The sequence below is a fragment of the Kocuria sp. ChxB genome (assembly GCF_044359605.1).
GTDB lineage: Bacteria > Actinomycetota > Actinomycetes > Actinomycetales > Micrococcaceae > Kocuria > Kocuria rhizophila.
In genome coordinates, this window is sequence record NZ_CP121123.1 from 863650 (window position 1) to 921320 (window position 57671).

Genomic DNA, 57671 nt, shown 5'->3' on the forward strand with positions numbered 1-57671 from the left:
CCCGCAGGGTGCTCGATTGCTCGCACAGAACGGGGCGGCGTTGGTCATCAGTCTATTGATCAGTGACCTTCCCCACGAGGAGTTGGCCGCCAGCGGAATCCTTTCCCTCCTGCTCGCCATCCTCCGCCGCATCACGACGCCGATCGGCCGCCTTTCCGCCGCCCGCTCAGCCCACGGCGTCCCACGGCACGTGCTCACGGGCCGCTCGACCTCCCGGGCTCAGCGGTTCTAGGCTGGACGAACGGCCTGCCGACCAGTGACGCCGACCCCCGCGAGCCGCGCGGCGTCGTCGTCCTCCGGGGGCCGGAACCCGCCGAGCCGCACCGAGAGGACCGCCGCCGTGGCCCGAACCCCTGCGCAGACCGTGGACGCGCTGCTGGAGCGGCACGGCCGCACATACGCGCAGGAGGCGGGGATCGAGCTGCGGGACGCTCCCGCTCCTCTCTACCAGTTGCTCGTGCTGGCCAATCTGCTCTCCGCCCGGATCGGGGCACCCGCGGCGGTGGCCTCTGCCCGCGCGCTGTTCGACGCCGGGTTCCGCACCCCCGAGGCGATGCGAAACTCCTCCTGGCGCCAGCGGGTGGCCGCCCTGGGCCGTGGCGGGTACAAGCGCTACGACGAGCGCACCTCCACCATGCTGGGCAACGGCGCGGACCTGATCCTGGACACCTGGGGCGGTGACCTGCGAGCGCTGCGGGACGCCTCCGACGACGCCTCGGGGATTCTCCGCCGGCTGCAGGATTTCCCCGGCATCGGGCCCACCGGCGCGTCCATCTTCGCGCGTGAAGCACAGGGCGTGTGGCCGATGCTGGCTCCGCACGTCGACAAGAAGGCGCTCGCCGGTGCCCGCCGCGTCGGCCTGCCGGAGGACGCCGCCGCGCTGGCGGACCTCGTGGACCCCGAGCAGCTGCCCGTCCTGGCCTCCGCACTGGTGCGAGTGGCCCTGGACCGCACGAAGGGCGACCCGTTGGGATAGGCCACGGTCTGCTCGCACGCCCCTCTGCAGATCCCTCCGAAAGGCCACCGCACCGTGTCCTGCTCCTCACCCCACACCGCTCCGGCACCCGCGTGCCCTGACCGCCGTCCCCACCGCGCGGAAGCCTGCCCTGCCGCCCCGTTGACCGTCCCGGATCCCACCGTGCCCCGCCCGGCCCAGCCCATGCACACTCCCCTGCTGGTCGGCCACCGCGGCGCGGCCGGCACCGCCCCCGAGAACACCGTGTGCGCATTCCGGCAGGCCCGTTCTTCCCGCGCGGACTTCTTCGAACTGGACGTCCAGCTCTCCGCGGACGGAGTGCCGTTCGCGTTCCACGACGACACCCCCGCCCGCACGACCGACGCGGCCAGGGTCTTCCCCGGCCGCGAGCGCGACCCGATCACCTCCTTCACGTGGGCGGAGCTGCAGCGGCTCGAGGTGGGCTCGCACTTCTCCACCGCGTTCCACGGCGAGCGGATCCCGCACCTGGACGACGCCGCCGCGGTCGCCGGTGACCGGATCGGGGTGTTCATCGAGGTCAAGTCGCCCCAGAACTCGCCGGGCATCGAGCAGGTCCTCGCCGACTCGCTGCAGCGCAGGCCCGAGTGGCAGTCGCTGGTGCGGAACGGCCGGGTGGAGGTCCTGGGCTACGACGCCGCCTCCAACCGGACGTTCGCGGCGCTGGTCCCGGAGATCCCCCTGCAGCAGCTGGCGGACGTGGTGCCCGCGGCCGCGGAGCTGGGCGAGATTGCCGGCTACGCGCACGCGGTGGGCACCGAGTACCGACCGCTGGACGCCGCGGCCGTGCAACGGGTCAGGGCCGCGGGCCTCAGCGTGGGCGTGTACACCGTGGACTCTCCGGACGCCTACGACCGGATGGTGGCACTCGGGGTGGACCGGATCACTGGGGACTTCCCCGTGCAGCTGGCCCGCCACGTGCAGGGGTCCGAACCGTTCCCCGACAACGAGGGTCTGCGCGTGGTGGGCGCGACCGGCCAGGACCCGGAGCCGCGTTCGTGCACCCGCGGGCACGTGGTCCTCCACAACACCTCGCCGCACCCGGTGGACGCCTCCGGCTACAGCATCCGGGCTTCCCGGGGCCACAGCATGACCGTGGGTAGGGGGTGCGTCCTGGCGCCGGGCCAGCAGCTGCACCTCCACACGGAACCCGCTGTAGACGGCGCGGACACCTCCGATCAGCAGCCGGACGCAGATCTGCCGGACCACGTGGGCGACTCCGTGGCCCTGTGGTCACCCCGGGGCGCCCTGCAGGACACGTTCGCGCGCTGAGCCCTGGCCCGTCCTCCCCGGGATGGCGCCCAGGCGCGGGCGGTCTCGCCCGGGCCGCCCCCGGGAACGGTTCGACCCCGGTGGCATTGCTCGGCCTGACTCCGCCCGCGTCCGACCCGCCTCAGTCCGAGAGGAGCAGCGAGAGCCCACGATCCAGAGCGTCCTCGACGCCGCGACGCACGGGATCCGGCGCGTTGAGGCAGTCCAGCGTCAGCCCGTTCACCAGGGCTGTGACCAGAGGCGCGGCGGTCTCCGGGCTCAGTCCGTCGCGGAGCACGCCGTCCTCCTGCGCGCGGGTCAGTGCCTGGCGCACCAGCGTCTGGAAGGTGCGCATCTCGTCCCAGTACAGCTCGGCCAGCCAGTCCCGCGTGGAGGCCGCGGCGCCAAAACTGACCCAGACGGCCGCATCCTCATCGCGCACCCCCTCCCCCGGCAGCAGCTCGCGCAGGGTGCGCGTGAGTGACGCGCGGTGACCCGACTGACCGCGAGCAGCCATGACGCGCTGCGTCTGCCGCTCCACGGAACGCTCCAGGGCCGCGACCAGGAGGTCCTTACGTGTTCTGTAGTGGTACTGCACGGTCCCCGCGGACAGCCCGGACTCCTGTGCCACGCTGCGCACACTCACCACGTCGAATCCACGGTGGGCGATGACTGTGATCGCCGCCTCCGCAATGCGCTGGCGACTCGGTGCACCGTCACCCGACATCTGCTGCTCCGGCATCTTCCCACCACCTCTCGTACAAGTGTATGGTCAGGGCAGTTCATACGATCGTACGAGAGGGTCGCACATGGGTGATCTCCTGGCTCTGACCGGACTGGCCCTGCTGGACAGCATGAGCCTGGGAACGCTGGTAATCCCCATCGTCTTGGTGCTCTCCCGACGGCGCGTCGACGTGGTGCCCCTGGTGATCTACTTCGCCACCGTGGTGCTGATCTACTTCGCGCTCGGCTTGGCCATCACACTGGGTTTCGATCTGGTCTCCGACGTGGCCGGCAGAGTCTGGGACAGCGAACCCGCCCAGTGGTTCAAGCTGATTGCGGGCGTGGGCCTGCTCGCGTTCGGAATCCTGGCACCCGATCCGACCACGCGGGAGACACCCCGCCAGGCCCCGCGTTCCCTGAACCCCGGAGCGATGATCGCCCTGGGCGGCGGAGCCGCGCTCACGGAAGCGGCCACGATGGTGCCGTACCTCGCCGCGAACGGGATCATTACGGCAATGCCCATCGGCTGGCCCACACGTCTTGCCCTGCTCGCGGGGTACTGCCTGGTGATGGTGCTGCCCGCCGTGATCCTGCTCATCGGCGCCCGTGTCCTGGGCGACCGGATCTGGCCCCGCCTGGAGAAACTCGTCCCCGTCCTCGAGCGGGAAGCAAAGATCACGCTCCTGTGGGTTGCCGGTCTCGTGGGGTTCTGGATGGCGGCCACGGGATTCGCGGAACTCGATCTCGCAGGGTAGACGGCGACGACGCCGCCCTGGGGAACTGCTCCCCCGGGGCGGCGTCGTCGTGGCGCGCGCGGTGTGGTGGCTTCCTTCCCGGTGGACAGGGCCGCGGCACCGCCCGGATCAGTACTCGATCACCACGCGGCCGTCGATCTTGCCGTGCTGCATCTCGTCGAAGATCGCGTTGATGTCCTCGAGCGGTCGCTTGCTGAACGTGGGGTGGATCTTGCCGGCGGCATAGAACTCCAGGGCCTCGATCATGTCCTGACGGGTGCCCACGATCGACCCGCGGATGGTGAGCCCCTTGAGGACGATGTCGAAGATCGGAGCGGGGAAGTCCCCCGGGGGCAGACCGTTGAACACGATCGTGCCGCCGCGGCGGGTCATGCCGATGGCCTGGCCGAAGGCCTGGGGGTGCACCGCCGTGACGAGCACACCGTGGCTGCCCCCGATCCTCTCCTGGATGACGTCTGCGGGGTCCTCGGCGAACGCGTTGACCGTGATTTCCGCGCCGTGCTTGGTGGCGAGTGCCAGCTTGTCGTCGGAGACGTCCACGGCCACCACGCGCATGCCCATGGCCACCGCGTACTGCACGGCGAGGTGCCCGAGTCCGCCGATGCCGGAGATCACCACCCACTGTCCCGGCTTGACCTCGGTCTGCTTGAGTCCCTTGTACACGGTCACCCCCGCGCACAGCACAGGCGCGATCTCGTAGGGGTCCGCCCCCTCCGGGATGACGGCGGCGTAGCGGGCGTCCACCAGCATGTACTCCCCGAAGGAGCCGTCGATGCCGTAGCCGCCGTTGACCTGCTGCTCGCACAGCGTCTCCCAGCCGGTGCGGCAGTGGTCGCAGTTGCCGCACGCGGACCACAGCCACGCGTTGCCGACCATCTGCCCGACCTCGAGCTCGGTGACCTCCGGGCCGAGCTTCTCCACAACGCCCACGCCCTCGTGGCCGGGGATCAGGGGCAGCTTGGGCTTGACGGGCCAGTCACCTCCCGCGGCGTGCAGATCCGTGTGGCACACCCCGGAAGCAATGAGCTTCACGAGGGCCTGGTGGGGTCCGGGTTCGGGGATCGCGTGCTCGCCGACGACCAGATCCTCACCGAAGGCCTCGACCTCTGCTGCGTTCATGCGTGCCATGACAAACTCCTCCTTGAGTTCTCCCTGCACTGTCCGCGGTGCAGCTCCGGCACACTTCGGCGATCCCCGAAACGGCCGTCCTCGCGCCGCACCTCCAGTTTATTCAACGCACTCCGCCCAGGACAGACCTCGGCTCCGGTTCGCACAACCATCTCCGCTGCCACCGAGCACCCGCATGTGATGTGGCATACTCACGTCCAGACGGCGTGAACCGACGCCCAGCCCGCGCACGGACCCCAGCTCCGGCGCCCCGGCGAAGGGGAGAAGATCCTCGGTTCCTCGAACTGCTGTCCGTCCTCGTCCCGCCGGGCGATCACGCTGGGGGTGCATGGCCCGGTCCAGGTACGAGATGACTCACCACAGCGACTTCAAACAACTGGTCCGCGCCCGCATGCGCGCCACCGGTCAGCCCTACACCGCGGCCCGCGCCGACCTCCTGCGAAAGAACGACGCCGCCGCCCCACCTCCCAGCCCCGCGCTGCCTCCCAGCTCCGCGCCGTCGGTTCCGGACGCAGCATCCGAGCAGTGGCAGCGTGCCGAGGCCGAGCACCGCAGGGCCCTCGGCCGGTTCCTCCACGACGGCCGGGTGGTCTCCGTCCCGGCCCGCCGCAAGGCCCGCGTGCACGTGCTGCTGCACCTGCTCTCGCTGTTCTCCGCGGGGCACACGTACACGGAACCCGAGGTGAACGACGTCCTCCGCCCCGTGGTCGAGGACTGGGCGTTCTGGCGCCGCGAACTCGTGGAGTACGGCTACCTGCAGCGTGACGCCGGGCGCTACTGGCTCCCGGAGGAGGTGCCCGAGCGCACGGCCAACATGCAGCAGGAGGCCCCCGCGTGGGAGGCCCTGTGGCTGCCCACGCACCTGGGGGACCGCCGCGCGTGACGGGCGCGCCCACACGCCACGGCCTCCGACTCACGGTGCTGCTGGCGGGCCTGCTGCTGTCCTCGTGCGGGGACGACGTCGCCGCGGTCGCCTTCTCCCTGCGCGCCGCCCAGGCGGGTTCCCCGCAGCTGCTCTCCGCGATCCTGCTGGCGCAGGCCATTCCGTCCCTCGCCCTGGGACTGTTCGGCGGCGTGCTTGCGGACCGCTCACTGCGCTGGTGGTGGTGGCCCGCCTCCCTGGTGGTCCAGGCGGGACTGTTCGGCCTCATGGCCGTGGCCCGGCAGGATGTCGTGGTCGTGGGATGCGTTGCGGCGGCCAGTTCGGTCGCGGCTCTCACCGGACCCGTGGCGAACAAGCTCATCGCGGTGCACAGCCGGGACCACCAGCGCACGGGCGGGCACCTGGCCACCGTCAACGGGCTGTCCCAGGCCCTCGGTGCGGCACTCGGGGGTGTGGCGTTCGGGGTCGGCGGGATCGCGCCACTGCTGCTGGTCAACGCCGCCACGTTCCTGGCCCTGGCCGCCGTCGCCCTCGGCGTCACCGGCCGCACCCCCGTCCCCCTGGACACTTCCCGCGAACGCGGCGTGTGGCTCGGCTTCCGACGCCTCGCGGCCCCCGGGGCGTTCGGGATCGCCGGACTGGTGCTGCTGAGATGGACCGTGTTCGCCACATCGCTCGAAGGGGTGGCCGGGGTGTTCGCCCTCACCGGCCCCGCGGGGTGGACCGCCGCGGCGGTAGGTCTCGCGTGGGGACTGTGGGGGCTCGGAGTCGTTCTCGGTGGGCAGCTCGCGGGCCGCGCACCCGGCACGACGACGCCGCTGCTCGTCACCGGCGCCGCCACCATGGGTGCCGTGTTCCTCGCGCTCGCCGTGTTCCTGCCCGGTGCGCCGTGGGGCGTGCCCCTGTTCCTGGCGGGCGGTGCCGCCAACGGGGCCTTCAACGCGGCCGTGTCCCGCACCATCCTGGACGCCGTCCCGGTCACGGAGCAGGCACGGTGCTGGGCCGCGTACCGTTGGATCGTGACACTCTGCCTGGTCACCGGGTACGCGGCAGGTGGCGCGTTCGGTGTCGAGCACGGCGTCCTGGCCCTCGGACTCTCCGGGGCGCTCGCGCTCTCCGGCGCCGCGGTGCGGGTGCTCAGGGGTGCGTGGCCTCGACCGGTGCGGTGAGCACCGCACGGCCCATGGAACGGTGGCCGGGACGGAGCTCGCACGAGACCGCACGAATCGTGCGCGAGGCCAGCGGGCGGCGTCGTTCCGGCCGACTCAAGCGCACCACGGCACGAGAGAGGGAGCCCATGGAACAGCGCGTGTTCGACTCGCACCTGCACATCATCGACCCTGCCCATCCCCTGGTGGAGAACCGCGGGTACCTGCCCGAGCCGTTCACCGTGGCGGACTACCGGCGGCGCGTCAGCGGTCTCGGGATCGCGGGCGGGGCGGTGGTCTCGGGGGCGTTCCAGGGCTTCGACCAGGGGTACCTGATCGAGGCGCTGCGCGCGCTCGGCCCCGGGTTCGTGGGCGTCACCCAGCTCCCCGCGGACGCCGACGACGCCCGGATCCTCGATCTCGACCGCGCGGGAGTGCGGGCGGTGCGGTTCAACGTGGCCCGCGGCGGGTCTGCTGACCTGGACGACCTCGAACGGCTGGCCCGGCGCGTTCACGAGCTGGCCGGCTGGCACGCGGAGTTCTACATCGACGCGCGCAGCATCGACGAGACGCTCTCACGGCGCATTGCCGCGCTGCCCGCGGCGAGCATCGACCACCTGGGGATGCACGAGGACGGGCTGCCCGCGCTGCTGCGGCTCGTGGAGCGCAGCGTGAAGGTCAAGGCCACCGGCTTCGGCCGTGCCCACCTGGATCCCGCCGCGGTGGTGCGCGCGATCGTGGACGTGGACCCCACCGCGCTCATGGTCGGCACGGATCTGCCCTCCACCCGGGCGGAGCGGCCGTTCCGGGACGAGGATCTTCGGGTGATCGAGGGGGCTGTTCCTGCGGAGCACGTGGAGAACGTGTTCTGGGCCAACGCGGCCCGGTTCTACCTGGGCTCGGGCACCGGTGGCCACCGGGCGGAGTAGGTCCAGGCACCAGCGCTGCGCGCCGACCGCTCCCGTCACAGGGCTACGACCGGTGCTGGAGCCCGTGGCGGCGCATGCTTCGTACCCTAAAGTAACTTTCATGCGAGACGCCCAGAGCACCCCCGTGCGCATCGAGAGCCTGTCCGTCCCCGTGGGATCCGAGACCGTGGTCGGCACGGTGTGGCTGCCCGCGGAGGAACCTAGCGGCGTCGTCGTGGTGCACCCGGCCACCGCGACCCCGGAACGGTTCTACAGGGCGTTCGCCGAGTACGTGGTGGGGCGCGGACTCGCCGCCGTGACCTACGACTACCGCGGCACCGGGCGCTCGGGCGATCCCCGTGAGCACAGGCACCTGCGCATGCGGGATTGGATGGGCGGTGACGTGCCCGCGGTCGCCGCCTGGGCGCGTGCCCGGTTCCCGGACCTGCCGGTGACGGCGGTGGGCCACAGCATCGGTGGGCACGCCATGGTGCTGGGACAGGGCCTCGAGGCGCTCGACAGGTTCGCCATCGTGTCCTCCCACGTGGCGGACACCCGCACGGTGACCCCCGCGAAGGAGAAGCTGCGCGTGGCTGCGATGCTCCACGTGGTGGGTCCCGCGATCAGCCGAACTCTGGGGTACATGCCCGGTAGGAAGCTCGGGATCGGCGAGGACATTCCCGCGGCAGCCATGATCGAGTGGGGCACGTGGGCTCGCCACCGGGGCTACTTCTTCGACGACCCGTCCATGGACGCCCCGGCCCGGGCCGCGTCGGTGACGCAACACGTCCTGGCCCTGGGCGCCTCGGATGACTCCTGGGCGAGCCCGGCGCAGATGACGGCGCTGACCGCACGGCTCACGTCCGCGACCGTGGAGCACCGCACGTACGCTCCCGAGCAGCTGGGGGTCGCGCGGATCGGCCACCACGGCCTGCTCCGCCGCGCAGTGGGCGAGGCCGTGTGGCCCGAGCTCCTGGACTGGCTCACCGCGCCTCGTTCGTGAGGCGGTGACACCGGGTCACCCGGTGGGCGCGGAGGCATCCGTCTCCGCGAGGGGACGCAGGTGCGGGACCGGCGGTGCGGCGTCGTCGTCCCCCGGGCGCAGCACGTCCGGCTCCTTCTGCACATGAGCCAGCGTGGCTCGAGGTGTGCGGAGCCAGTATGGCGCGCGGCGCCCACCCTGCAACAGGGTGGGCGCCGCGAGGCCGGTGTGGCGTGTGGGTGGCTCAGACCATGGTGAGCCCGAACGTCCACACGCACATCACCGCAAGCATGCCCAGGCTGTACATGAGCGAACCGCGCATGATCTCCGCCTCGCGGCCGTTGAGGCCCACGGCACCCGCCGCGATCGCGATGGACTGCGGGGAGATCACCTTGGCAGTGGTGCCGCCGGCCGTGTTGGTGCCCACCAGCAGGGCCGGGCTGGCCCCGATGCCCTCCGCGGTGGCCACCTGCAGCGGCGCGAACAGCGTGTTGTTGTTGACCACGGAGCCGGTGAGGAACACCCCGATCCAGCCGATGATGGGCGCGAACAGCGGGAAGATCGGCCCGGCAGCGGCGAGCGCGGTGCCCATGGCGGTGGAGCCGCCGGAGTAGTTGGCGATGTTCGCGAGCATGAGGATCACGGCGATCAGCACGATGGCCGGGCCCAGCGCCTTGAGCGCGCCGCGCAGCTCCTCCACGAGCTCCTTCACGTGCAGCTGCGGGGTGGTGAAGAAGGTGATGAGAACCGCGATCAGGATGGCGGTGCCGGTGGCGCCCAGGATGGAGAAGGTCCAGGTGGCGTTCACCACGGTGCCCGCGGCGGTGGTCACGTGGCCGGTCAGTCCGGGCATGGGCACCTTGAGGGTGGTGAACCCGAGGGCACCCTTGGTGAACAGGTGCTGCACGGCGGGAATGGACCACACGAGGATCACGCCGGTGAGGATGTAGAACGGGCTCCAGGCGCGCACCACCTCTCCGAGGGGGTGGCTGGCCTCCGCGGTCTCGGGGGCCTCAGGCGCGCGGGACACCCGGCGCGGGGACCACACGTGGCACAGCGCGAACAGGGACACCATGGCCAGCAGACCGGCGGCGAGGTCCGCGAGCTCGGGGCCCATGAACCACAGCAGTCCGCCCTGCACCAGGCAGAACACCGCGGAGGACACGAGCGCCGGGAGCCAGGTCTCGCGCAGGCCGCGCAGGCCGTCCACCATCCACACCAGCAGGAACGGCACCAGGAACGTGAGCGGCTGCAGCAGGATCACCATGGCCCGGGAGAGGTCCTGCACCTCCATGCCGGTGACCTGGGCGCCCACGAGCACGGGGACACCGATCGCTCCGTAGGCACCCGCCGCCACGTTGGCCACGAGGCACAGCACCGCGGCGCGGACGGGCGGGAAGCCCAGCTGCACGAGCAGCGCGGCGCAGATCGCAATGGGCACGCCGAACCCGGCCACGCCCTCCAGGAACGCGCCGAACGCGAAGGCGATGAGCAGCACCTGGATCCGCTGGTCAGCGGACACCCCCGCGATCGAGGAGCGGATGATGTCGAAACGCCCCGAGCGCACGCTCAGCCGGTACAGCCACACGGCCATCACGATGATGTACGCGATGGGCCACAGCGCGGTGAGCAGGCCCAGCAGACCGGCCCCCGCCACGGCGGTCACGGGCATGTGGAACACGAACAGCGCCACAAGCACCTGCACCACCAGGGCGATGACACCCGACTTCAGGCCCGTGAGCTTGAAGAGCATCATGCACGCGAGGAACACGACAATGGGAATGGCGGCCACCAGGGCGGTCAGGGGCAGGCTGCCCAGGGTGTCGAGCGATTGGGTCCACATGGCGTCCTCCACGACGTCCGGCGAGTGGGCGGGTTGAGACCCAGGCCGCCGACGACGCCGCTGGGCACCCCCGGTCGCTCACGGTCGGGCAGGCGCGCCGCGGGGTGGATCGGGAGCCGCGCAGACTCCTGCCCCACCGTCCACGGCGCCCTACCACAACGCCTTGATCACGGGCTCAACGCTAGTCCTGCGGGGGCCGTTTGATGCCTGGCCACCCCGAGAAAATCGCCAAGTGTGAGGCAATACACCCGCCGGTGAGATCAGGGACGCACGGGCTCCTCGCCCCGGACCGTGGGTTCCGGGAGGTACACCTGTCCCCCGGCGGCGAGGAACTCCTGGCTCTTGCGCTGCATCCCGGCGATCGCGGCCTGGTTCTCCGCGCTGCCGTAGGTGTCCCGGATGTCCTGGGAGATGCGCATGGAGCAGAACTTGGGCCCGCACATCGAGCAGAAGTGGGCGGTCTTGGCGGGCTCGGCGGGCAGGGTCTCGTCGTGGTACTCCTGCGCGGTCACCGGGTCCAGCCCCAGCCCGAACTGGTCCCGCCAGCGGAACTCGAAGCGTGCCTTGGACAGCGCGTCGTCGCGTTCCGTGGCGCCCGGGTGGCCCTTGGCGATGTCCGCGGCGTGGGCGGCGATCTTGTAGGTGATCACGCCGGTCTTGACGTCGTCTCGGTTGGGCAGGCCCAGGTGCTCCTTGGGGGTCACGTAGCACAGCATCGCGGTGCCGTAGCGAGCGATCTCCGTGGCACCGATCGCGGAAGTGATGTGGTCGTAGCCGGGAGCGATGTCCGTGGCGAGCGGGCCCAGGGTGTAGAACGGGGCGCCGTCGCACAGCTCCTGCTGGCGCTCCACGTTCTCGCGGATCTTGTGCAGCGGGATGTGGCCGGGACCCTCCACCATCACCTGCACGTCGTGCTCCCACGCGCGCTTGGTCAGCTCGGCGAGGGTGTCCAGCTCGGCGAACTGGGCGGCGTCGTTGGCGTCCGCGATGGAGCCGGGGCGCAGGCCGTCGCCCAGGGAGAACGCGACGTCGTACTGCGCGAAGATCTCGCACAGCTCGTCGAAGTGCGTGTAGAGGAAGTTCTCCCGGTGGTGCGCCAGGCACCAGCCGGCCATGATCGACCCGCCGCGCGAGACGATCCCGGTGACGCGCTCGGCGGTCAGCGGCACGTAGCGCAGCAGCACGCCCGCGTGGACCGTCATGTAGTCCACGCCCTGCTCGCACTGCTCGATCACGGTGTCCCGGTAGATCTCCCACGTGAGCGCGTTGGCGTCCCCGTCCACCTTCTCGAGCGCCTGGTAGATGGGCACGGTGCCGATGGGTATCGGGGAGTTGCGCAGGATCCACTCGCGCGTGGTGTGGATGTCGTTGCCCGTGGAGAGGTCCATGAGCGTGTCCGCGCCCCACTTGGCGGCCCACTCCAGCTTGGCCACCTCCTCGCTGATGGAGCTGGTCACCGCCGAGTTGCCGATGTTCGCGTTCACCTTCACCAGGAACTTCCGCCCGATGACCATGGGCTCGGACTCCGGGTGGTTCACGTTCAGCGGGATCACCGCGCGCCCGGCGGCCACCTCCTGGCGCACCAGTTCCACGTCGCACTGCTCCCGCAGCGCCACGAAACGCATCTCCGGGGTCACGACGCCGCGGCGCGCGTAGTGCATCTGGGTCACGCACCTGCCGGGCCGGGCCCGCCGGGGCTCCGGCTTCCTCCCCCGCCACTGCTGGGACGGTACACCGCGGCGCACGGCGCTGCGGCCGTCGTCCTCGAGCTTGAGGCCGCGGGCCTCGTAGACCTCGGTGTCGTCCCGCTCCTCGATCCACGGCGCCCGCCAGGGCTCCAGCCCCTCCTCCGGGACGCTGCCCGGGCCCATCGTGCGGTACACCTGCAGCGGGTGGTTGGGTGTGCCGTCCGGGGCGTCCAGCTGGTGGATCTCCGTGACGGGCACCTGGATGCCGTGCTCCGTGTCCTCCAGCCACGCCAGGCGGTGGGACTCGTGCTGCTCGGTCTGCTGGATGGTCTTGTCCCCGGGGGCGTCCTGTAGGCCGTTCTCCGTGGAGGTCTCGGACGTCGCAGAGGTCTCGGGGGCAGATGTGCTGGGGGTGTGCGAAGGCAAGGCCGTTCCTCACTTCCTACGCCGGTACGAGCCGGTTCAGGTTCGACGGTCCCGGGCAGCACTGGCCCGATCTCAGCCCCCGCGTCTGGGGCTCCCGTGTGGACGGTCACATGTCTAGCACACATCCGGCGGTGAGAGGGCGACCCCGCAGCATTCCCTTGGCTGGCCTCTTGCCGCCGTGATCGCGGCCCGTCCACGGCGCCGCCACGCCCGTGGCAGTATCGTGGCGCGCGAGGCGGGTCGTGCGGTCCTGATCGCGCCGTCCTGCCCGTGCCTCAGCATCCCCCTGACCAAAGGCTTGTCCCCCATGGCCCTGACCGTCCGCAAGAAGCGCTTCATCGGGCGCATGATCGGGCACGCCACCAACCCGGTGCGGGTGCACTGGCGGACCTGGCGCCGTCAGGAGCAGCGTCACACCATCGGTGGCGTGGAGATCGTGCTGCCACCGGAGCACAATCTCCCCTACTACCAGCGCCGGGATCCCACGTACGACGCGTACGCCATCGACCTGCTCGCCCGGCTCGCGGCCGGGAACCGGCACGTCGCGGTCATCGACGTGGGGGCGAACGTGGGAGACACCGCGGCCGCCGTCCTCGCTTCGGACCCACGGAGCTCGGTGATCAGCGTCGAAGGTGATCCAATGTTCCTCGGCTACCTGGCCCGCAACCTGGCTGCGCACGCCGAGCGCGCCACCGTGGTGGAGGGGTTCGTGGGACCGGTGGGCACGCGGGTGTCCTTCAGCCGCGCCGGCTCCACGGGCGGGTTCCAGCCGGAGGAGGGCGCCGGCGGGCACGCCGTCGAGGACTGGGTCTCCCCCGCATCGCTGCTGGCCATGCCCGCCCCCGAGGACCTGGTGGTGTGGAAGAGCGACATCGACGGCTTCGACATCCACGTGTTGGTGCACCACTGGGACGCCATCGACTCCCGCTGCGACGTCCTGTGGTTCGAGTACGACTCACCGCGCACCCTGGGTGACCGCGCCGACGACGAGCGCCTGATCCGGGCCCTGGCTGCGAGCGGTCGCACGCTTCTCGTCCACGACAACCTGGGCCGCCGCATGGTGCAGCTGCCGCCCGGTGACAGCACTGGGCTGCGCACGCTCTCCCGCTGGCTGCACGAGCAGGTGGACGGTCACGTGGTGGTTCCATACCTCGACGTGTGGGCCCTGTCCCCTGAAGCGGTTCAGCTTCTCCAGTGCGACTGAATCGACGACCGAAAACGATCCCGAGAATTGCTCAGACTGCTGATAAACAGGCGCAGTGCACTGACCATTGACGCGTCGACAATTACGCGGGAAATACGCTGACCCGCCCGCCCCATTCGCCGTCTTTCGCAGCTCCCAGGAGTAGCGTGAAACACGTACCTGACGACTTCAAAGACTGCGGTTCAGGCACTGACGAGGGGCGATCATGACGGCAACTGTGCACCGAGACCACCGGACATCTTCCACACCGGGCAGACGCCTGCCGGTGTCGAACTTCGCGGCGAAAACCACGATGGCCGTCACCGGACTCATTTTTGTGGGATTCGTGTTCGTCCACATGTACGGCAACCTGCACATCTACCGCGGGCAGGAAGAATTCGACCACTACGCGCACTGGCTGCGCGAGATCGCCATGCCGCTGCTGCCCTACTCGGGCATGCTGTGGATCCTGCGGGTGGTCCTGCTGGTCAGCCTGGCGCTGCACCTCGGGTGCGGCCTGCTGCTGTGGACCCGCGCCCGCCGCGCCCGTGGGGCGTTCCCCCGCAAGGGCCTCCGGCGTCCGGACGCACTGATGGCGCGCTACATGCTGGGCACCGGCATCGTCATCCTGCTGTTCGTGATCTTCCACATCCTCGACCTCACCCTGGGGGCGCCACCGGCCGCCACCGGCTCGTTCGAGGCCGGCTCGGCGTACGCCAACCTCGTCGCCAGCTTCCAGCGCCCCGTGGTCGCGGCGTTCTACATGCTCACGATGCTGGTGCTCACCGCCCACGTGGCCCACGGCACGTGGACCGCCGCCAACGACCTCGGTGCCACGGGCAGGCGGCTGCGCCAGGTCGCCGCCTGGGTGGCCGGGCTGGTGGCGATCGCCATCTGCGTGGGCAACGTGACCATCCCCCTCATGGTTCTGCTGGGAGTGATTCAGTGATGACGGCATCCACGCAGGCCCAGGCCCTGCTCGACGAGCTCCGCACGGTGGGTTCGGACCTGCCAGGGCTGCAGGCGGAGGTCCCCGCGTCCCAGATCTGGGCGGACCGGCGGCTGCACTACCGCCTGGTCTCCCCGCTGAACCGCCGCAAGTTCACGGTCATCGTGGTGGGCACCGGTCTCGCGGGGGCGGGCGCCGCCGCGGCCCTCGGGGAGCTCGGGTACAACGTGGAGTCCTTCACGTTCCACGACGCCCCGCGGCGAGCGCACTCGGTGGCGGCCCAGGGCGGCATCAACGCGGCCCGCGCCCGCAAGGTGGACAACGACTCCGTGGCCCGGTTCGTGAAGGACACCGTCAAGGGCGGTGACTTCCGGGGCCGCGAGGCGGATGCCTGGCGCCTGGCCGAGGAGAGCGTGCGGGTGATCGACCACATGAACGCGATCGGCGCCCCGTTCGCCCGCGAGTACGGCGGCCAGCTGGCCACCCGCTCGTTCGGTGGCGTGCAGGTCTCCCGCACGTACTACACCCGGGGGCAGACCGGCCAGCAGCTGCAGGTGGCCGCCGCCCAGGCACTGCTGCGGCAGGTCTCCACGGGGCAGGTGAACCTGCACACCCGCACGGAGATGCTGGACCTGATCGTCGCGGACGGCCGCGCCCAGGGCATCGTGGTGCGCGATCTCATCACGGGAAAGATCTCCGCGGTCACCGGCGACGCCGTGGTGCTGGCCACCGGCGGCTACGGCAACGTGTACTACCGCTCCACGCTGGCCAAGAACTCGAACGTGACGGCCGCGTTCCGGGCCCACCGGCGCGGGGCGCTGTTCGCCAACCCGTGCTTCATCCAGTTCCACCCCACGGCACTTCCCGTCTCCAGCGAGTGGCAGTCCAAGACCACGCTGATGAGCGAGTCCCTGCGCAACGACGGCCGCATCTGGGTGCCCGTGCAGCCCGGGGACGAGCGCGCGCCCAAAGACATCCCCGAGGACGAGCGCGACTACTACCTGGAACGCCGGTACCCGGCCTACGGCAACCTCACGCCCCGCGACGTCGCCAGCCGGGCGGCGCGCACCGAGATCGACGCGGGCCGCGGCGTCGGGCCCCTGAAGAACTCCGTGTACCTGGACTTCCGGGACGCGATCGAGCGGCTCGGAAAGAAGGTGATTGCCGAGCGCTACGGCAACCTCTTCGAGATGTACTCGGACGCCACCGGCGAGGACCCGTACGAGCAGCCCATGCGCATTGCACCCGGCGCGCACTTCGCCATGGGCGGACTGTGGAGCGACTACGACATGATGACGTCGGTCCCCGGCCTGTTCGTGGGCGGCGAGGCCGGCTGGGGCTACCACGGGGCCAACCGCCTGGGCGCCAACTCGCTGCTCTCGGCGTGCGTGGACGGCTGGTTCACGCTCCCCTACTCGGTGCCGAACTACCTGGCCCCGCTGCTGGGCCAGGAGAAGCTGTCGGTGGACGACGACGTCGTGCGGGCCGCGGTGGCCGAGGCCGAGGCGGGCGTGCAGGCGCTGATCGACATCGGCGGCACCCAGGGCCCGGAGCGCTTCCACCGCCGCCTGGGCGACCTGCTCTACGCGAAGTGCGGGGTCACGCGCTCCGCTGAGGGCCTCGCCGAGGGCCTGGAGGGCATCCGCGCGCTGCGCGAGGAGTTCTGGACGGACCTGCGCGTCCAGGGCCGCCCGGACGGCTTCAACCAGGAGCTCGAACGGGCCGGCCGGGTGGCCGACTACCTGGACATGGCCGAGCTCATGTGCCTGGACGCGCTGGACCGGGACGAGTCCTGCGGGGCGCACTTCCGGGACGAGCACCAGACCGAGGGCGGCGAGGCCCAGCGCGACGACGCCCACTGGCTCTTCGCCTCGGCGTGGGAACGTACCGTGTCCGGCCGCGCCGCTGCGCCCGGTCCGCGCTACGTGCGGCACCAGGAGCACCTGGAGTTCCCGAGCGTCCCGCCCGAGACCCGCGACTACCGATGAGAGGACCATCCTCATGAAACTCACGCTGAAAGTCTGGCGGCAGGAGTCCGGCGCCGAGGGCGGGCACTTCGAGGAGTACCCGCTGGAGGACGTGGGGCCCGAGTTCTCGCTGCTCGAGGCGCTCGACAAGCTCAACGACGACCTCGTGGCCCGCGGCGAGGACCCTGTGGCGTTCGACTCGGACTGCCGCGAGGGCATCTGCGGTGCGTGCGGCGTCACCGTGGACGGCAGGCCCCACGGCCCCCAGGAGAAGACGCCGTCCTGCCGGCAGCACCTGCGCTCCTTCGAGGACGGCGCCACCGTGCAGCTCGAACCGTTCCGCAGCGGCGCGTTCCCCGTGGTCAAGGACCTCGCAGTGGACCGCAGCGCGCTGGACCGGGTGATCGAGGCCGGTGGTTTCGTGTCCACCTCCGTGGGCACCGCCCCGGACGCGGACGCCATTCCCGTGACCCACGAATCCGCGGAGTGGGCCCTGGACCTGGCCGCGTGCATCGGCTGCGGTGCGTGCGTGGCGGCGTGCCCCAACGGCTCCGCCCAGCTGTTCGCCGGATCCAAGACCATGCACCTGGCCACGCTGCCCTCCAGCCAGAAGGAGCGCAGCCGCCGGGCCAAGGGCATCACGCGCGCCGCCGAGGAGGAGTTCGGCCCGTGCTCGGTCTACGGCGAGTGCGCGGAGGTGTGCCCCGCGGGCATCCCGATCACCGCGATCGCGGGGCTCAACCGGGAGAAGCTGCGGCAGGTGCTGCGAAACAAGGACGACTGACCCGGCCGCTTTCCCCAACAGACGACGACGCTCGGTGCCCCTGGGGGTGGGTTCTAGCGATCCCCGCAACACCCTGAATTTCAGGGAGTTGCGGGGATCGTGTTGTCAGATGAGTTGAAGGTGGCGTTTTTCCAGGCGCTGGAACGTGGGGATGGCAGCATCACAGTGGCTGCTCGCGATGTTGGTGTGAACCGGAATACCGCATACGGCTGGGCACGTAAAGCAGGGATCCGTGGTCGCGGGATCCCCAGCACCGGGCCGCACCCGCGGAAGGACGAGTACTTTCAGCTCAGGGCCGGAGGCCTCTCGCGGCGTGAAGCGGTAGCCATCGTCGGAGTCCATGAGCGCACCGCGCAGGAATGGGACCGCGGCATCAAACACACGGGCCATGTCCGCATCTATCCAGATGGCCGCCGGGTGGACTACAACACCGGTATGACCACACTCCTCGCGGGTCCTGCGCTACCAGCTCTGGAAGCCCAACTAGATCCCCGCTTCCTCACGCTGAAGGACCGGGAAGTGATCGCTGACCTGCACCGTGCTGGCCACAGCTTGCGTGCGATCGGCCGAGCGTTGGGCAGGCCGGCCTCGACGATCAAACGCGAGCTCGATGCCCGTTCAGTGGACGGGGCGTACCAGCCGTATGCCGCTCAGCGTGGCTGGGCAGCATCTCGGCCCCGGCCGAAGAAACCCAAGCTCTGCCTGCCTTCCCGGCTGCGGGACTACGTCCAGGACAAGCTCATGCTGCGGTGGTCTCCGGAGCAGATCAGTCACACTCTGGTCAAAGAGTTCCACGACGATGAGAGCATGCGAGTGAGTCCCGAGACTATCTATCAGGCCCTCTACCTCCAGGCCCGTGGCGGTCTGAAACGGGAGGTCGCAGCCGCGCTGCGCACCGGCCGGACCCGCCGCAAGCCCCACAAACATCCTGATCAACGCACCTCGCGGTTCGTTGATCACATGGTGATGATCTCCGACCGCCCACCGCAGGTCGAGGACCGGGCCGTGCCCGGGCACTGGGAAGGCGATCTCATCGTGGGCCCCGGCAGCGCCTCGGCGATCCTCACCTTGGTCGAGCGTTCCACTCGCTACGTTCTGCTGGGGCACCTGCCCGGTGGCCACAGCGCCGAGGAAGTCCGAGATGTGCTCACAGCGCTGATCACCACGTTGCCCGCACACCTGCGGGGCTCACTGACCTGGGACCAGGGATGCGAGATGGCACGGCACAAACAATTCACGGTCGCGACAGGGGTGCCGGTGTACTTCTGCGACCCCCACTCACCATGGCAGCGCGGTAGCAACGAGAACACCAACGGCCTGTTGCGTCAGTACTTCCCCAAGAGCACCGACCTTCGGCCTTACAGCCCGCAGGACCTCGAGCACGTCTCACAGGAACTCAACGCACGCCCACGCAAAACGCTCAACTGGGATACCCCAGCCGAGCGTCTGCGTGATCTACTGACAACCACATAACCATCAGGTGTTGCGAGGACCCCTAGAAACCGCCGGGAGGGCACCGAGCGTCGTCGTGCTGGGCGGGTTTGCGGGGCGGACTACATGGCGAGGTCGCCGAGGATCCACATCCAGCCGCTGCCCACCACGGTCCAGATGATGATGATGGCCACGGACATGATGAAGGCGACCTTGAACCACTCGGAGACCTTGACGTACCCGGAGCCGTAGACCACCCCGGACGGGCCCGAGGCGTAGTGGCTGATGGCGCCGAAGAGGTTGCCGATGTAGCCGAGGGCGAGGGCCGCGAACATCGGCGGCGCGCCGGCGGTGATGGCCGCGCCCAGGAACACGCCGTACATGGCGACGATCTGCGCGGTGTTGGAGGCGAACATGTAGTGCGCGTAGAAGTAGACGAGCGCCAGGATGGCAAAGGCAACAGCCCAGGGCATGCCGCCGACAGCGCCGGAGACCACCGAGCCGATCCAGGTGATGACGCCCAGGTTGTTCAGGTTCTCCGCCATGCCCACCAGGACCGCGAAGAAGATCAGGGTGTTCCAGGCGGAGCCGTTCTTGGCCATGTCGTTCCAGGTGAGCACCTTGGTCACCAGCAGCACCGCGATGCCGACAAAGGCCGCCGTGGTGGCGTTGACACCGATGGCCGTGCCGAAGACCCACAGCAGCAGGAGCAGCACGAACGTGGCCGCCATGATGATCTCACCGCGAGTCATGGACCCCATCTTCTGCAGCTCGCTGCGGGCCATGGTGGGTGCTTCCGGCGTGCTCTTGAGCGTGGGCGGGTAGACCTTCATGAGCAGCCACGGGACCACCGCCAGGCTCACGAGGCCGGGGATCAGCGCGGCCAGGGCCCACTGGCCCCAGGAGATGTGAACGCCGAGCTTCTCGGCGGAGGCCACGGCCAGCGGGTTGCCGGCCATGGCGGTGATGAACATGGCGCTGGTGATCACGTTGACGTGGGCGGCGGTGAACGTGAGGTAGGAGCCGAGCTTCCTGCGGGACTCGTCGGTGTCCGGGGTGGAGCCCTGTACCTCCGCGACGGAGCGGACGATCGGGTAGATCACGCCGCCGGCGCGGGCCGTGTTGGACGGCGTTGCCGGTGCGAGCAGAAGGTCCGTGACGGCCATGCCGTAGGCGATGCCCAGGGGCGACTTGCCCAGCACGGACAGAAACATCAGGGCGATCCGGCGGCCCAGCCCGGTGAGCAGGAATCCGTCCGCGATGAAGAACGCCGCGACGATGAGCAGCACGGCAGAGTTGGAGAAGCCGCTCAGTGCCTCCCCGCTCTTGACATCCATGGCGCCGGTGATCATGGCCGTGGCCAGACCGATGAGCGCCACCGACGGGGTGGGCAGGGGCTGCAGGATAAGCCCCAGGATGGTTGCGACGAAGATGCCGAGCATGTGCATGCCGCGGGGGTCCACGCCCTCCGGCGCGGGGATGAAGAAGATCACCGCCCCCACGAGGAGCATGAGCCCGAACTTCCAGAGCATGGAGACGGTACCCCGACTCATGGTTCTGGATTCGTGGGTGGAATCAACCTGATGGCCGGACATTTCTGCCTCCGAGTGTCGCTCCGGTATGAGACTCTTCTCCCCTCAATTTTAGGCCCGTGGCCAGCGAAAATACGGCTCCCCGGTCATGTGGAGGCGACCGGTCTGGTGATTCACGTCACCATTCATCGGGTGACCATAGGCAGGGGGTCAAAGGCCGGATGCGGGTCGGTTTTCAACCGCCCGTAGGTGTCGACGTCGAGACGTTCTCCGTCCACCAGGAATTTCTGGCGCTGGGTGCCTTCCTTGACGAAACCAGCTCTTCTCGCGACGACGCCGGAGGCCGGGTTGTTGACGCGGTGGCCGAGTTCGAGGCGCTCCAGTCTGCGCTCCGCGAGGGCCCACTCGGCGATCGCGGCCGCGGCACGGCTCATGACTCCCCTGCCGCGCGCCCGGTCGGTCATCCAGTACCAGAACCAGCCGTTCCTGTTGTCCTCGTCCACCGTGACGCAGACGAGGCCGATCAGTGCATCCGAGTCCACGATGGCCCACGGTTCATGGGAAGAGTCTGTGCTCACAAGGCGGGCGACGTACGCCGACGCTTCCTCGACCGAAGTGACCACGCCTTGACGGGCCATATCGGGGTTGGAGGCGAAAGCCTGGTGAACAGCAGGGGCGTCCGCCTGTCGCAATCTGCGAAGGAACAGGGCTTCATCGGGCACGGCAACATTCCTCACCAGTCAATGGTCGGACAAGCCTCGCGGGCTTCCCAGAGATGCTCCTTGGACGACGGCAGTAAAGTCACCTGGCACAGTCGATCCGAACAACGACCGTTCAGCCCGGCTCAGTAGTGGTATCGAGCCTGCAAGATCACGAGATCCTCACCAGTCACGAGGTAGACGAGCCGGTGCTCTTCGTTGATGCGCCGCGACCACGAGCCCCGCGCCCCGTACTTCAACTGCTCCGGCTTGCCGATGCCCTCGAACGGCTCGCGCAGGCAGGCATCGATGAGCAGGTTGATCCGCTTGAGGATTCTCCGGTCGGCGGTCTGCCAGTACGTGTAGTCCTCCCAGGCGGCCTCGTCCCAGACCAGCCGCATTCAGACGTCCCGAGCCTGGCTGACCGACTCGTCGGAACGGTCGAGCTCGTGGACCTGGGTCTTCCCGACACGGGCACGATCGTAGGCGTCGAGAAGCCTGCGGGCGTTCGACGGCGACCGGAACAGGTAGGCGGTCTCCTGCCACGCCGCGTACTCGTCGGCGGGCATGAGCACCGCGTTGCCCTTCCGAGAGACGATCTCGATGGCTTCTTGGTCCTCGTTCACGCGCTCGATGAGCGGGAAGAGAGTCTTGCGGGCCTCGCTTGCGCTGATGGACATGGAGTACCTTCCCTACGTCGACTGGTACCAGTTTATGGTACCAGTCCACATCCTGGCGTGGTCCGCATGACGACGATCAGGCATGGGCTTCCTTCACTGGGGACGTTGCCGACGCCCTCAGACAATTCGGCTCAGGCTGCTTCGTTCCTCAGGGGCCAAACAGGGCCAGGGGCACCACGGCGATACCGTCCCTCCGCCGATAAGCAGTTGGACCTGTCGTGATGATCAGACCATCCACAAAACGTGATCCCAGCTGGTCGCGCAACCAGCGCAGGTGCTTGCCGTCGGAGTCACTAACAGCTGCCGCGAGTTTTACCTCAATGCCGACGACTCCGCCGTCGGCCCGCACGACCACGAGGTCCACCTCGTGGTCGCCGTTGCGCGTCCGCAGGTGTGCAATGTCGGCCTCCGCTGCCTGCGCGGCGACACGAACGCACAGTGTAGCCAGCGACTCAAAAAGCATTCCCAGCATGGAACCCGCCTGGGGACGAAGTGGCTCCCCTTTGCCGCCCAGCAGTGCGTCGGCGCCCAGGCCGAGGAGGCGAGCTGCCAGAGCAGGATCGGCCAGGTGGTGCTTCGGAGCCTGCCCGAGGCGAGTCATCGGACTGCCGGTCGGGGTCCAGGCCGGCACAGGGTCGAGAAGCCACAACGAGGCGAGCACCTGGCGGTAGGACTCGGTGGTCGCCCGTGCCGGCTTGTCGCTGTGACCAGGGGTCGCCGCATCGAGAATCTGGGAGTAGCTCGCCGTCGTCGAAGTGGCGGAAGCATACGCTCGCAGCCAGGCCATCATGGCCCCCGGGCGACGGACCGCCAGGCCCTGCTCTGGCACGTCGCGCTCCACAGCATTGCGCAGGTAGGAGTCGAGCTGAAAGCTCCGGGCGCGGGAGCTCAAGCCGCGCATCCCCGGAAAACCCGAGGCGACGATTTCCTCCACGTATTCGGGCAGCCCCATTGTGGACTCACCCTGGATGGCATCACGTCCGGCCAGAACAGCAGCAAGGCTCACGGTCGGTGTAACCAGACCACGCTCCGCGAGCGTCATGGGACGCATGCGCAGGCGGCCGATCCGACCGGCTCCCGAGTGCTGCACGGTCCCGTCCTGCGGACTCGCGCTGCCGGTCAGAAGAAACTGTCCGCCTGCGGCGTCCTCATCCACAGCACGGCGAACAACGTCCCACACCTCCGGTACCTTCTGCCACTAATCGACGAGGAGCGGACGCGGGCGGCGGAGAATGATCTGCGGATCCGCTGCGACAGGCTCGCGAACGGCTTTAGAGTCCAGCTTCACCAGCCCAGCCGCCCGTTGTTCCGCCGTCGTGGTCTTGCCTATGGCCTTGGGGCCGTCCAGCGCGAGGGCCGCCACCTGGCAAAGAGATCATCCAGCTCGAGGTCCACGACGCGACGGGTGTACGACGCGGCTTAATTATACCATTAGCAGGTGTCGAACTAGACAAAACGCATGGCCTGAACTCAACAGAACGCCGCCAGGTTGGCACTGAACTGGCCGCCTTAACGGACATCGCGCCCTGGCCCGCCGGGTGCGAGGCTCACACATCCGTCGTTCGAGCAATTCAGACCCAGGCTCCGCTGCTCCAACATCACTCGCCCGGCCAAGGATGGGGCAAGCCCCGCAACGCTCCAGCGGGGGACAGTCCTCACGCTGGAACGGAAGTCGTTTACGCTCCAAAGACAGTTCAGCTCACACGTTGAACCTGAACTCCACCGCGTTCCGCAGCCGAATAACCTCTGGACCCAGCGATCTGCCAGGAGTTCAGAGTGCGCCGTCCATGAAACTGCCTCGCACACCCACTCTGGACGAAAGTTGACCGCAGGTACGCCAGTAGACACTGGGGCCTACCCCCGGTTCGTGGACACGGGGGTAGGCCCCAGTTGCTTAGACACCACCCATCGTGCAGTTTAGAGGCCCATTCCTTCGTCCCCGATCGGTGACTACCCCTAGGCCCCATCGGCCAGTTGTTCGCCCCCGCCGGTCGAATGGCGTGCGAGGCGTCGGTGCCTGATCGTCGCTCCCCTCGCTTGGTAGGCTGGATTACTCCCTGTCATTGATGATGCGGCTGAAGACGCGAGCCGGACGCACATCTTTTCGATACCGCCAGCAGACCCGAAACTAGGAGCTTCCCGTGCGCCTCACCCATGTCAGAATCAAGAATTTTCGCGCCCATAGTAACACCGAGCTCCCCTTACCCCAGCTCGGGTGCCTCATTGGCGAGAATAACGCAGGGAAGTCGTCCGTGCTCCATGCGATCCAGTACGTCCTAGAAGACAGGAAGCTCAGCGCCGAGGATTTCCGGAACCCAGAACTTCCGGCGAGCGTCGAACTAAGCATCGAGGGGATCGACGAGGAAGATCTTCGAAGGGTGAACGAGACGCATCGAGACCGGGTACGCGAAATGCTCAAGGACGGTGTGCTCACGATCGTTCGCACGCAGGAAATCGACGGGAAAGCCGAATCTAGGTACTTGAAGCCTGGCCCGAGAGACCCGTCATGGAGCCAAGAATCACTGGCTTCGACCATCAAAGGAAAGAAGGGTGCTCAGCTCCGTCAAGCGGCCGTCGAATTACTGCCCCCGATGGAAGACGCACTACCCCCAGCGCCGTCTCAGCAGCAGGTCAAAGACGCGTGGACTAAACTGGTCGAGCAGCTTCCACCCGAGGAACTAGAAGAGAGACCCACCGCATACCCCACGGGCATCGCACAGTCCGTCAAGCCGCTCCTCCCGTCCGTGATCTACATCGAAGCCGTGAAGGATGCCTCCGTGGAGGCGAAATCTACCGGGTCGTCAGCCTTTAGCAAGCTTCTCGAACTGCTCTTCGATGAAGTAGCGGACCAGTTCAGCGACATCAACGATCAGTTCCGCTCCGTGTATCAGAAACTCAACCGTTCTCTGAATGACGACGGCTTGGAAGTCGACGCCCGACTTGAGGCCGTCCAACGCATTGAATCGACGATCGAAGAGTTCGTCCGCGCGAGCTTTCCCGGCGTCTCACTCCGCATGGACGTGCCCGCACCGACGCTATCCATGCTGCTATCCGGTGCCGAGCTACGCATCGACGACGGGCACGAGGGCTCCATTTCCAGCAAGGGCGATGGCCTCAAACGGACTGTCCTATTTGCCCTGCTCCGAGCGTACGCAAGCATTCGGAGCACCGGCCTGAGCGACGATACGCGATCAGAATCCCCGCGCCCCTCTTATGTCCTGCTCTTCGAAGAGCCGGAGCTCTACCTGCACCCCCGTGCTCAGCGCCAGCTTATGGCGGCCCTGGGCACCTTCTCGAACGAGCACCAGGTGCTGGTCACGACCCATTCTCCAGGGTTCTTCCGCCCTGGGACGGAGGGCTTCGCCCGGCTCCAGAAGACCGATGATGGGGTAACCGCGCACCCCGTTGACCTCACGATCGGTCATCGGGACGCCTACCAGATCGTGCAACACGAGAACAACGAAGCCGCATTCTTTGCGCAGCGCGTCGTCCTGGTCGAAGGTGACAGCGACACTTTCACCTATCCACATCTGGCGCGACTGATCAATCAGGACTGGGACGACATCGACAAGAACATCATGTTCGTCAAGATCGACGGCAAGGGGAACATCAACCGCTACAGGGAGTTCTTCTCCAGCTTCAAGATCCCGATCCATGTCATCACCGACTTGGATGCCCTCGTGCGCGGCTTTGAGCAACTGACCCGAGATGCGGAGACCCGATCCGCGCACTCGAGGCTGATGGGACTGATCAGCGAAATGATCTCTGATACTAGCGAGCCTAATAGCAAGACAGTGCGAAGCATCACCAGTCGCCGAAATAACAGAGAGCTGTGGTCTGCCGCGCAGTCCCACCTGTCTAATTGGCGCGACGCTCCTAGCGATAACACCGCCCGACTCCTGGATGAGACGCTGAGCGAGCTCTTCGACGCTGGCAATGGTGATGCCAAGTTGAACGAACTCGCAAATCCGTCCTCGAGGGAGATCTCTTCTGCACGCGACACCGTAATCTCGTCTCTCGCCGAAGAGAATGTATTCGTTCTGCGCCGGGGCGACCTCGAGACCTACTGCCGGACGAACGCGGGCAGAGACAAGGTCGCCACGGCAATTGAGTTCTGTGAGAGAACCACAAATCTTGAAGCTCTACGCGAACTCCATGCCGAAGATGCTGACGATGTAGTGCAGGAACTCCAAGGCATATTCTCTAGGATATACAACTGATGCGACACCCAGAAACTTCATTGTTTGGCTCCCATTTCGAGATGTTAGGCGGCGATTCGAAAGCTCAGCACATCCATAACCGAATAGCCTTCGGGATAGACCAGCGACCAGACGCGCACGGCCACGATACCGCCGTCGTCGCATCCAGCCTTCACGAACCGCATGAATTACCGGGTGATCGCGATCAAGTGCCCGCAGTAATCTGAATCTCTGCGCCATCGGCTACTAGCTAGCCGAACCCCCAGCAATCGAGTCGACATCCTCCATCTTGCCGTGACGATGATCATTCGGCACAGTGCCGGAAACTCCACCTTGCGCAACTCGAACGCACTCACTCTAAGGATTTCGCTGATGCACTTGTCGAAAGGACTGGCAGCGGGATGATGCCCATGGGCGGCCACCTGATCAATATCATGAAGCACGGGTCAATTCACACCACCACGGTACAAATCACCTGGTCTCGGACACAGCGATCACCGTCCGCGGCAGTTCGTCGACAAGGCCTCGACTACACGTTGAACCTAAATTCAACCGAGTTCCGGTACCGAGCAACCTCTGGGTAGAAATTGCACCACATTTCTGCCCGCAGCCCCCGAAGACTTCTACGCGGCAGAGACTGTCAGGACGTGCATGTCGCGCGAGGTTCAGGCAGCGGCTTCACCATGATCAGACAGGGGGTACCTTCGCCCCAGAGCGCAGTCTCCTCTAGCGCAAGGAAGCCCCACCGTTCATAGAAGTGACGAGTGCGCGCATATCCAAGATCCGGGTGCGAGGCTCCCAGGGTCTTCACCTGCAACAGCCGCACCCCACGGCGAACAGCATCATCTTCGACGGCCCTGAGCATTGCCGTACCGACACCGGCCCCATGGACCGATCGGTCAACGACGGTCAGGTGCACTTCGGCGACATGCGGAAAGTGGCGATCGATCAGCGTTACGCCAACAACCATCCCCTCGGCGTCACGGACTGTCCATGTCTCTTTGGAACGAGCGGCTTCGATGTACTCCTCGTTGGACTCCGGCTGCGCGAACCATTCGGGGACCGTGCCGAGCAACCTCGCGACGTCCTCAGGTACCTGCCGGTCGAGCGCAGCAATCCATTCGGTGCTGCTCATGCGACCTTCAGAGGCGTGATCGCAGCGACCTTGTCACGCAAAGTCCTGCGCTCGATCCGCAGCTCATAGTTCGACTGCAAGTTCATCCAGAGCTCCTCGGATGTCCCGAAATACCGCGCCAGGCGAATCGCGGTGTCTGCCGTGATGCCTCTTTTCCCGTGCACGATCTCGTTGATCCGGCGCAGTGGCACACCGATAGACACAGCCAACTTGTTCGGTGTTGCTCCGAAGCCCTTGATGAAATCCTCCATCAGGATCTCCCCTGGGTGGATCGGATCAATGAGGTCACTCTCTGTCTCAGTGATAGTCGACGAGTTCGACATTTTCAGCTCCTTGTTCGTTCCAGACGAAACAGATACGCCACTGCTTGTTCACACGGACACTGTGTTGACCTAGGCGGTCGCCGCCGAGCCGTTCCAAGTGATTGCCCGGTGGGCCACTCGGTCGACGCACTTCACGTTGTGCTCATGCCAGATGCGACCAGGCTATAACGACGTCCGCCGATAACGCTATACGTTTAAACGGAACTCCAGCACAATCCGCCACGTACGGAAGGGACTGCCGCACCGATAGGTGACCTCTGATCTGGCTTGCCCACTGGGCGGCCTGGAAGGATGTGCACCATGCCCGCTCCCTACCCCCAGGAGTTCCGCGAGGACGTCGTGCGAGTCGCCCGGTCCCGCGAGGACGGCGTCACCATCGCGCAGATCGCGAAGGACTTCGGCGTCCACAAGATGACGCTCCACAAATGGATCCGCCAAGCAGACATCGACGACGGCAATCGCCCCGGGAAGACCCGTGAAGACTCAACGGAACTACGCGAGCTACGCCGCCGGAACCGGCTGCTGGAGCAGGAGAACGAGGTCCTGCGTCGTGCTGCCGCCTACCTGTCCCAGGCGAACCTGCCGGGAAAAGGTGGTACCCGCTCGTGAGCGAGCTCGCCGCTGACAACATTCCCGTCGCGGTGTCCCTGCGGGTCTTGAAGCTCTCCCGTCAGCCCTACTATCGCTGGCGGCACCAGCAGGTCACCACAGCCGAGCTGACCGAGGCCTACCGAGCAAACGCACTGTTGGACGCCCACCGCGACGACCCCGAGTTCGGCTACCGGTTCCTCGTCAGTGAAGCCGCAGAGTCCGGCGAGGTGATGTGTGAGCGGACGGCGTGGAGGATCTGCCGGGACAACCAGTGGTGGTCCGTGTTCGGAAAGAAGCGCGGCAAGAACGGGAAGCGCCCTGGACCGCCCGTCCATGACGACCTTGTGAAGCGGGACTTCTCCGCCGATGACGTCAACGAGCTGTGGCTGACCGACATCACCGAGCACTGGACCGACGAGGGCAAGCTCTATCTCTGCGCGATCAAGGACGTGTTCTCCGGCCGGATCGTGGGCTACTCGATGAGCGACCGGATGAAGGCTTGTCTCGCGGTGAATGCCCTGGACAACGCGGTATCTCGACGCCGTGACGCCGCCGGTTGCATCGTGCATTCGGATAGAGGCTCTCAGGGCGGATTCAACTGGTTGTCGCAACACCCTGATCGTGAGGGTGTGTGGTGGGACGAGATCCAGAGGAATCAGCGGTGCCGACGGGTGCGCGTCGACAGTGGCAAGCGGATCGGGCGATCAGACCGAAGCTGCGGTCGCCGGGGCATCCGAAGTACCGCCGGGATGTCGAGTCAGCGTTCTGGGATCAGATAGCGCTGGGATTGCTGGCAGAGGAAGCGGCTCGTGTCATCGGCGTGGCCCCTGCGGTCGCGACGCGCTGGTACCGCCAGCATGGTGGGATGCGCCCGTTCATGCCGCCGACGCCGTCAGGGCGTTACCTCAGCTTCACCGAGCGTGAAGAGATCGCGATTCTTGTCGCGAAAGGTCATGGTGTGCGGCAGATCGCGCGCACGATCGGCCGCGACCCAGGAACGATCTCGCGCGAGTTACGCCGAAACGCCGCGACACGGGGCCTCACGCGTGACTATCGCGCGTCGGTCGCGCAGTGGAAGGCCGACATGGCAGCGCGGCGGCCGAAGGAAGCCAAGCTCGTGGCGAACCCGCGGTTGCGCGAGTACGTTGAGCAACGACTCAGCGGCCACATCGTCGACGAGGACGGAAACGTCGTGGCCGGGCCGCCGGTAGAGAAATGGACGGGCCGTAACAAGCCACGCCGCAAGGACCGGGCGTGGGTGCGCGCGTGGAGCCCGGAGCAGATCAGTAGGCGCCTGCCCCTCGATTTCCCCGATGATGAGTCCATGCGCATCAGCCACGAGGCGATCTATCAATCCCTCTACATCCAAGGCCGAGGAGCGTTGAAACGTGAACTCATCTTGTGCCTGCGCACCGGGCGTGCGCTGCGCGCCCCGCGGGCGCGCGCGCAGCGCACGACGTGGGCGCACGTCACGCCCGAAGCGCTCATCAGTGAACGGCCTGCTGAAGCCGACGACCGTGCAGTGCCGGGCCATTGGGAGGGCGACTTGATCATCGGGCTGGAACGCTCCGCGATCGGCACGCTCGTGGAGCGCACCACCCGCTACACGATGCTCGTTCACCTGCCCCGCGAGGAAGGCTATCGGCACAAGGAATCAGTGAAAAATGGGCCGGCCCTGGCCGGGTACGGCGCGATCACGATGAAGAACGCGTTGTCGACGACGATGACACGTCTGCCGGTGGAGTTGACGCGTTCACTGACGTGGGACCGCGGCAAGGAAATGTCCGCGCACATAGCGTTTCGTGTCGAGACAGGCATCCCGGTGTTCTTCGCCGATCCGCACTCACCGTGGCAGCGCGGCACCAACGAGAACACGAACGGCCTGCTTCGTCAGTACTTCCCCAAGGGCACTGACCTGTCACGCTGGTCGGCACACGAGATCAACGCCGTGGCGCACACGCTGAACACTCGTCCACGCAAGAGCCTGGGGTGGAAGACACCTGCCGAGGCACTGAACGAGCAGCTAAAGTCTCTCCAAGAAGCCGGTGTTGCAACGACCAGTTGAATCCGGTCAGTTCCGGTCACGGAAGTTCGTGCACGCCCTGAACCGTCACCACCTCATCGGATCCATGGGCCAGGTCGGTGCTGCCGGCGATAACGCCGCCATGGAGTCCTTCTTCGCGCTGCTACAGAAGAACGTCCTGGACCGTAAGCGTTGGCGGACCCGAGAAGAGCTCCGAATCGCAATCATCACCTGGATCGAAAGGACGTATCACCGACGCCGCCGACAGGCCCGTCTGGGCCGATTGACCCCCATCGAATACGAGACCATCATGAACCCGGCCGTGAGCCTCGCGGCCTGACACCCCCAACTGTCACCTAAATGTGCGGCAGTCCCGAATATCTACGCGATAACGACTGGTCGCGTCCAGATGCGGGCTGTCGACTCCACGCTTCCTGAAACGTAAGGCACCGATTCTCCGGTGGGCTCATAGCCAAGCTTGGCCCAAAATGGCTCCGCGAGATCGGCATTAGTATCAACTATCGACAACCGCAACGATTGAATGTTTGGCGTCCGACCAACCAAGTCGATCACGGCGTCATGCATTACTCGGCCGAGGCCTCCACCCTGACGAGCACCGTGCGTCATCAGCAGACCGACATGAGCGACAGACTCGGCGGGCCAGCCAAGAATCACGTCAGCAAAGGCGACGAGTTCTTGACCGTCCCACAGGCCAAGATCAACTTTCTGAGAGTTCAGCACGCCCGGCGGTAGGGCCGAAAGGGCTTCACTTGCAGCTTCGGGAGCCAGCTCCGTTCCGCCGACTCGGCGCGAATACTCCAGATTCGATTCCATCATGCGCTGAAGGGCTGCGCACTGGCCTTGCGTTATGCGTCGTACTTCCAACGGTACTCCCTGTTCGCTTGATCTCATCAGGTCAAAAAGCCTCCGTCAGGGCAGTCGTCGAACCGGAACTCGACGACGAAGCTACGCAAACTAACTTCTGGTTTATCCTCGACAACTCAGCATCTTTCGATCACTGCGCCGGCGTCATCACTTCGATGCGATTGCCGAAGCCGTCGCGCGCATGGAATCGGATGTACCCCTCAAAAGTGTCTCGCTCCGTCCACGACACCTCGTAGTTTCCTCGCTTGATACGTTCGGCCGTCGCTTCCAGCTCATCCAAGGACGCGCAGACCAGACCAGGGTGAGCCTTGCTGGCAGGCTGGAACGGACTTTCGACACCCAGATGGATCTCAGCAACGATGTCATCACCGTCGTAGGCGCGGAACCAACAACCGCCCCGGCCGAGCAGGGAAGGTGGTTTCTGAACCTCTTGCAGCCCGAGGGCTTGATCATAGAAGCGACGCGCTTCATCCTCCGCACCAGCAGGCATGGAAATCTGAACATGGTGGAGCTTCATCTCCGACTCCTCATAATCTTGACGTCAAGATCAATCTAACAGCGATCGTTCATGGTGCAGCACACTAGCGAGCTGCACCCCCCCCCCCAAGCAAAAACGCCCCCGGCTTCAAAAGAAACCGAGGGCGCTTGAGCTAAAGGCTTAGACGTTGAAGCGGAACTCCACCACGTCGCCGCAAATAGCAACCTCTGATTGCACCGGTTTCGCAGCGGCGGCAGAGAAGCCTCCGCGCGCTAGACCACACCACGCACAACCATACGGTTCAGTCGGTATCGATGGTCCGGACGACGGCGAGAGCAAAGCCGGCGCAGATCACGAACACCGCACCACCCATCGCCACGGGCAACGCGAGATGCACGCCAGCGAGAAGCCCGCCGATTAATGATCCAAGGGCAAGGCCGATCAACCCAAGGACGCGCGACGCGGCATTGACCCGCCCGAGGAGCGCATCTGGCACGAGACGCTGGCGAAGCGACGTCGCACAGATCCCCCACACCACGGCGTGGAGAATATAGATCGCCAGTAGCACCGAGGCAACCACTGCATTGCCAGTTACAGCGAGGGCCAGCAATGAGGCGGCCCCGGTGAGCAAACTTGCAACGATCGTCCAGCGGTAGCCGATCCGTGAGCGGATACGAGCTGTCGCGAAGGAGCCGACGAGCCCACCGAGCGCGGACACGGCCAGGATGAGCCCGTACCCAACGCCATCGACCCCCAGCTGCTCCTGAGCGAAAATGACGAGGATGGAGAACGGAAGCATGTAGCCGATGCTCGCCAAGGCTCCAATCAATGCCATTCCCCCGACGAGGCGGTGGTGCGCGAGCCACGTTGCTCCCGCCACGGCTTCTCGCCATACCGAGGCGCGCGCCCTGGGCGCAACCGCCTCAGATGGTCTGCCCCGATGCACGGGTAGTGCAAGCGCGATCAAGCCCGCAGCTGCCCAAAGCCCGCCCATTGCGTAGACGGGGGCAGCTGCAGCGATCGCGAAGAGGAACCCGCCGAGTGGCGGACCAGCGAATTCGTCGGCTATGAGTTGCGCGGCCGAGATCCGACCATTTGCCGTGTCCAGCTTGCCCTTCTGGACAAGGCCGGGAACGAGAGAGACCGCGGCGTTATCAGCTGCGCTCTCGAGCGTGCCGATGACCGCGTAAGCGGCGTAGAGGAGGACAAGACCTCCGATGCCCAGGTGCACGCAGATCGCAAGGGCGAGAACGGCAACTCCCCGCAGAATATTTGCGACGATCAGGATTAAACGGCGGTCCACACGATCGACCCATACGCCGATCGGCAGAGCCACGAGCAACCGGACGAGCGCGTAGAGCGTCGAAAGCCCGGCGATCCAGCGCGGATCGTCCGTAAGTGAGGTTGCCAGCAGCGGGATCGAGACGAACGCTAAACCGTCAGCCAGGTTCGACGCAGCGTTCGCTCCCCACAGGACACGAAAAGAACGACCAAGGGACACACACCCCAGAATACCTATCGCACCGCCACCAGCGGCTCATGGGAGCGAGCTGCTAGCGGGACGAAATCACTCGCACTCTGGCGGAACGAGACCTGCCCCAGTGAACCAAAGCGTTGTTGGATAACCGACTTATGAGTCAGACAGATTTTTGAGTCAGCGCACCTTCCGCGAGATCGCGGGTCGAACAACTTGAACCCGCCGCAGAACTGCCCAGCCGAAGCCACTCGCCAGAGACGCTACCGCAATGCGACAACGAGAATCGGCCTCTGCGAGAGCTCCGCAGAGACCGATCAAAGTCCCAGGTCAGCGGGACAAACGCTTAGCACCTGATGGTAAAGCGGAACCTGTCCATCGAACCCAACCGGAGGCCGAGAAGATAAAATCCCTGGTCAGAGGCCCTTATTAGACATTAAATCTAAATTTGACCACGTTCCGTAGCCGAGTAACCTTTGGTCACAGCGACTCGCGCAGCGGCAAAGGCACCCCGCTCATGGAGCGCCATCATGCGCCCCTTCTGGATAGGAGGGCGACCAGAGGGGCACGAGGAGGACCGAGGGAATGGCATCGAGCCCGCCGCCGGGACTGCACCCGGCGTTGTCGACGCACCAGGGGTTCGCGCTGCTGGAGGAGGCCGGGGCAGTGCGCAACCTCCTGCGCGACTCCGTGGAGGTAATCCGAACCCTTCGCTTTGTCTCGCTGCACGGCGATGGCGTGTTTATGCTGGGCAGCATCGGCGTGGAGAAGGCCATGAAGGTCATGCTCGGCTGCAACGAGATCGAGGCTTCGGGCTCCTGGCCCTCCAAGGCGACCTTGAGGTACGACTGGGGCCACGACATCCAGAAGATGAGCCAGCTGCTCAACACGGCGATTGAACGCGGCCAGGCGCGATCCACCCACACCGGGTATGCCGAGACTCTCGCTGATCGGATCAGCGGGAGCACCACACTCCCGCTTCTCTTCGCGACGTTCGCTCGGTACGGGAAGTCGGGGCGCTTCCACCACCTAGGCATCCTCGCGACCAACGAGCCTGGCTCGGATGAGTCACCATCTGAGTACTGGGAGCGAGTCGAGTTCCACGTTAGGAGCACAGAGCCCGAGCTCGCCGAAGTCCCCTACGGAGACAACCAAGCGCTGGACGAGTACGAGGTCCGACTTCGGGACCGCATCGCGGACGAGCTGGAGGCCTGGTGGTACTGCGTCCACCGCCTCGGCGTCCAGGGCTGCTTCGGCGACCTGGGCAGGAAGATCGGCTGGGAGATTTGGGAGCCAGGGCGTCCCGAACCGCCGATCGTGAGGAACTAGCCCAACGTCACGACCACCGGGTAATCGCAGACGACTGCCAGTAGCAAGCCGAGTCGACGTCGGGCTTCCCTCGCGTGTGGCGCTTCATATACTGGCCGTATGGAAAAGGTGCCCGAGCAGCCACTCGACGATGATGCGATGGCCGTCGCCGAGTCCGAGCACGACTTCACCCTCGGCTCCCTCGACTTCGAAGCACTATCGCCCACGGACTTTGAAGAGTTCTGCTTCGACCTCATGGCCGAGAGTGGCTTTTCCAATGTGGATTGGAGAAAGGGGACCCCGCTCGCTGCGTCGCCGTCCGACCGTGGTCGAGATATCGTCGCCCGCCGGTCTATGAGGGACATTGACGGGCACGAGTACGAGGAGCGCTGGTTCGTCGATTGCAAGCACTACAAGCGCGGCGTTCCTCCGGAAGCGCTTCAGGGGGCAATCGCCTGGGCCAGCGCTGAGCGCCCGTCAGCGCTCCTCTTCATTGCATCCGGCTATCTAACCAACGGGGCTAAGGATTGGATCGCGGACTATCAACGCTCAAACAATCCGCCCTTCAGGATCCGCATCTGGGAGAAGCCACAGCTCCTTCGGCTCGTTGAGCAGAATCTAGATCTAGCGTTCAAGCACGATGTTGGGACAAGCACGCTGCGACGGGTGTCAGAGATCCTAGAGGTTGAGTCAGCGCTCATGGATCGACTCTGGTACGGACGTAAACCGGCGGACGAGGACGTGGATCTCTACGATTGGCCCGATGACATCAAGGCTGGAATACTCGCAGCAAAGCGCCGAGTCGAGGAACAGTACGGCGTGGAAGAGCTGGCGAAGGATGTGGAGTCGGACTGGGCATGGGGCTACCTCTCAGGGCGGATCTCCGCTATTCGCTGGGTGCTGGGGGATGCCTGGCACAACCTTGACAGCTGACGGATCAAGACACGCATGGAGTCTCTGGCTGCGAGATAGCATTTTGAATGCTCCACCATGCACCCAGTTGCCCGCCCCTTCACCCCGATGAGATGACCACTACGTCACGACCCCCAGCCCAAGAGCGCGACCCCATACAGGGTCTCGACGTATTCACTGGGCCCAATCCTCAAACACGCTCTTTGCGGGTTGAGAGCCAAGCTGAGACCTCTTCCCTAAACGGCCCAAGGCGCCTGTAAGCATCGCGCGCAAACTCAATCTGCCAATCAAAATCCTCTTGACGGAGTTCCGCATGGATGTGAATGTAGTTGCGAGCCGTGTAGTAGCCTGCGATCTCATGACCGAGGCCATCACTAATCATGCCTAGCGTCACGGCGGCAGCAACCTTGCTGTCGAATCGAATCTTCGACTCCTGGGTGCGGCGCGTTGCATACACGGCACCAATGACATCCGTAGCATCAGCCTGAGGAAGTTTGCGAATTCGATCCATAATATGCCCCGGGAGCTCCCGCTTCACGAGCGCGCGGTATTCAGGTAAGGCCTTAACGACAGGCTCGCCAGACGCCTCAACGAAGAGAAGGTAGTGAATTGCGGCTTCATAAATCGATGCGTACTGTTGAACCTGCAATTGAACCTGAGCTTGAATCGCCCATGGCTCGTCGACCCGAAGGCCTTCCCAGAGCTTATACAAATACCTGGCCGCGTAAAACTCCTGCCCGAGCCTTTTGCGAAGCTCGAGGTCACCGATGAAGTTAAAATAGTCGACATGCCATGCCAGGTCACCCGGCAAGTCCTTTCGAGCATACTCCACCGCCTGTGAGCGAATACCCTCTGGAAGCGGCACGGGGTCTCCTTAACTATTCGCGCAGAGTAGAATTGACGAGAGTTAAAGTATCTAATTCGATCAATGCAGTAACTCCGCTACGCCTCCGCCTCTGGCATAGAGCCTACACGTTGAAGCGGAACTCCACCGCATTCCGGCACATACCAACCTGTGGTTGCGTGTCTGGCTGGCATCGCCTCGGCCCCCACCTCGCCCCTTCCGGAGACGCAGAAGGTGGGGCAGCGGGGGCACGCGACCCGATCTCGCGTCCGCCTCTGTCGGCAGCCCCTGATAGGACATAATGACAGGTGACTGCGACCCACAGGGAGGTGACTTGGTGCTGCCTGCACTTGACGAGCAGACGGGCCTGCTTCCGCTGGGCCGATTCGGCGCGTCGTTGGAAGAGATCAAATCCCACTACGTTGACGATCCCCGGTTCGCGAAGTCGGCGACCCGCGCCGAGATCTGGCAGCACTTCGAGTCCGCTACCGACGGCATCCGCTCTGTCGTCCCCGTGGTGTGCGTATGGGTGGGTGGCAGCTTCCTTACCGACAAGATCGATCCTGACGACATCGACCTCGTCTACTGGGGCGAAGACGTGCTCGTTGACCAGGTGACCGACCCCAAGGATCGGTACATCCTGCAGATGTTCGGGATGAACCAGGTCCGGCCAGCGACGGGCCTGCGCGTTGATACTCGATACTGCCTATGGCACGTGTTCCCCGAGGCGGACCGCGCCCACTCAGTCGAGCACCAGTCATATGCGTTGAATCGTGGCTACTGGGATGACTTCTGGATGCGCAAGCGCAACGGCGCGAAGGAAGATCCTCCGCAACGGCCGGATGCCCTACCGCAGCGCGGCTACTTCGAAGTGACTCTGGACGGTTTCCATGGCGTTTGACTGGGAGCAGTTCAAGGCCAACGTCCAAGGCGAAGCTGAGTGGCAGGACGCAGATGATCTTGCGCGCATGAGCATCGAGACTCTGCGCGCTGAGCACGGCTTGCTGCGGCGCGACGCTTCTTCAGGGTCTCTGCGCCTGACTGGGCCAGGAATCACGATCCACTCGGGAGCGATCGACGGGATTGCTGACACGCTTCGCAATTTTCAGCGCCTGGTGCTTGCGACAGGCCTCGCGGTGAAGGGGCACAAGTCGTTGCGTGGGCAACCGCCCGCGGACGTTGTCTCGAAGACCCGATTGAACCTCAACGGTTCACCACGGCCGGGAAGTCTCATCCTGCAGATCGTGCCGGCGACTTCCCCCGCGGACGAGATCTCGCCCGATGGCCAGGTCGGTCTGTTCGGTGACGACAATGCAGAACCTCAGCTAGTCGACACCGCCCTAAAGCGAGCGCTGGGCTTGCTCGAAGACGGACGTCGCCTCGGCCCAGATGCCGACACCAGCGACTTCTTGACCCGCATCCGCGAGTACGGACCGCGCGTCGCCACAACTTTGCGTGACTTCTCGACAGGACTGGTGAAATCTGGTTTCGAGCCGGACCTCACTTGGTCCCAGCCGCGCCAGCCGCGCCCTCGTACGCGCCTCTCCACGGCCGAACTAGCCCATATTGGCGAGCTCATCGCGTCGCGGGAGCTCGAACTCGAACCGACCACGATCCGCGGCATCCTGCGGACCGTTAGCGAGATCAGCGCTTGGCAGCTGGAAGTCGAGGACGGCGAGATCGTCAAGATCGACGCAAAGAAGATCCCAACGGCGAACACCGCAACGCTCCGCACTGGCATGTCAGTTTCAGTCGATGTGGCAGTAACAGAGGCAACTGGTCCCGGTGGAGAGGTGAAGCCCAAGTACACGGCGACGTCGTTCACCGTGCTGAGCAACCCTTAAGACCTGGTCGCCTCCCGCCGCCTACTCCAGCGGCTGGATCCGGGGGTTGGTCTGCGGCGGCAGATCCCAGCCGTGGCGTTCATGGATGGTCACGACTTGCCCCTCGGCATTGGCCTTGAGCTTGGCAAGAGCAACCGCGTCGTGGCCGACCGATCTGAAGTGGCGCAGGTTGCTGCTCAGCACGTGTGCCCAGGTCATCAGCGGGTCGAGGTTCTCCAGCCGCCGTTCCACGGTGTCGCCGGGCTTGGCGGCCTCCATCACCTGGCGGCCGATGGTCGCGCCCAGCGTGCGCTCGGCCTCCAGCCACGAGTCGATACCATCCCAGCCGTCGAGCTGGTCGACGAGCGCGATCGACGTGATGCGCAGGTTGGCGAGCCGCTCCCCCACCGGCTCGGCCGTCGGATCGAACCCGATTAGGCGCTGCACGGCTTCCTGCACCGCGAACCAGCGTGCGTCCTCGGCCGCCTTGCGCGACTCGGCGAGTGCCTCGTTCGCGCGCTTGTTCGCTTGGTAAGTGCCGACTCCGGCGATCAGCAGCGACAGGGCCGAGATCACCAGCGCGAGGACATCCATGGCTCGATCCTGCCACTACAAGAAGCAGTTCCTGAAGCACTTACGGCTATTGCTTGCCCGAGGCGCGTCAGCCGACTAACCCGCGCTCACTACGATGCTCCGCGCGGCGACCAATCCCTACAGCGCGAATCTCCACTCCACCGATTTCCGGTACATACCACCCTCTTGAGGTGTGCAGTGAAGCGCTCGGCCCCGCGTCCGGGACCGACAGCTTGCGTTCGACGTCAACGATAGGTCTCGTGCAACGCCTCCTCGATCTGAGACGGAGTCGGTGCACCGGCGTACCCGCGCTCAGTCGCGTAGACCCGGCACGCGAGCGAGCGAACCGGTTGCGTCGGAAACAGGTCGACGCCGTCGACGAGGATCGTGGGCGAGCCTCCGAATCGGGTGTTCGCCGCTTCGGTCTCGGTGTGGATCGTTACCAGCTCGATGGGCACTTCCGCGAGCTCGGCGGCATCCAGCGCGGCGCGCGCGTTTGCTTCGGCGATGGCCGTGTTCGGGCAGTCGACGATGTGCAGCAGTTCGACCTTCATACGATCTGCTCCTTCCGGGTCCGGGCCGCGCGCAAGCCATTGAGGATCACGATGACCTCCGCGATCTCGTGCACGAGCACCACGGCAGCGAGTCCCAGGACGCCGAAGAGGGCGAGCGGGAGCAGGGCGATGATGATCAGCAGCGACAGGATGATGTTCTGGTTGATGATGTGCCGTCCGCGCCGGGCATGGTCGAACGCGCGCGGCAGCAGCCGCAGGTCGTGCCCGGTGAACGCGACATCGGCCGACTCGATCGCGGCATCCGACCCGGTCGCGCCCATCGCGATCCCGATGTCCGCGGCGGCGAGGGCGGGGGCGTCGTTGATGCCGTCGCCGATCATCGCCACCGAACCATGCTGGCCGAGCTCAGCGATCGCAGCGGCCTTGTCCTCGGGGCGCAGCTCGGCGCGCACGTCCTCGATCCCGGCCTGCGCCGCGAGAGCGCGGGCGGTGCGGGCGTTGTCGCCGGTGAGCATCGTGACCCCGATGCACTGCGCGGCGAGCGTGCGGACGACCTCCGGGACCTCCAGGCGCAGCTCGTCGCGGACGCCGATCGCAGCGACCGGCTCGCCGTCGCGGTGCACGATGACGACCGTCATGCCCTGCTCCTCCAGCCCTGCGACCCGGTCGCCGAGCGTCCCGGCGTCCAGCCAGCGGGGGCTGCCGACCGTGATCCGCGCGCCGTCGAGCTTGCCCTCGATGCCGTGCCCGGCCTGCTCGGTCACGTCCTCGGCTACTGAGGCCCCCGGCGCGGCGGCGGTGATCGCGGCCGCGAGCGGGTGGGTGCTGTGTTGCTCCAGCGCGGCCGCCCACGCCAGCGCCTGCGCCTCGGTGGTCCCGTCGGCGGTGAGAACGGCGGTGACGAGGGGCTCGTTTCGGGTGAGGGTGCCGGTCTTGTCGACGGCGACGTGGCGGATCACGCCGAAGCGCTCGAACGCGGCACCGGACTTGATGATCACGCCGAACTTGCTCGCCGAGCCGATCGCGGCGACCACGGTCAGCGGCACGGAGATCGCCAGCGCGCACGGCGACGCCGCCACGAGGACGACCAGGGCGCGAGTGACCCACAGCTCGGGGTCGCCGAACAGCGAACCGATCAGCGCCACCAGGACGGCGAGGACGAGCACACCAGGGACGAGGGGTCGGGCGATGCGGTCGGCGAGGCGGGCGCGGTCTCCCTTCTCGGCCTGCGCCTGCTCAACGAGCTCCACGATCGTGGTCAGCGAGTTGTCGGTGCCCGCCGCGGTCGTCTCGACTTCCAGCGCGCCGGCGGAGTTGATTGCACCGGCCGAGACTGCATCTCCCAGCTCGACCTCGACCGGGATCGACTCTCCAGTGATCGCAGACGTATCCAAACTCGAACGACCCGTGACCACGACGCCGTCGGTCGCGATCCGTTCGCCCGGCCGCACCAGCATCAGCTGGCCCACCTGGAGGTCTTTCGCGGCGACCTCGACCGACGCGCCGTCGCGGCGGATGGTCGCTGTCTCAGGGACGAGCTTGAGCAGCGACCGGAGCCCGCCGCGGGCGCGGTCCATCGCCTTGTCCTCCAGCGCCTCAGCGATCGAGTACAGGAACGCCAGGGCCGCGGCCTCCTCGACGTAGCCGAGGATCACCGCGCCAATGGCGCTGATCGTCATCAGCAGGCTGATGCCGAGCTTGCGCTTGAACAGTTTGCGGATCGCGCCCGGGGTGAACGTCGATGCTCCCAACAGCAGACCGAGCCAGAACAGCACCAGCGCCAGGATCTCGAGCCCGGACCACTCCAGGACGAGACCGGTCAGGAAAGCGACGCCGGAGAGGACCGGGACCATGATCCCGCGGTCCCGCCACCAGGGTCGCTCCTGCACCTCCTCAACTGCTTCGCCGACCGTGGTCTCGGGCTCGTCGCAGCCGCACGCCGCGCTCATGCGCTTGCCCCCGTCCCGCAGCAGCCCGGCACCGGGCACTGGTCATCAACGCATGGCGCGTGCTCGTCGACGGCCAGCGTCACATCCACGAGCGCCGTGAGCGCCGCAGCGAGGTGCGGGTCGGCGATCTCGTAGCGCGTCTGCCGTCCCTCGGGCTCGGCGGCCACGATGCCACAGTCGCGCAGACAGGTCAGGTGGTTCGACACGTTCGACCGGGTCAGCTCCAGCTCGCGCGACAGCACCGCCGGATAGCTCGGGCCGTCGAGCAGGGTCATCAGGATCCGGGATCGCGTCGGGTCCGCCATGGCTCGGCCGAGCCGGTGCATGACGTCGAGGCGTGAAGCAATGGTCAACATGCACTGAACTATACAGTGACTGCTGACCTATTTTAGTCATCGCATCGGCAGGTCAGACCACTCAATCGACGCCAGAGGTTATACGGCGAAACGAAATTCCACCGCGTTCCGTAGCCGAATAACCTTTGGCGACAGCGTCTCGCGCTTTGACGAGCGTACGTCGCTCATGATGCGCCGTCACACGCCTATCCTGAGCAAGAGGACGACCACAGGCGCGCGAGGAGGACCGAGGGAATGGCATTGAGCCCGTCGCAGGGGCGCCGACCGGGACTGCACCCGGCGTTGTCGACGCGTCAGGGGTTCGCGCTCCTTGAGGAGGCCGGGTCAGTGCGCAACCTCCTGCGCGACTCCGTGGAGGCGATCCGAAGCCTTCGCTTCGTCTCCCTGCACGGTGATGGCGTATTCACGCTGGGTAGCATCGGCGTGGAGAAGGCCATAAAGGTCATGCTCGGCTGCAACGAGGTCGAGGCCTCGGGCTCATGGCCTTCCAAGAAGACGCTGAAGGACGACTGGGGCCATGACATCCAGAGGTTAAGTCAGCTGCTCGACACGGCGATCGAACGCGGCCTGGCGCGGTCCACCCACACCGGACACGCAGAGACTCTCGCTGATCGGATCAGCGGGAGCACCACGCTCCCGCTTCTCTTCGCGACGTTCGCTCGGTACGGGAAGTCGGGGCGCTTCCACCACTTGGACGTCCTCGCCACCAACGAGCTCGGCTCGGACGATCCACCGTCCGAGTACTGGGAGCGAGTCGAGTTCCACGTGAGGACCACAGAGCGAGAGTTCGCCGAAGTCCCCTATGGAGACAATCAGGCGCTGAACGAGCACGAGGCCCGACTGCGGGGCCGCATCGCGGACGAGCTGGAAGCCTGGTGGTTCTGCGTCCACCGCCTCGGCGTCCAGGGCTACTTCGGCGACCTGGACGAGAAGATCGGCTGGGAGATCTGGGAGCCAGGGCGCGGCGAGCCGCACATTATCAAGAAGTATGCCTAGTGGACGACGGCTGGAAGTTGAACTCGATGTTTGACTGCGCACAGACGCCGCCCAAACGCCTCACCACCACGCACCCCTGAGGGAATTGCAGCCATGAACAAAGATGAAAAAGCTATAATCGGCTACGTTACGAACCTAGAGAAGTTGGCAGACAAAATTGGAGTAAAGAACTTCCTAGCCGACGGACTGGAGGGCCATCTCGATTTGCAAGAAAGTCTGTTCGACCTGCAAATCGAGCTGCAAGGAGCCATCCGAAAAGCCAAGCAACGAAACACTAAGGGCACGGTCAACTTAGACCATCTAAATCAATTGAGATGGCTTCGCTGGCAGTCACGACGCCTGGGAGACGCCATTGCGTGGAGCGGACTGCTCTTCAATCGGCAAGTCATATACGCACTAGCCAAAAACGAGCCGGTTCCGATCCCGCTATCATGGTCAGACGGACACAGAGGGACCTTCCAATTCGCCCGCGGGATGACAAGTTCTGAGTGGGGAATCCCCGTCGTACACGACGTCACTAACGTACTCCGCGTCGGAGACATCACATTTGTCAGACCGACCGGCCAGGATGCCGAGGCGGACTACCGAACTGTAAAAATCAAGGCTACACGGGTCGATGAAAGCATCAATGAAGATGGCGACAACATCGTGACGCTGAATGTCACCGCAATCGGAAATGAGCCGTTTCCGGTTCTTGGCGCGGAAGCCAGAGCGAGCGAAGCGGGGCGAGACCAGCAGCCGGCTCGCCGGTTTCGCGCCGATCGACGGGTCGAGCGCCAGCTTGCACGAATGGATATAGGGCTCTTCAGAGTTGAGTGTGGGGTGAGGCGTCGAGGCCTCCGGTGATGAGGAGCATTCGGAGGCGATAGTGTTCGAAGTTCCGGAAGCCGCGGGCGATGCGGCGGCCGAGTTCGATGATCCCGTTGATGGCCTCTGTGCCGCCGTTGCTCGCGCCAGCGGTGTCGAAGTAGGCAAGGAACGCTGTCCGCCAGCGGCGTAGGGTCTTCCCGAGCCTGGCGATCTCTGGGATCGGGCAGGACGGCAGCGCAGCGATCAGCTGCTCGGCGAGGCGGCGTCCCTGGGCGGGCGTGGGCTGGTGGAATACGTCTCGGAGGTCCTGGGCGCACTGGTAGGCGACCTCGACTGCGACGTGATCGGGGTGGGCCGCGAATGCGCTGGCCAGACGTGTCTGCTGGCGCGGCGTGAGGCGTTCCCGTCCGGCGCGGAGAACATGACGGATCCCGTAGAGGGGGTCGCCCTTGCGGCCTCGGTGGCCGAGGGTCTCCTGCTGGATCCGGCGGCGGACGTCATCGACTGCAGCCCCGGCGAGCTTCACGATGTGGAACGCATCCAGCACGCAGGTGGCGTCCTCGAGTTGGTCATCGATCGCGTTCTTGTAGCCCTGGAACGGGTCCAGCGTCGCGATCGCGACCCGCTTGCGGAACTCGTCGCCGCGCTCGTCGAGCCAGTCTCGGTAGGCCTTGCCGGATCGGCCGGGGACGAGGTCGAGGAGTCTGGCGGTGGGGTGGGTGCCGCGAGTCAGATCGACCATCCCGGTGAGCTCCTTCGGTCCGCGCCGGCGCGGGTCCCGGTGGTGCCAGATGTGTTCGTCCACGCCCAGGACCTGAACGCCCTCGAACCGGGACGGGTCGTTCGCGGCCTCGATCAGGACTGGTCGGACCTGGGACCAGAGCGTGTTCCAGGTCGTGCCGAGCTGGCGGGCCAGGCCCTGGATCGTCGCTCCCTCGCGCCGGAGTTGGCCGATCGCCCAGCGGATCGCGCGCGTGCTCAGCAGGCCACGCGGTGCACAGACCTCCGGGTCCTGCTCGACGAAGGTCGTCACCGCGCAAACGCTCTCGAGGCAGATCCAGCGGCGCTTGCGCCACCGAATCCGCACCGGTCGGCCAGCCCATGGCGCGTCGATCATCTCGACCACCACTCGGCCGTGACCAGTGGCGATGACACCGCAGCCAGGGCATCCGGTCACTGGATCGCAGGACTCAACCTCAAGCAACAGTCCGGCTCGGGCCTTCGAGACGGCCACCAGATGAAGGCCAGGGAAGTCCAGGAGAACGTCGCATCGGACGCAGCGATCAAGCGCGTCAGGGCATACGCAACTATGGTTGGGCATCGTCGAGGTCCTTGGTGCGAGCAGAGGTAAGAGTCCGCTCATCATCGGGGACCTCGACGTCTATCCCCAGCTACCCCGCATCACCGGCGCGCCCACACTCAACTCTGAAGAGCCGGATATAGCGACCGCGAGCAAAAACGCCCCCCTCAACAAGTCAACCAAGATCGCCGATCGCCACGTTTTTTCGCTCTCGCTTCCGGACGAAGAACAGCCTCATTGGCAGGCATTGCGGCATGCGATCCGAAACGCCAGGCGTGAGGGATACGCATATTTCGAACTCGGCGGATTTGTCGGTTACTCCGTCATATATGACAGTACCGGAGTCTCGAAAGAAAGCATTCAGTCCGCCCCGCTGATCGAAAGAGTCCAGGGCCTTATCCATGAGGAGATAGGCGACCGAAACAGTATTTCGCTGACGTCTTTGCCCGACGACAAAGCGGACGTCTACAGTTCCAAAACACTCCCCTTCTACTTGTGGGAAGTTCCCCGGAGAGCCATTCGCGACATTTTGCGGCAGCGTCTTGTCATCGTGGCGACTTACAACTCAGGTTGGATGGAGAAGCTACTTTCCGAGGCGGGGTTGACGGTCATCCCCGACAAGACAGGCCGAGACCACCGTAGCTTTGAAGTCGTCGCGAGCTTCGAGTGGGAGGGCGAGGCGCGAGTTGAGTACCACTCGCACGTGTGGGAAGAGATGGTTATTGCGGTCCACGAGTTTCGGGGACCGAAGGCTGTAGTTCAGCGAGCCCTCGCGCCTCTCGCGGCACCTAGCCTTGCGAGACTCAACGACTTTGTCCCAACGGAAGCCCTCCAGAATGACCAGGGACACCCACCTGAGCAGAACGGATGACCGGCTCTGCTGTAATTGGAGGACAGTGCGACATCGCGAATCGCTCGACCAACAGACCAATATATGCGAGGTTGTGAAACGACAGCTGACCCGCGTTCCGTAGCCGAATAACCTTTGGCGTAGACTGGCCCCATGAGCATTGAGCCTCGGCGGGCTGCCATCTACCTGCGGGTCTCCCAGGACCGCGAGAACACTCGCCTGGGGGTAGACCGCCACAGGGAGGACGCCGAGGCTCTCATCAAGGCTAGGCGATGGAGCCCTGCCGGGGTCTATGAGGACAACGACATCTCTGGCGTCGGCAAGCTGCGGCGTCCCGAGTTCGAGCGCCTCCTCACCGACATCGAACGTGGGCTCATCAACGTCGTCGTCGCTCAGGAGTGGCCCCGTCTGGAGCGCAATCGTGCGGACGGGGTGCGCATCATCGAGGCAGCACAGCGTCACGAGATACTCTTGACCTTCGCCAAGGGAAGCGACATCGACTGCACGACCGCTGCTGGACGTCTCAGCGCAGATCTCTTCTCCGCGATTGCGCGCAACGAGATCGAGGTCAAAGCCGAGCGACAGAGTCGTGCCCAACGGCAGCGGGCAGAGCAGGGGCGTCCCCCGAAGGGCGTGCGTCCGCTCGGATACACCCTCAAGGGAGAGGTCATCCCTCACGAGGCGCGGGCAGTGGAGGCCATCTACCAGGCATTCACTGCTGGCGCTTCTTTGCGAGCCATCGCAGCGGCACTATCCGGGAAGAGCGGCCCCGACATTCCCAGCGTGCCACCACTCCCCCGACACTCACGGACTCTCGCACTGCAGCGCAACGAGAGGAGGGCGGCGGACGGGCTCCCACCCCGACCCGTGCCAGACGATGGACCATGGGCTCCGTCGACCGTTCTCGGCATCCTCCGGAACCCGCGGTACGCCGGTTACTCAACGTACTCTCCACCCACCATCCAACCTGATGGCGGGAAGCGACGTTCGTGGCGCGCCACGATCTTGCGCTCCGACTCCGGTGACCCCATCCGCAGTCAGTGGGACTCTCTGGTCCCAGAGGCCACCTGGTGGGCGGTTCAAGATCGCCTCGACGATCCGAACCGAGCGACGAACCGAGTGGGCACTGACCGCCGTCACCTCGGGTCCGGCCTGTACCTCTGCGGCTGGCAAGAGCCCGACACCGGCGAGGTGTGCGGCAAACCGGTGCGCGCGCACAGTATGCGGTATCGCTGCGAAGGGCATGTGATGCGGCTGCGCGAGCACATCGACACGTATGTGGTCGAGACGATCCGCGCTCGTCTTGCTCGTCCGGACCTCAAGAACATCGTTCCCACACCGGATCACCCGCGCCTTCGAGCCATCTCCGACGAGATCACAATGCATCGCGGACGGATCGCTAGGGCGCAGGCCGACTACGACGATGAGATCATCGAGGGCCGCGACCTCAAGCGCATCCGCGACAAGGCCGAGGTGTCCATCGCTGCACTCGACGCTGAACGGTCTCGTCTATCAACGGGCACCGGGCCTCATTCCGTCCTGGACGCAGACGACCCAGTCGCAGCGTTCGATGATGCCGACCTCGCGACAAAGCGATCGGTGATACGGGCTCTCTGCACGGTGCACATCCACCCTCATCCCCGAGGACGCAAGGGGTTCGACTCCAGCACAGTAACGATTACACCGACAGCGAGAGTCCTGGACTGACTCTTCGGTGCCTCACCCCACCTCCACCTGGGACACGCAACGGCGCGTGTCCCAGAATTTTTTTGCGCACCGCCAACGCAGAAACTTCCCTGGTGAGTTCGAAAGTAACACACCCCGCCCGTAGCCCAAACAAGCCTCTGACCTGGAGTAATGCTTGCTCCACCCCTCAGGAAGGGGTACCCTGAAAGGGCAAGAGGGAGAGAGAGGCCACGTCGCCACACACGACTACTGGTTTCTATGTCGCCACAATGGCGATGATGAAAGGGCTCATTTCCATGCCCCCCTCCCATGCTGCTCGCATAGCACAGTCTCGACTCGCTAACGCCGTGAAAAGCGGACTGAGCGATGAAACTGTGTCGGCACTGCGAACGCGATTCGCCGTGGAACGCGCAATCGATGCAATACGCGCGATCCCTGGCACTGTCGGAAGCGACGGCCAAGCCGCGCTCATGAAAGCAGTTGCCGAAAACTCCTCCATGCCTCCGCAAGGAGGCGACTATGAATGAAGCGACCCGTCAGGCAATAGGGACTGCCGCACCGATAGGTGACCTCTGATCTGGCTTGCCCACTGGGCGGCCTGGAAGGATGTGCACCATGCCCGCTCCCTACCCCCAGGAGTTCCGCGAGGACGTCGTGCGAGTCGCCCGGTCCCGCGAGGACGGCGTCACCATCGCGCAGATCGCGAAGGACTTCGGCGTCCACAAGATGACGCTCCACAAATGGATCCGCCAAGCAGACATCGACGACGGCAATCGCCCCGGGAAGACCCGTGAAGACTCAACGGAACTACGCGAGCTACGCCGCCGGAACCGGCTGCTGGAGCAGGAGAACGAGGTCCTGCGTCGTGCTGCCGCCTACCTGTCCCAGGCGAACCTGCCGGGAAAAGGTGGTACCCGCTCGTGAGCGAGCTCGCCGCTGACAACATTCCCGTCGCGGTGTCCCTGCGGGTCTTGAAGCTCTCCCGTCAGCCCTACTATCGCTGGCGGCACCAGCAGGTCACCACAGCCGAGCTGACCGAGGCCTACCGAGCAAACGCACTGTTGGACGCCCACCGCGACGACCCCGAGTTCGGCTACCGGTTCCTCGTCAGTGAAGCCGCAGAGTCCGGCGAGGTGATGTGTGAGCGGACGGCGTGGAGGATCTGCCGGGACAACCAGTGGTGGTCCGTGTTCGGAAAGAAGCGCGGCAAGAACGGGAAGCGCCCTGGACCGCCCGTCCATGACGACCTTGTGAAGCGGGACTTCTCCGCCGATGACGTCAACGAGCTGTGGCTGACCGACATCACCGAGCACTGGACCGACGAGGGCAAGCTCTATCTCTGCGCGATCAAGGACGTGTTCTCCGGCCGGATCGTGGGCTACTCGATGAGCGACCGGATGAAGGCTTGTCTCGCGGTGAATGCCCTGGACAACGCGGTATCTCGACGCCGTGACGCCGCCGGTTGCATCGTGCATTCGGATAGAGGCTCTCAGGGCGGATTCAACTGGTTGTCGCAACACCCTGATCGTGAGGGTGTGTGGTGGGACGAGATCCAGAGGAATCAGCGGTGCCGACGGGTGCGCGTCGACAGTGGCAAGCGGATCGGGCGATCAGACCGAAGCTGCGGTCGCCGGGGCATCCGAAGTACCGCCGGGATGTCGAGTCAGCGTTCTGGGATCAGATAGCGCTGGGATTGCTGGCAGAGGAAGCGGCTCGTGTCATCGGCGTGGCCCCTGCGGTCGCGACGCGCTGGTACCGCCAGCATGGTGGGATGCGCCCGTTCATGCCGCCGACGCCGTCAGGGCGTTACCTCAGCTTCACCGAGCGTGAAGAGATCGCGATTCTTGTCGCGAAAGGTCATGGTGTGCGGCAGATCGCGCGCACGATCGGCCGCGACCCAGGAACGATCTCGCGCGAGTTACGCCGAAACGCCGCGACACGGGGCCTCACGCGTGACTATCGCGCGTCGGTCGCGCAGTGGAAGGCCGACATGGCAGCGCGGCGGCCGAAGGAAGCCAAGCTCGTGGCGAACCCGCGGTTGCGCGAGTACGTTGAGCAACGACTCAGCGGCCACATCGTCGACGAGGACGGAAACGTCGTGGCCGGGCCGCCGGTAGAGAAATGGACGGGCCGTAACAAGCCACGCCGCAAGGACCGGGCGTGGGTGCGCGCGTGGAGCCCGGAGCAGATCAGTAGGCGCCTGCCCCTCGATTTCCCCGATGATGAGTCCATGCGCATCAGCCACGAGGCGATCTATCAATCCCTCTACATCCAAGGCCGAGGAGCGTTGAAACGTGAACTCATCTTGTGCCTGCGCACCGGGCGTGCGCTGCGCGCCCCGCGGGCGCGCGCGCAGCGCACGACGTGGGCGCACGTCACGCCCGAAGCGCTCATCAGTGAACGGCCTGCTGAAGCCGACGACCGTGCAGTGCCGGGCCATTGGGAGGGCGACTTGATCATCGGGCTGGAACGCTCCGCGATCGGCACGCTCGTGGAGCGCACCACCCGCTACACGATGCTCGTTCACCTGCCCCGCGAGGAAGGCTATCGGCACAAGGAATCAGTGAAAAATGGGCCGGCCCTGGCCGGGTACGGCGCGATCACGATGAAGAACGCGTTGTCGACGACGATGACACGTCTGCCGGTGGAGTTGACGCGTTCACTGACGTGGGACCGCGGCAAGGAAATGTCCGCGCACATAGCGTTTCGTGTCGAGACAGGCATCCCGGTGTTCTTCGCCGATCCGCACTCACCGTGGCAGCGCGGCACCAACGAGAACACGAACGGCCTGCTTCGTCAGTACTTCCCCAAGGGCACTGACCTGTCACGCTGGTCGGCACACGAGATCAACGCCGTGGCGCACACGCTGAACACTCGTCCACGCAAGAGCCTGGGGTGGAAGACACCTGCCGAGGCACTGAACGAGCAGCTAAAGTCTCTCCAAGAAGCCGGTGTTGCAACGACCAGTTGAATCCGGTCAGTTCCGGTCACGGAAGTTCGTGCACGCCCTGAACCGTCACCACCTCATCGGATCCATGGGCCAGGTCGGTGCTGCCGGCGATAACGCCGCCATGGAGTCCTTCTTCGCGCTGCTACAGAAGAACGTCCTGGACCGTAAGCGTTGGCGGACCCGAGAAGAGCTCCGAATCGCAATCATCACCTGGATCGAAAGGACGTATCACCGACGCCGCCGACAGGCCCGTCTGGGCCGATTGACCCCCATCGAATACGAGACCATCATGAACCCGGCCGTGAGCCTCGCGGCCTGACACCCCCAACTGTCACCTAAATGTGCGGCAGTCCCAACTGCTCGCTGACCGCATAGGATTCCTGCAAGTATTGGACACACGCCTAGCCTCGCGCTGCGTGTGTGCAGACCCCTTCTGTGGCAGACGGCTTCTGCGACTGTGCTGGTGTCCGGGAGGGCTTGTTCCGACTCGACTAGCACCACCCCAGACTGACGTCAGCGGTTGTCCGCTGGCAGACTCAGGGACAAGACTGAAGGCCTAGGAGGCAGCGTGCCAGCGGAAAGATATGACCGGTTCCAGATTCAGCGCCCGCAATTCCTGGGTGACGAGCACTGGTCGTGCATCACCATCGAACTGGAACGACTGCATCGCTCACTGGACGCAGCTGACGACGGTCAGGCACTAAGCGATATCAAGTGCGTCGTCGAAGCGACAGCCCGAGTCGCGCTTGACATCGCAGGCGAACCTGCACAGCCGAACGACTCGTACGAAAAGAGCATCGGACGTGCCCACGACCTCCTTGCGGAACAACCTGGCCATGCTCTTGCACGGGGCGGCGAATTCACTAGAGCTGCTTCCCAGGCTCGAAAGATTGCTGCTAGCCTCGGCCTCGTTAGGAACCAGTTTGGCGGCGGCCACGGCCGTGCCGGCATGCCGGACATACGCGACGAAATGGTGGACCTGGCGTTAGACGGAGGATTGACTTGGGCCCGATGGGCCGTGCGCCGTCTGGGCCTGTTCTCTGAAGGACGGCCATCCCTGCTGATTCGGGACCTCGTTGAGCAGCCCGCAACGTTCCACTCGGGCGACCTGCGCCGCCGCTTGGAGGCCGCAAACCTGTCCGCTATTGAGACACACCATCAGCAGGAACTTGGGGTCGCAGTGGGGCAGCGTGTGATGCGACAGACGTTCGTTGTGAAGTGGGACGGTCTCGACCCCTGTCTGGAATCCGATGACCTGAGCGTCTGGCCTGCTGGCTATCGAATCGGGCTGCTACGCGGGTTGTGGTTCGCACCCGACGGCCACCCGACAATAACGCCTCGGTCGATCAGGGACGGGCTCGAAGTAATCGACCCAATGCCCGATGCCGCGGACGCTTTGCATGAGCAAGTAGCGCGTGTGCGAGAGTCCACCCGACCCTCGCTCCCTGACGCCGATCAGGAATCCGTACGCGAGACAGCCGAGTGGCTCCGGCACCGCGAGTCTGTTCGCCCAGCCGCCGAGCAAGCCGCGCTTCGAGAGTTGCTGGAACACCTTGCTCCACCGCCCTTCTAAGGCCCTTGGCAACGCGTGGCGAGATGACAGCGCAGCGCCATTTTCCGCCAATGCAATGCCTGCGTGACACGATCACGCTTCGCAGTTGAACAGGGTGAGCAGATGACGGATGGCGGTGGAATGGTCGTCGGCCTCCGCGGCTTCGCGCGCGAGCCGCGCCAGGCGCGCGGCCTCTTCGACCGCGTACTTCGCGGTGATCGACTCTGCGAGGTTGCTCGTGCCTGTCGTGATCCGCCGCCCGTAGTTGGTCGGATCGTTCATCTCCCGGAGTCCGTTGTTGGCGAGACTCTTGAAGATGTCGCGAAGGTCCCAGTCGTAGATGATCGGCTTGTTGCCGAGCGCATACTGCGCAGTGCGCATCTCAAGATAGAACGACGAGAGCGGGACGTTGTTCCAGGACTTCCAGGTCTTCACGAGACGGATGAGCCCCTTGGCGCGACCGTCAGTCTCCTTCTGCGCCCGATCTACGTACTCCAGGTGGACTGCCGGGTTGCTGCGTATCCATCCGGTGCTGTCAGGATCGGGAATGTCGTAATCGTCGGTGTCCTGGTAGTAGGCGGGCGTGATCTCCACATCGGGGCCGTCATCGAAGTAGCGCAGGCGCACGGCTGGACGGTCGATTGAGACGAACGCGCCCTGTATGCCGCGCGACAGCGATGCGCGCAGGTCTTCGAGGGCCGTAGAGGAGCCAGAGGGACGACTGTCGCGCATCGAGACGAAGTAGTCCACGTCGCTGAACCTGTCGAGCGCAGTCCCGTGATGCCATGAGCCTGTCTCGCGCATGCGGATGATGCCCAGGTCGGACGTGAGCCAGTCCTCGATCTCCTTGCGGTGCTTCGCAGCCGCAGTGCGCGCTGCCTCGTCTGGAGTCATCGTGCGGATCAGCGACTCCAACGTGGAGAGTGCTGTCGCACTCACGAGGCATCAACCTCGAACTGCTGCCCACCGTCCCGCTCGATGTTCCGCTTGGCCCTATTGTAGGCAAAGCGAGGAATCGGGTCTGACGTGTGATCGAGATCGGAAGCACGTCCGGCAAGTCCGTCGAGCGCTTCCCGAAGAACACCGACCTCATCGTTGGGAACCTGCACATGCAGCACACGCCGTGCGTCGTTCCGCAATGTCGTGTAGTCGTTGCCCCGAGCCACGGCCCGCTCAGCAAGTTTGTCGGGACGGCTGCTCGTCAGTACCGCGGCAGCAATGGCCGCGACCACCGCCAGGATTCCTGACGCGACCTGAGCATCGGCAGCGAACGTCAGCACCGCAGCCAGCGTGCTCAGCGCCGCGGTAAGGACACCGAGCGTCCAATGGAGCGCCCTCCACGCTTTGGCCGCCTCGAACTGGCCCTGCGCCGAGAAGACCGCGCTCTCGTGAACGCGAGCCACCTCCGCTTGGATGGCCGCCCGCTGCGACTCTCCCATCATCACTGCCTCCCTGCGCGGCGAATACCGGCCCGCACGCTGGGAACGGGCGCGGGTTGGGTGAGCAGGTCAGTAGTCACTGGCCAAATCCGACTCGTACAGGGCTTTGGCGCTCTGGGCATCGCGGATCGCCTCCCGCACGCGAGGCTTGGTGATGTCGAGGACGCGCAGCACGCCACCCGTCTCAGCCACGGACTCGACGCGGCGGAAGTCGTTCGCAAACCGCTCCGCGAAGTCGGCCAGTCCTCGCAGTTTTGGCAGGGCGTCGGAGAGGTGGTGGCCGTGTGGGTCTACGAGGTCCACGGCGACGCTGCCGTCGTGGTTGGTGCCGAAGAAGATGAAGTCCGGGCGCAGCGCCTTCCAGTCGCCCACCTCGTCCTTGTAGGCCACGGCGAGGGATTCCTTCGCCGTGCGGTCGGGGTTGCGGTACCAGCCCTGGAAGCCGGGCTGCGCGGCTTCGGAGTCGAGGACCTTGCGCTCCCACTCGTTCAAGGTAATCGGGACAGTCCCGTCCGCGGATGCGAGCAGGTGCATTTCACGGGTGGGCAGGTCCTCCTCGGAGCCGTCCGGGTGGCGCACCTTAGTATCGGCCTGGCCGTTCTTCGGCGTAGCTAGGCTGATCGGTTCTGGCGTCGTGGACATCGACTCCAGACCGTCGTACTCGGCCTGGCGCTCGTCACTCAACCCCTTCCGAGCCACGCGGGTCTGCGTGAGCCAGTCACGGGCCAGCGCATCTGCCTCGGCCTCGACCGCCTGCGCGATCTCGGGCACACGCCCGAGCGAGGCGACGGTGATGTGCGCTTCGAGGAGTTCGTCCTCGTCACCGTCTGGCCCGACCAGGTGATCGACGTAGGAAGCGCACAACGCCGGGCTCAACACACGGGTGGCAGTTCGGTAGTAGTCTTCGATGGCGCGGGGGTCAGCGCTGACGGAGAACGCGCGGTGGGAGAACCCGCCGCCGATCCGGCCTCGGACCTCTTCGCCTTCCATCGTGAGCACATCCTCGCGTGCCTTCGCGATCTTCTCCTTGTACTGCACCGCGCGCCCGTCGAGCGCGGCGTGGAGGTGCTTGTGCGCCTGTTCCACGGCCTCGTTCACAAGGTGGTCCTTCGACATCGCCGTCGCCAGTGCGGTGAGTCTACGGATGGGCTTGACGTTCTTCTTCGGGATCGTCACCGAGGTGATGACCGCGAACCGATCCCACACGGCCTGAGCGATCGCCGGGTTCGGGTGCAGCGGGATCGGGTCGAACAGCACCCGGCGCCCGAGGCCACCGCCGCCGTCCTCTCCCTCGTCGGCGTCCTTGCTCGTCGCGCCCTTCATCAGCAGTTCCGCGACTCCCGTCGCGGTCTTGCGATCGAAGAGCGGCAGCAGGCAGTCCACCGAGTTGAGCAGCTCGTTGCCGGGGATGCGCCTGGCGAGCGGTGTGCGCATCATCCGTCCGAGCAGCTGCGTGATGTGGGTGCGGTCCTTGGCTGGCCGGAAGGACACGAGCACCTCGGCGCGTGGGCAATCCCAGCCGGTCGAGATCGCGCTCTTGGCCAGCAGCACACGTACGTGCGTGGCGTCCTGGACCCGCTGCGGTTCGATGTACGGCACGACCTGCTGTCCGATGGTCAGGTCCGTGTGCTCTCCGAAGACGTTCGCCACGGCGTCGAAAGGCAGCTCCGGCCACGCCTCGTAGATCGTGTCCAGCGTGCGGGTGAGCGTCTCCTGCGAGGGCTTGTCCCCGACCTGGACCACCAGCAGTGGGCGAACGGCTTTGGACTCGCCCTGCTCGCGTGCATAGTCCTGCCACGCGCTCTCGGAGGCCTTGATCTTCTCGACGGCTTTGGTCAGGAGCACGGTCTCGAACGCGCCGTCCTCGGCAGGGATCGACAGGGCGATGTCGTCCTTCAGGAGTCCCGAGGCCTGGACTAGCGCGGAGTCCACCTGCACCGACGGGAGGGCGTCACGGCCCTTGGCGTCCTTCATCGCGCTCTCGAACCGCTCAACCGTGGCGGAGATGCCGAAGACGACCGGCATTGCAGGCACGCTGCCCTGGCCGTTGATGAGTCGCTGCACGATGGTGGACCGTTCGCGTGCGCGCGTCCCCATGCCGCGGTGCGCCTCGTCCAGCACGAGGTAGAGGGTCAGGTCCTCGTTGGCGATGGTGTTTGTGATCGTGTCGTAGATGGACGACTGGACCTCGTCGGGACGGCGCTCCAGACCGGGCAGCGTCTCGTCACCGTTGACATCCGGCGCGCCCTTGACCAGGCGGGAGTTCTTGCTCAACTTCTGTGTGTTGAGGAAGTAGACGTTGCCGGGACGGAACGAGGGCTCGGAGAACGTCGTCGGAACCACGCGCAGGCGGTGGTCCAACTCGCTTGCCGCGGCCTGGATGCGAGCACGCGACTGCTCGTTCAGCGCCGGGTCGTCAGAGAACCACAGCACGACCGCGCCAGGATCAGGTGCCACGTCAAACTCATCGCTGCCGAAGAACAGCGCCTCGATCACCGCAGCCGCCATCACGGTCTTGCCCGCACCCGTTGTCGCTGCGAGGGAGAACTGCGACTTCGCGCCGTAGCGGTGGTAAGAATCGCGGGCGCGGTCCAGGTTTCGCAGCACGTCACGCACGGCGTCGGCCTGGTAGTCCTTCAGCGTGTATCGCATCTACAGGCTCCGCCCGGAGTTGATCTCGAAGTTCTGGAGGTAGGACTCGTACAGCCGCACCGGGACGACCTTGCCGGGCAGTTCGCGGCACACTATCTGGAAGGCGCTGTCGTCATCCGTGGCGACGTACGCGATCTCGATGCCTTCCCGAGCACTCGCCGCGGCCACGAACTCATCCGCCTGGTCCAGGTTCTCCAGCACGCCATAGGACTCGGACACGTCCCAGCCGTCCTCGCCCAGGTCGTAGATGATCCGACCGCGTGAGCCCGCACGCAGCCACAGCATCGGAGCCACGCGCTCAAACGCCCGGTTATGCCGTACCGACAACGGTGCCTCATACGTGAGCGTGAAGAAGGCCGCGTTCTCCACGAAACCCTCCGACATGGGGAACTCGTCGTTGAACCTGTACTCGCCGTTGATTGGCGCATCTTCCGGCGTCTTACCACTGATCGCCGCCGTGAGTCGGGGCTTCGTGATGTGGTCGCAGATGCCCAACGCCTCCCAGTCCGCATCACCAGGGCGCAAGCCTTGCCTACGGAGTCTCGTCTGTTCGTCAGCCGAGACCTCGTTGTTGGTGACCGAGATGCACTGACGACGCCCGCCATCCTCCCGGTTCAGGCGGATCACCGCGTGGGCCGTGGTACCCGAGCCCGAGAAGAAGTCCAGTACCTTCGCTCCAGGCTTCTCGGCCACGAAGAATCGCAGGGCGTCCTCGACCGCGTACAAGGACTTCGGGAAGGGAAACCTGCGGCCTGGCAATAGGTTGGCAAGGAGTCGCGTACCGCTGTTGCCCGCGTCGTGGCTGGTGATACGCCAGAGGTCGGTTGGTACGAATCGCGGACGGTAGTCGGAGGAGTCGGTCACCACCGAGCCATCTGGGCGATGCCCGAGTACCGGGAAGGTGCCATCGAGCACCTTCTTGGCTTCGCCCTGCTTGAGGTAGTAGACCGTCGTGCTCTCCCCGCGCCAACCACCAAGGCGAGCATGTCCGGCCTCGACCAGACCTCGCAGGACAGCGGGACCGACACGCCAGCGGCCTTCGGTTCCGTCCTTACGGATAGGCCACACTGCAACACAACCGTCCGGGACTGGAACATCGCCGCGCTCCGTACCGATGACGGCGTCCCCCACTCCCTCGAAAACGGGCCCCTCGGCGGTGTCCCGCACGAAGATCGGGTAGAACTGGTTGGGGCTGTCCGCCCGCGAGGAGTCCGCACCGCTACGGATGAGACGGCTCCAGTAGATGTCCTGCTTGTTCTTCGTGCGGACCGGATTCCACTCATCTTCAAGCGGAAGTGCAACTGGGCGACTCTCTCCGAACTGGACGAAGTAGAGATACTCAGCCGAGCGGGCGAAGGTACCTTTCCGGGTTGCTCCAGCGGCGTTGATGGAACTTGTCACCATAGTGACCCGCGCTTCCGGGAACGTCTGCTCCAGCAGCAGGCCCAACCGCAGGTACTCCTTCTCGTCAATCGTGACGATGAGTACCGAGTCATCGGGCTTCAGCAACTCGCGAGCGATCTTCAGGCGCCGCTCAATGAAGGCAAGCCACTTCGAGTGCCGGTAGTCGTCGTCTGACTCCACGTAGTCGTTGTTGTACTTCCAGTCCTTGGCGCCAGTGTTGTACGGCGGATCGATGTAGATGGCGTCGATGGAGTGCCGGTGGGTGTACGTCAGCATCTCCAGCGCGTGGTAATTCTCCGCGTTGATGACCGTGTGGAACGGCTTGTCGCCGCCTGGCTCGACCCTGCCCGTCTCCACCAGGCCGGGGTAGATGCGATCCCGGAACTCCGCGACGACCACCACGTCGTCTGCGGGCACAGAGCAAGCCTCGGGCTCCTCGGCGTCCAGCTCCGCGAGATGGGCCAGGCGCTGCCCGTCGACCCGTTCGATCCGCGTGACGCGCCACAGCCGCTGGTCGCCGGTCTTCGTCTCCCCACGAGGCGGAAGCACGCGCACCTTGTCGCCGCGTCGCACTGGCCTGCCGGGCAGCTCGACGGCCTCGGGCTGATGCTGCTCGAAGACGAGGCCGAAGGTGCGACGCTTAGTGAGCGCGGCGATCTCTGCTTCCAGATCAGCACCGAGTTGCGGATCG

Annotated in this window: 48 protein-coding genes, 4 pseudogenes and 1 riboswitch (1 of these 53 running past the window's edge); of the genes and pseudogenes, 27 read left to right on the forward strand and 25 right to left on the reverse strand. The window is 65.6% G+C overall.

Annotated features, from left to right (window positions below; all coding sequences use genetic code 11):
• Positions 1-340 precede the first annotated feature (340 nt).
• Together P8S73_RS03730 and P8S73_RS03735 are read left to right on the forward strand one after the other, a co-directional pair.
• On the forward strand, positions 341-976 hold the full coding sequence (locus P8S73_RS03730) for an endonuclease (RefSeq protein ID WP_019309541.1): 636 nt from the start codon (positions 341-343) through the stop codon (positions 974-976).
• Between the two features lie 183 nt (positions 977-1159).
• On the forward strand, positions 1160-2266 hold the full coding sequence (locus P8S73_RS03735) for a glycerophosphodiester phosphodiesterase family protein (protein WP_249494026.1): 1107 nt from the start codon (positions 1160-1162) through the stop codon (positions 2264-2266).
• 121 nt (positions 2267-2387) lie between these two features.
• Here P8S73_RS03735 and P8S73_RS03740 read toward each other — a convergent pair whose 3' ends face one another.
• Entirely contained in the window at positions 2388-2987 is a 600-nt protein-coding gene (locus tag P8S73_RS03740; protein WP_191550989.1) for a TetR/AcrR family transcriptional regulator, read from the reverse strand.
• 67 nt (positions 2988-3054) lie between these two features.
• On the opposite strand from P8S73_RS03740, the gene P8S73_RS03745 reads away from it, so the two are divergent.
• Complete coding sequence (locus tag P8S73_RS03745; protein ID WP_191550988.1) at positions 3055-3723, forward strand: GAP family protein; 669 nt, start codon at positions 3055-3057, stop codon at positions 3721-3723.
• A gap of 108 nt (positions 3724-3831) precedes the next feature.
• Here the strand turns inward: P8S73_RS03745 and adhP are convergent, their stop codons facing one another.
• Positions 3832-4851 carry an alcohol dehydrogenase AdhP gene (gene adhP / locus P8S73_RS03750; protein WP_144802310.1) on the reverse strand — a complete coding sequence of 340 codons (1020 nt, stop codon included), beginning with the start codon at positions 4849-4851 and terminating at the stop codon, positions 3832-3834.
• 349 nt (positions 4852-5200) lie between these two features.
• Here adhP and P8S73_RS03755 point away from each other — a divergent pair, with 349 nt between their 5' ends.
• The 4 genes from P8S73_RS03755 to P8S73_RS03770 all read left to right on the forward strand — a co-directional run bounded on the left by P8S73_RS03755 (position 5201) and on the right by P8S73_RS03770 (position 8793).
• Entirely contained in the window at positions 5201-5734 is a 534-nt protein-coding gene (locus P8S73_RS03755) for a DUF2087 domain-containing protein (protein ID WP_102613229.1), read from the forward strand.
• Complete coding sequence (locus tag P8S73_RS03760) at positions 5731-6903, forward strand: MFS transporter (RefSeq protein WP_183085945.1); 1173 nt, start codon at positions 5731-5733, stop codon at positions 6901-6903. Before P8S73_RS03755 ends, P8S73_RS03760 begins: the two co-directional genes overlap by 4 nt.
• A gap of 128 nt (positions 6904-7031) precedes the next feature.
• A complete protein-coding gene (locus tag P8S73_RS03765) occupies positions 7032-7811 on the forward strand; it encodes an amidohydrolase (protein WP_102613231.1) in 780 nt (259 codons plus the stop codon).
• A gap of 100 nt (positions 7812-7911) precedes the next feature.
• Positions 7912-8793 carry a serine aminopeptidase domain-containing protein gene (locus P8S73_RS03770; protein WP_102613232.1) on the forward strand — a complete coding sequence of 294 codons (882 nt, stop codon included), beginning with the start codon at positions 7912-7914 and terminating at the stop codon, positions 8791-8793.
• 223 nt (positions 8794-9016) lie between these two features.
• Here the strand turns inward: P8S73_RS03770 and P8S73_RS03775 are convergent, their stop codons facing one another.
• Positions 9017-10615, reverse strand: a complete 1599-nt coding sequence (locus P8S73_RS03775) for an L-lactate permease (RefSeq protein WP_019309550.1) — start codon at positions 10613-10615, stop codon at positions 9017-9019.
• A gap of 260 nt (positions 10616-10875) precedes the next feature.
• On the reverse strand, positions 10876-12630 hold the full coding sequence (gene thiC, locus P8S73_RS03780) for a phosphomethylpyrimidine synthase ThiC (protein WP_223246063.1): 1755 nt from the start codon (positions 12628-12630) through the stop codon (positions 10876-10878).
• A 95-nt stretch (positions 12631-12725) separates the two neighbouring features.
• Positions 12726-12837, reverse strand: a riboswitch (TPP riboswitch).
• A gap of 199 nt (positions 12838-13036) precedes the next feature.
• Here thiC and P8S73_RS03785 point away from each other — a divergent pair.
• The 5 genes from P8S73_RS03785 (at position 13037) to P8S73_RS03805 (ending at position 19085) form a co-directional block, all read left to right on the forward strand.
• Complete coding sequence (locus P8S73_RS03785; protein ID WP_102613234.1) at positions 13037-13933, forward strand: hypothetical protein; 897 nt, start codon at positions 13037-13039, stop codon at positions 13931-13933.
• Between the two features lie 265 nt (positions 13934-14198).
• Complete coding sequence (locus P8S73_RS03790; RefSeq protein WP_396350519.1) at positions 14199-14861, forward strand: succinate dehydrogenase cytochrome b subunit; 663 nt, start codon at positions 14199-14201, stop codon at positions 14859-14861.
• Positions 14861-16849, forward strand: a complete 1989-nt coding sequence (locus tag P8S73_RS03795) for a fumarate reductase/succinate dehydrogenase flavoprotein subunit (protein ID WP_290147717.1) — start codon at positions 14861-14863, stop codon at positions 16847-16849. Before P8S73_RS03790 ends, P8S73_RS03795 begins: the two co-directional genes overlap by 1 nt.
• 13 nt (positions 16850-16862) lie before the next feature.
• On the forward strand, positions 16863-17612 hold the full coding sequence (locus tag P8S73_RS03800; protein ID WP_058955256.1) for a succinate dehydrogenase/fumarate reductase iron-sulfur subunit: 750 nt from the start codon (positions 16863-16865) through the stop codon (positions 17610-17612).
• A gap of 435 nt (positions 17613-18047) precedes the next feature.
• Positions 18048-19085, forward strand: a complete 1038-nt coding sequence (locus tag P8S73_RS03805) for an IS30 family transposase (protein WP_168165702.1) — start codon at positions 18048-18050, stop codon at positions 19083-19085.
• A gap of 80 nt (positions 19086-19165) precedes the next feature.
• Here the strand turns inward: P8S73_RS03805 and P8S73_RS03810 are convergent, their stop codons facing one another.
• The 5 genes from P8S73_RS03810 to P8S73_RS03830 form a co-directional block, all read right to left on the reverse strand.
• On the reverse strand, positions 19166-20596 hold the full coding sequence (locus P8S73_RS03810) for an anion permease (protein WP_290147716.1): 1431 nt from the start codon (positions 20594-20596) through the stop codon (positions 19166-19168).
• Between the two features lie 164 nt (positions 20597-20760).
• The gene (locus P8S73_RS03815) at positions 20761-21297 is read right to left on the reverse strand and encodes a GNAT family N-acetyltransferase (protein WP_290147715.1); all 537 of its coding nucleotides are present in this window, start codon (positions 21295-21297) and stop codon (positions 20761-20763) included.
• A gap of 122 nt (positions 21298-21419) precedes the next feature.
• A complete protein-coding gene (locus P8S73_RS03820) occupies positions 21420-21674 on the reverse strand; it encodes a Txe/YoeB family addiction module toxin (RefSeq protein WP_035965439.1) in 255 nt (84 codons plus the stop codon).
• Positions 21675-21953, reverse strand: coding sequence for a type II toxin-antitoxin system Phd/YefM family antitoxin (locus P8S73_RS03825; RefSeq protein ID WP_121030168.1), 279 nt, complete (start codon positions 21951-21953; stop codon positions 21675-21677). It abuts the gene before it with no gap.
• Positions 21954-22101: 148 nt separating this feature from the next.
• Positions 22102-23133: a DUF4143 domain-containing protein gene (locus P8S73_RS03830; protein WP_356765622.1), complete on the reverse strand. Its 1032-nt coding sequence runs from the start codon at positions 23131-23133 to the stop codon at positions 22102-22104.
• Positions 23134-24094: 961 nt separating this feature from the next.
• Between P8S73_RS03830 and P8S73_RS03835 the strand changes: the two genes are divergently transcribed.
• Complete coding sequence (locus P8S73_RS03835; protein WP_082698308.1) at positions 24095-26173, forward strand: ATP-dependent endonuclease; 2079 nt, start codon at positions 24095-24097, stop codon at positions 26171-26173.
• Positions 26174-26792: 619 nt separating this feature from the next.
• On the opposite strand, the gene P8S73_RS03840 is transcribed toward P8S73_RS03835, so the two are convergent.
• The 3 genes from P8S73_RS03840 to P8S73_RS03850 are packed head-to-tail and all read right to left on the reverse strand — an operon-like array spanning position 26793 to position 27740.
• Positions 26793-27287, reverse strand: coding sequence for a GNAT family N-acetyltransferase (locus P8S73_RS03840; RefSeq protein WP_012397796.1), 495 nt, complete (start codon positions 27285-27287; stop codon positions 26793-26795).
• Positions 27284-27610 carry a HigA family addiction module antitoxin gene (locus tag P8S73_RS03845; RefSeq protein WP_012397795.1) on the reverse strand — a complete coding sequence of 109 codons (327 nt, stop codon included), beginning with the start codon at positions 27608-27610 and terminating at the stop codon, positions 27284-27286. Before P8S73_RS03845 ends, P8S73_RS03840 begins: the two co-directional genes overlap by 4 nt.
• Positions 27585-27740, reverse strand: a complete 156-nt coding sequence (locus tag P8S73_RS03850) for a type II toxin-antitoxin system RelE/ParE family toxin (protein WP_290147714.1) — start codon at positions 27738-27740, stop codon at positions 27585-27587. The genes P8S73_RS03845 and P8S73_RS03850 overlap by 26 nt, the downstream gene beginning before the upstream one ends.
• Positions 27741-27910: 170 nt before the next feature.
• Here P8S73_RS03850 and P8S73_RS03855 point away from each other — a divergent pair.
• The 3 genes and pseudogenes from P8S73_RS03855 to P8S73_RS03865 all read left to right on the forward strand — a co-directional run.
• A pseudogene (locus P8S73_RS03855) lies at positions 27911-28788 on the forward strand (IS3 family transposase); the annotation flags it as partial.
• A gap of 278 nt (positions 28789-29066) precedes the next feature.
• Positions 29067-30266, forward strand: coding sequence for an IS30 family transposase (locus P8S73_RS03860; RefSeq protein ID WP_121240541.1), 1200 nt, complete (start codon positions 29067-29069; stop codon positions 30264-30266).
• Between the two features lie 7 nt (positions 30267-30273).
• Positions 30274-30564 (forward strand): annotated as a pseudogene (locus tag P8S73_RS03865) (IS3 family transposase); the annotation flags it as partial.
• A gap of 41 nt (positions 30565-30605) precedes the next feature.
• Here P8S73_RS03865 and P8S73_RS03870 read toward each other — a convergent pair.
• The 3 genes from P8S73_RS03870 to P8S73_RS03880 form a co-directional block, all read right to left on the reverse strand.
• Positions 30606-31061 (reverse strand): GNAT family N-acetyltransferase, encoded by a 456-nt coding sequence (locus P8S73_RS03870; protein WP_226905924.1) that lies wholly within the window; start codon positions 31059-31061, stop codon positions 30606-30608.
• A gap of 178 nt (positions 31062-31239) precedes the next feature.
• The gene (locus P8S73_RS03875) at positions 31240-31626 is read right to left on the reverse strand and encodes a VOC family protein (protein WP_059280970.1); all 387 of its coding nucleotides are present in this window, start codon (positions 31624-31626) and stop codon (positions 31240-31242) included.
• A gap of 262 nt (positions 31627-31888) precedes the next feature.
• Entirely contained in the window at positions 31889-33088 is a 1200-nt protein-coding gene (locus P8S73_RS03880; RefSeq protein WP_096146696.1) for an MFS transporter, read from the reverse strand.
• A 558-nt stretch (positions 33089-33646) separates the two neighbouring features.
• Here P8S73_RS03880 and P8S73_RS03885 point away from each other — a divergent pair.
• A complete protein-coding gene (locus tag P8S73_RS03885; RefSeq protein ID WP_059280968.1) occupies positions 33647-34390 on the forward strand; it encodes a hypothetical protein in 744 nt (247 codons plus the stop codon).
• A gap of 99 nt (positions 34391-34489) precedes the next feature.
• Positions 34490-35302, forward strand: coding sequence for a restriction endonuclease (locus P8S73_RS03890; RefSeq protein WP_290147797.1), 813 nt, complete (start codon positions 34490-34492; stop codon positions 35300-35302).
• 169 nt (positions 35303-35471) lie between these two features.
• On the opposite strand, the gene P8S73_RS03895 is transcribed toward P8S73_RS03890, so the two are convergent.
• Positions 35472-36146, reverse strand: a complete 675-nt coding sequence (locus tag P8S73_RS03895) for a hypothetical protein (RefSeq protein WP_290147796.1) — start codon at positions 36144-36146, stop codon at positions 35472-35474.
• Between the two features lie 316 nt (positions 36147-36462).
• On the opposite strand from P8S73_RS03895, the gene P8S73_RS03900 reads away from it, so the two are divergent.
• Positions 36463-37026 (forward strand): DUF6932 family protein, encoded by a 564-nt coding sequence (locus P8S73_RS03900; protein WP_022925102.1) that lies wholly within the window; start codon positions 36463-36465, stop codon positions 37024-37026.
• On the forward strand, positions 37016-37969 hold the full coding sequence (locus P8S73_RS03905; RefSeq protein ID WP_290147795.1) for a hypothetical protein: 954 nt from the start codon (positions 37016-37018) through the stop codon (positions 37967-37969). The genes P8S73_RS03900 and P8S73_RS03905 overlap by 11 nt, the downstream gene beginning before the upstream one ends.
• A 21-nt stretch (positions 37970-37990) precedes the next feature.
• Here P8S73_RS03905 and P8S73_RS03910 read toward each other — a convergent pair whose 3' ends face one another.
• The 4 genes from P8S73_RS03910 to P8S73_RS03925 all read right to left on the reverse strand — a co-directional run bounded on the left by P8S73_RS03910 (position 37991) and on the right by P8S73_RS03925 (position 41341).
• Positions 37991-38542 carry a hypothetical protein gene (locus P8S73_RS03910; protein WP_290147793.1) on the reverse strand — a complete coding sequence of 184 codons (552 nt, stop codon included), beginning with the start codon at positions 38540-38542 and terminating at the stop codon, positions 37991-37993.
• Between the two features lie 224 nt (positions 38543-38766).
• Positions 38767-39075, reverse strand: a complete 309-nt coding sequence (locus P8S73_RS03915) for a hypothetical protein (protein ID WP_012397801.1) — start codon at positions 39073-39075, stop codon at positions 38767-38769.
• A complete protein-coding gene (locus P8S73_RS03920; protein WP_290147792.1) occupies positions 39072-40985 on the reverse strand; it encodes a cation-translocating P-type ATPase in 1914 nt (637 codons plus the stop codon). Before P8S73_RS03920 ends, P8S73_RS03915 begins: the two co-directional genes overlap by 4 nt.
• Complete coding sequence (locus tag P8S73_RS03925) at positions 40982-41341, reverse strand: helix-turn-helix transcriptional regulator (RefSeq protein ID WP_112234787.1); 360 nt, start codon at positions 41339-41341, stop codon at positions 40982-40984. Before P8S73_RS03925 ends, P8S73_RS03920 begins: the two co-directional genes overlap by 4 nt.
• 327 nt (positions 41342-41668) lie before the next feature.
• On the opposite strand from P8S73_RS03925, the gene P8S73_RS03930 reads away from it, so the two are divergent.
• Together P8S73_RS03930 and P8S73_RS03935 are read left to right on the forward strand one after the other, a co-directional pair.
• Positions 41669-42337, forward strand: a complete 669-nt coding sequence (locus P8S73_RS03930) for a hypothetical protein (protein ID WP_290147790.1) — start codon at positions 41669-41671, stop codon at positions 42335-42337.
• A gap of 93 nt (positions 42338-42430) precedes the next feature.
• Positions 42431-43183, forward strand: a complete 753-nt coding sequence (locus P8S73_RS03935) for a hypothetical protein (RefSeq protein WP_396350520.1) — start codon at positions 42431-42433, stop codon at positions 43181-43183.
• On the opposite strand, the gene P8S73_RS03940 is transcribed toward P8S73_RS03935, so the two are convergent.
• The gene (locus P8S73_RS03940) at positions 43143-44468 is read right to left on the reverse strand and encodes an ISL3 family transposase (protein ID WP_396350500.1); all 1326 of its coding nucleotides are present in this window, start codon (positions 44466-44468) and stop codon (positions 43143-43145) included. The genes P8S73_RS03935 and P8S73_RS03940 overlap by 41 nt on opposite strands.
• Here P8S73_RS03940 and P8S73_RS03945 point away from each other — a divergent pair.
• From P8S73_RS03945 to P8S73_RS03965, 5 genes and pseudogenes are all read left to right on the forward strand, one after another.
• Complete coding sequence (locus P8S73_RS03945) at positions 44461-45318, forward strand: hypothetical protein (protein ID WP_396350521.1); 858 nt, start codon at positions 44461-44463, stop codon at positions 45316-45318. The genes P8S73_RS03940 and P8S73_RS03945 overlap by 8 nt on opposite strands.
• A 132-nt stretch (positions 45319-45450) precedes the next feature.
• On the forward strand, positions 45451-47004 hold the full coding sequence (locus P8S73_RS03950; protein WP_290147788.1) for a recombinase family protein: 1554 nt from the start codon (positions 45451-45453) through the stop codon (positions 47002-47004).
• Positions 47005-47598: 594 nt separating this feature from the next.
• A pseudogene (locus tag P8S73_RS03955) lies at positions 47599-48476 on the forward strand (IS3 family transposase); the annotation flags it as partial.
• 278 nt (positions 48477-48754) lie between these two features.
• On the forward strand, positions 48755-49954 hold the full coding sequence (locus tag P8S73_RS03960) for an IS30 family transposase (RefSeq protein WP_121240541.1): 1200 nt from the start codon (positions 48755-48757) through the stop codon (positions 49952-49954).
• A gap of 7 nt (positions 49955-49961) precedes the next feature.
• Positions 49962-50252: pseudogene (locus P8S73_RS03965) on the forward strand (IS3 family transposase); the annotation flags it as partial.
• A gap of 1326 nt (positions 50253-51578) precedes the next feature.
• Here the strand turns inward: P8S73_RS03965 and P8S73_RS03970 are convergent.
• The 4 genes from P8S73_RS03970 to P8S73_RS03985 all read right to left on the reverse strand — a co-directional run.
• Positions 51579-52424, reverse strand: coding sequence for a nucleotidyltransferase (locus tag P8S73_RS03970; protein ID WP_290147453.1), 846 nt, complete (start codon positions 52422-52424; stop codon positions 51579-51581).
• Positions 52421-52927: an SLATT domain-containing protein gene (locus P8S73_RS03975; protein ID WP_290147461.1), complete on the reverse strand. Its 507-nt coding sequence runs from the start codon at positions 52925-52927 to the stop codon at positions 52421-52423. The genes P8S73_RS03970 and P8S73_RS03975 overlap by 4 nt, the downstream gene beginning before the upstream one ends.
• A gap of 66 nt (positions 52928-52993) precedes the next feature.
• The gene (locus P8S73_RS03980; RefSeq protein ID WP_290147451.1) at positions 52994-55576 is read right to left on the reverse strand and encodes a DEAD/DEAH box helicase; all 2583 of its coding nucleotides are present in this window, start codon (positions 55574-55576) and stop codon (positions 52994-52996) included.
• On the reverse strand, positions 55577-57671 hold the 3' portion of the coding sequence (locus tag P8S73_RS03985) for a site-specific DNA-methyltransferase (RefSeq protein ID WP_290147449.1). 41 nt of this gene lie beyond the right edge of the window; the window shows 2095 of its 2136 coding nt (coding positions 42-2136); its start codon lies beyond the right edge, outside the window; the stop codon is at positions 55577-55579.

Coding starts and splice junctions, on each gene's coding strand:
- P8S73_RS03745 (WP_191550988.1), top strand. CDS start 3,055: ATGGGTGATCTCCTGGCTCTGACCGGACTGGCCCTGCTGGACAGCATG.
- P8S73_RS03765 (WP_102613231.1), top strand. CDS start 7,032: ATGGAACAGCGCGTGTTCGACTCGCACCTGCACATCATCGACCCTGCC.
- P8S73_RS03775 (WP_019309550.1), bottom strand. CDS start 10,615: ATGTGGACCCAATCGCTCGACACCCTGGGCAGCCTGCCCCTGACCGCC.
- P8S73_RS03735 (WP_249494026.1), top strand. CDS start 1,160: ATGCACACTCCCCTGCTGGTCGGCCACCGCGGCGCGGCCGGCACCGCC.
- P8S73_RS03770 (WP_102613232.1), top strand. CDS start 7,912: ATGCGAGACGCCCAGAGCACCCCCGTGCGCATCGAGAGCCTGTCCGTC.
- P8S73_RS03960 (WP_121240541.1), top strand. CDS start 48,755: ATGCGCCCGTTCATGCCGCCGACGCCGTCAGGGCGTTACCTCAGCTTC.
- P8S73_RS03875 (WP_059280970.1), bottom strand. CDS start 31,626: ATGAAGCTCCACCATGTTCAGATTTCCATGCCTGCTGGTGCGGAGGAT.
- P8S73_RS03950 (WP_290147788.1), top strand. CDS start 45,451: ATGAGCATTGAGCCTCGGCGGGCTGCCATCTACCTGCGGGTCTCCCAG.
- P8S73_RS03755 (WP_102613229.1), top strand. CDS start 5,201: ATGACTCACCACAGCGACTTCAAACAACTGGTCCGCGCCCGCATGCGC.
- P8S73_RS03885 (WP_059280968.1), top strand. CDS start 33,647: ATGGCATCGAGCCCGCCGCCGGGACTGCACCCGGCGTTGTCGACGCAC.
- adhP (WP_144802310.1), bottom strand. CDS start 4,851: ATGGCACGCATGAACGCAGCAGAGGTCGAGGCCTTCGGTGAGGATCTG.
- P8S73_RS03980 (WP_290147451.1), bottom strand. CDS start 55,576: ATGCGATACACGCTGAAGGACTACCAGGCCGACGCCGTGCGTGACGTG.
- P8S73_RS03805 (WP_168165702.1), top strand. CDS start 18,048: ATGACCACACTCCTCGCGGGTCCTGCGCTACCAGCTCTGGAAGCCCAA.
- P8S73_RS03825 (WP_121030168.1), bottom strand. CDS start 21,953: ATGTCCATCAGCGCAAGCGAGGCCCGCAAGACTCTCTTCCCGCTCATC.
- P8S73_RS03915 (WP_012397801.1), bottom strand. CDS start 39,075: ATGAAGGTCGAACTGCTGCACATCGTCGACTGCCCGAACACGGCCATC.
- P8S73_RS03910 (WP_290147793.1), bottom strand. CDS start 38,542: ATGGATGTCCTCGCGCTGGTGATCTCGGCCCTGTCGCTGCTGATCGCC.
- P8S73_RS03860 (WP_121240541.1), top strand. CDS start 29,067: ATGCGCCCGTTCATGCCGCCGACGCCGTCAGGGCGTTACCTCAGCTTC.
- P8S73_RS03800 (WP_058955256.1), top strand. CDS start 16,863: ATGAAACTCACGCTGAAAGTCTGGCGGCAGGAGTCCGGCGCCGAGGGC.
- P8S73_RS03935 (WP_396350520.1), top strand. CDS start 42,431: ATGAACAAAGATGAAAAAGCTATAATCGGCTACGTTACGAACCTAGAG.
- P8S73_RS03845 (WP_012397795.1), bottom strand. CDS start 27,610: ATGTCGAACTCGTCGACTATCACTGAGACAGAGAGTGACCTCATTGAT.
- P8S73_RS03820 (WP_035965439.1), bottom strand. CDS start 21,674: ATGCGGCTGGTCTGGGACGAGGCCGCCTGGGAGGACTACACGTACTGG.
- P8S73_RS03925 (WP_112234787.1), bottom strand. CDS start 41,341: ATGTTGACCATTGCTTCACGCCTCGACGTCATGCACCGGCTCGGCCGA.
- P8S73_RS03840 (WP_012397796.1), bottom strand. CDS start 27,287: ATGAGCAGCACCGAATGGATTGCTGCGCTCGACCGGCAGGTACCTGAG.
- P8S73_RS03785 (WP_102613234.1), top strand. CDS start 13,037: ATGGCCCTGACCGTCCGCAAGAAGCGCTTCATCGGGCGCATGATCGGG.
- P8S73_RS03890 (WP_290147797.1), top strand. CDS start 34,490: ATGGAAAAGGTGCCCGAGCAGCCACTCGACGATGATGCGATGGCCGTC.
- P8S73_RS03920 (WP_290147792.1), bottom strand. CDS start 40,985: ATGAGCGCGGCGTGCGGCTGCGACGAGCCCGAGACCACGGTCGGCGAA.
- P8S73_RS03940 (WP_396350500.1), bottom strand. CDS start 44,468: ATGCCCAACCATAGTTGCGTATGCCCTGACGCGCTTGATCGCTGCGTC.
- P8S73_RS03810 (WP_290147716.1), bottom strand. CDS start 20,596: ATGAGTCGGGGTACCGTCTCCATGCTCTGGAAGTTCGGGCTCATGCTC.
- P8S73_RS03905 (WP_290147795.1), top strand. CDS start 37,016: ATGGCGTTTGACTGGGAGCAGTTCAAGGCCAACGTCCAAGGCGAAGCT.
- P8S73_RS03795 (WP_290147717.1), top strand. CDS start 14,861: ATGACGGCATCCACGCAGGCCCAGGCCCTGCTCGACGAGCTCCGCACG.
- P8S73_RS03975 (WP_290147461.1), bottom strand. CDS start 52,927: ATGATGGGAGAGTCGCAGCGGGCGGCCATCCAAGCGGAGGTGGCTCGC.
- P8S73_RS03870 (WP_226905924.1), bottom strand. CDS start 31,061: ATGATGGAATCGAATCTGGAGTATTCGCGCCGAGTCGGCGGAACGGAG.
- P8S73_RS03740 (WP_191550989.1), bottom strand. CDS start 2,987: ATGCCGGAGCAGCAGATGTCGGGTGACGGTGCACCGAGTCGCCAGCGC.